Source organism: Labrys sp. (in: a-proteobacteria) (assembly GCF_047605565.1).
Classification (GTDB): domain Bacteria; phylum Pseudomonadota; class Alphaproteobacteria; order Rhizobiales; family Labraceae; genus Labrys; species Labrys neptuniae.
This window is the reverse complement of record NZ_JASGFM010000011.1, coordinates 1-55,949: the sequence shown is the minus strand read 5'-3', so window position 1 is coordinate 55,949 and position 55,949 is coordinate 1. Positions and strand designations below refer to the sequence as shown.

53 protein-coding genes and 2 tRNA genes (1 of these 55 running past the window's edge) are annotated in these 55,949 nt (G+C 63.1%); 24 read left to right on the top strand and 31 right to left on the bottom strand.

The features are described from left to right. The 3 genes in view from QM672_RS12435 to QM672_RS12425 are tightly spaced (at most 10 nt apart) and all read right to left on the bottom strand, a layout consistent with a single transcriptional unit that may run on beyond the window. Positions 1-828, bottom strand: partial view of a hypothetical protein gene (locus QM672_RS12435; protein WP_311934751.1) — the 5' portion only. The gene continues 429 nt to the left of window position 1, outside the view; the window shows 828 of its 1,257 coding nt (coding positions 1-828); its start codon is at positions 826-828; its stop codon lies beyond the left edge, outside the window. Positions 829-838: 10 nt separating this feature from the next. Then, positions 839-1,672, bottom strand: a complete 834-nt coding sequence (locus QM672_RS12430) for an ABC transporter permease (protein ID WP_415082904.1) — start codon at positions 1,670-1,672, stop codon at positions 839-841. After that, the gene (locus QM672_RS12425; protein ID WP_311934753.1) at positions 1,669-2,739 is read right to left on the bottom strand and encodes a capsule biosynthesis protein; all 1,071 of its coding nucleotides are present in this window, start codon (positions 2,737-2,739) and stop codon (positions 1,669-1,671) included. The genes QM672_RS12430 and QM672_RS12425 overlap by 4 nt, the downstream gene beginning before the upstream one ends. A gap of 706 nt (positions 2,740-3,445) precedes the next feature. Between QM672_RS12425 and QM672_RS12420 the strand changes: the two genes are divergently transcribed. From QM672_RS12420 to QM672_RS12400, 5 genes are all read left to right on the top strand, one after another. Next, positions 3,446-4,366: a WcbI family polysaccharide biosynthesis putative acetyltransferase gene (locus tag QM672_RS12420; RefSeq protein ID WP_415082901.1), complete on the top strand. Its 921-nt coding sequence runs from the start codon at positions 3,446-3,448 to the stop codon at positions 4,364-4,366. Positions 4,367-4,386: 20 nt separating this feature from the next. After that, positions 4,387-5,451 (top strand): GSCFA domain-containing protein, encoded by a 1,065-nt coding sequence (locus QM672_RS12415; RefSeq protein ID WP_311934755.1) that lies wholly within the window; start codon positions 4,387-4,389, stop codon positions 5,449-5,451. A 110-nt stretch (positions 5,452-5,561) separates the two neighbouring features. After that, a complete protein-coding gene (locus tag QM672_RS12410) occupies positions 5,562-8,504 on the top strand; it encodes a hypothetical protein (RefSeq protein WP_415082899.1) in 2,943 nt (980 codons plus the stop codon). 100 nt (positions 8,505-8,604) lie between these two features. After that, on the top strand, positions 8,605-10,065 hold the full coding sequence (locus QM672_RS12405) for a hypothetical protein (protein WP_311934757.1): 1,461 nt from the start codon (positions 8,605-8,607) through the stop codon (positions 10,063-10,065). A 246-nt stretch (positions 10,066-10,311) separates the two neighbouring features. Beyond that, on the top strand, positions 10,312-11,619 hold the full coding sequence (locus QM672_RS12400; RefSeq protein WP_311934758.1) for a glycosyltransferase family 4 protein: 1,308 nt from the start codon (positions 10,312-10,314) through the stop codon (positions 11,617-11,619). Between the two features lie 99 nt (positions 11,620-11,718). Here the strand turns inward: QM672_RS12400 and QM672_RS12395 are convergent, their stop codons facing one another. Together QM672_RS12395 and QM672_RS12390 are read right to left on the bottom strand one after the other, a co-directional pair. Further along, positions 11,719-13,158 (bottom strand): mannose-1-phosphate guanylyltransferase/mannose-6-phosphate isomerase, encoded by a 1,440-nt coding sequence (locus QM672_RS12395; RefSeq protein WP_415083024.1) that lies wholly within the window; start codon positions 13,156-13,158, stop codon positions 11,719-11,721. A 478-nt stretch (positions 13,159-13,636) separates the two neighbouring features. Beyond that, positions 13,637-14,809, bottom strand: a complete 1,173-nt coding sequence (locus tag QM672_RS12390; RefSeq protein WP_367623722.1) for a polysaccharide biosynthesis/export family protein — start codon at positions 14,807-14,809, stop codon at positions 13,637-13,639. Between the two features lie 354 nt (positions 14,810-15,163). Between QM672_RS12390 and QM672_RS12385 the strand changes: the two genes are divergently transcribed. The 4 genes from QM672_RS12385 to QM672_RS12370 all read left to right on the top strand — a co-directional run bounded on the left by QM672_RS12385 (position 15,164) and on the right by QM672_RS12370 (position 19,978). Further along, positions 15,164-15,673: a hypothetical protein gene (locus QM672_RS12385; protein WP_311934760.1), complete on the top strand. Its 510-nt coding sequence runs from the start codon at positions 15,164-15,166 to the stop codon at positions 15,671-15,673. Further along, positions 15,673-17,712, top strand: a complete 2,040-nt coding sequence (locus tag QM672_RS12380; RefSeq protein ID WP_311934761.1) for a capsular polysaccharide biosynthesis protein — start codon at positions 15,673-15,675, stop codon at positions 17,710-17,712. The genes QM672_RS12385 and QM672_RS12380 overlap by 1 nt, the downstream gene beginning before the upstream one ends. Next, the gene (locus QM672_RS12375) at positions 17,696-19,027 is read left to right on the top strand and encodes a glycosyltransferase family 4 protein (RefSeq protein ID WP_415082896.1); all 1,332 of its coding nucleotides are present in this window, start codon (positions 17,696-17,698) and stop codon (positions 19,025-19,027) included. The genes QM672_RS12380 and QM672_RS12375 overlap by 17 nt, the downstream gene beginning before the upstream one ends. Before the next feature lie 261 nt (positions 19,028-19,288). Continuing rightward, on the top strand, positions 19,289-19,978 hold the full coding sequence (locus QM672_RS12370) for an outer membrane protein (protein WP_068292809.1): 690 nt from the start codon (positions 19,289-19,291) through the stop codon (positions 19,976-19,978). Between the two features lie 272 nt (positions 19,979-20,250). Here QM672_RS12370 and QM672_RS12365 read toward each other — a convergent pair whose 3' ends face one another. Both QM672_RS12365 and QM672_RS12360 read right to left on the bottom strand, forming a co-directional pair. Continuing rightward, positions 20,251-21,513 carry a capsular biosynthesis protein gene (locus QM672_RS12365; RefSeq protein WP_311934763.1) on the bottom strand — a complete coding sequence of 421 codons (1,263 nt, stop codon included), beginning with the start codon at positions 21,511-21,513 and terminating at the stop codon, positions 20,251-20,253. Positions 21,514-21,722: 209 nt separating this feature from the next. Then, positions 21,723-22,631: a LysR family transcriptional regulator gene (locus QM672_RS12360; protein WP_415082893.1), complete on the bottom strand. Its 909-nt coding sequence runs from the start codon at positions 22,629-22,631 to the stop codon at positions 21,723-21,725. Positions 22,632-22,730: 99 nt separating this feature from the next. Between QM672_RS12360 and wrbA the strand changes: the two genes are divergently transcribed. From wrbA to QM672_RS12340, 4 genes are all read left to right on the top strand, one after another. Beyond that, positions 22,731-23,357 (top strand): NAD(P)H:quinone oxidoreductase, encoded by a 627-nt coding sequence (gene wrbA, locus QM672_RS12355; protein ID WP_311934765.1) that lies wholly within the window; start codon positions 22,731-22,733, stop codon positions 23,355-23,357. Continuing rightward, on the top strand, positions 23,357-24,571 hold the full coding sequence (locus tag QM672_RS12350) for a CynX/NimT family MFS transporter (RefSeq protein WP_415082891.1): 1,215 nt from the start codon (positions 23,357-23,359) through the stop codon (positions 24,569-24,571). Before wrbA ends, QM672_RS12350 begins: the two co-directional genes overlap by 1 nt. Before the next feature lie 246 nt (positions 24,572-24,817). Beyond that, entirely contained in the window at positions 24,818-25,492 is a 675-nt protein-coding gene (locus tag QM672_RS12345) for a response regulator transcription factor (protein ID WP_415082889.1), read from the top strand. Beyond that, positions 25,489-26,874 carry a sensor histidine kinase gene (locus QM672_RS12340; RefSeq protein WP_415082887.1) on the top strand — a complete coding sequence of 462 codons (1,386 nt, stop codon included), beginning with the start codon at positions 25,489-25,491 and terminating at the stop codon, positions 26,872-26,874. Before QM672_RS12345 ends, QM672_RS12340 begins: the two co-directional genes overlap by 4 nt. Before the next feature lie 71 nt (positions 26,875-26,945). Here QM672_RS12340 and QM672_RS12335 read toward each other — a convergent pair whose 3' ends face one another. Further along, entirely contained in the window at positions 26,946-27,269 is a 324-nt protein-coding gene (locus tag QM672_RS12335) for a metalloregulator ArsR/SmtB family transcription factor (protein WP_311934772.1), read from the bottom strand. 49 nt (positions 27,270-27,318) lie between these two features. Between QM672_RS12335 and QM672_RS12330 the strand changes: the two genes are divergently transcribed. The 3 genes from QM672_RS12330 to QM672_RS12320 all read left to right on the top strand — a co-directional run bounded on the left by QM672_RS12330 (position 27,319) and on the right by QM672_RS12320 (position 29,300). Then, a complete protein-coding gene (locus tag QM672_RS12330) occupies positions 27,319-27,813 on the top strand; it encodes an SRPBCC domain-containing protein (protein WP_415082884.1) in 495 nt (164 codons plus the stop codon). A 20-nt stretch (positions 27,814-27,833) separates the two neighbouring features. Further along, on the top strand, positions 27,834-28,196 hold the full coding sequence (locus tag QM672_RS12325; RefSeq protein WP_415082882.1) for a hypothetical protein: 363 nt from the start codon (positions 27,834-27,836) through the stop codon (positions 28,194-28,196). Between the two features lie 348 nt (positions 28,197-28,544). Next, positions 28,545-29,300, top strand: coding sequence for an SDR family oxidoreductase (locus tag QM672_RS12320; protein ID WP_415082880.1), 756 nt, complete (start codon positions 28,545-28,547; stop codon positions 29,298-29,300). Between the two features lie 88 nt (positions 29,301-29,388). Here the strand turns inward: QM672_RS12320 and QM672_RS12315 are convergent. The 8 genes from QM672_RS12315 to QM672_RS12280 all read right to left on the bottom strand — a co-directional run bounded on the left by QM672_RS12315 (position 29,389) and on the right by QM672_RS12280 (position 36,214). Beyond that, positions 29,389-29,465: transfer RNA gene (locus QM672_RS12315), tRNA-Arg, on the bottom strand. A gap of 60 nt (positions 29,466-29,525) precedes the next feature. Beyond that, a complete protein-coding gene (locus QM672_RS12310) occupies positions 29,526-30,659 on the bottom strand; it encodes an ABC transporter permease (RefSeq protein ID WP_367623709.1) in 1,134 nt (377 codons plus the stop codon). Between the two features lies 1 nt (position 30,660). Then, positions 30,661-31,734: a microcin C ABC transporter permease YejB gene (locus QM672_RS12305; protein WP_367623708.1), complete on the bottom strand. Its 1,074-nt coding sequence runs from the start codon at positions 31,732-31,734 to the stop codon at positions 30,661-30,663. A gap of 243 nt (positions 31,735-31,977) precedes the next feature. Then, on the bottom strand, positions 31,978-32,787 hold the full coding sequence (gene lptB / locus QM672_RS12300) for an LPS export ABC transporter ATP-binding protein (protein ID WP_376717713.1): 810 nt from the start codon (positions 32,785-32,787) through the stop codon (positions 31,978-31,980). A gap of 297 nt (positions 32,788-33,084) precedes the next feature. Beyond that, positions 33,085-33,753, bottom strand: a complete 669-nt coding sequence (locus tag QM672_RS12295; RefSeq protein WP_415083022.1) for an LptA/OstA family protein — start codon at positions 33,751-33,753, stop codon at positions 33,085-33,087. 15 nt (positions 33,754-33,768) lie between these two features. Then, entirely contained in the window at positions 33,769-34,545 is a 777-nt protein-coding gene (locus QM672_RS12290) for an LptA/OstA family protein (protein ID WP_311939747.1), read from the bottom strand. Continuing rightward, positions 34,542-35,339, bottom strand: coding sequence for an LPS export ABC transporter periplasmic protein LptC (gene lptC / locus QM672_RS12285; RefSeq protein WP_415082877.1), 798 nt, complete (start codon positions 35,337-35,339; stop codon positions 34,542-34,544). Before lptC ends, QM672_RS12290 begins: the two co-directional genes overlap by 4 nt. A gap of 260 nt (positions 35,340-35,599) precedes the next feature. Beyond that, entirely contained in the window at positions 35,600-36,214 is a 615-nt protein-coding gene (locus QM672_RS12280; RefSeq protein ID WP_367623704.1) for a ribonuclease D, read from the bottom strand. Between the two features lie 192 nt (positions 36,215-36,406). Here QM672_RS12280 and ubiB point away from each other — a divergent pair, with 192 nt between their 5' ends. Further along, the gene (ubiB, locus tag QM672_RS12275; RefSeq protein ID WP_394313517.1) at positions 36,407-37,942 is read left to right on the top strand and encodes a 2-polyprenylphenol 6-hydroxylase; all 1,536 of its coding nucleotides are present in this window, start codon (positions 36,407-36,409) and stop codon (positions 37,940-37,942) included. An 88-nt stretch (positions 37,943-38,030) separates the two neighbouring features. On the opposite strand, the gene QM672_RS12270 is transcribed toward ubiB, so the two are convergent. From QM672_RS12270 to metB, 10 genes are all read right to left on the bottom strand, one after another. Then, a complete protein-coding gene (locus QM672_RS12270; protein ID WP_415082875.1) occupies positions 38,031-38,441 on the bottom strand; it encodes a DUF805 domain-containing protein in 411 nt (136 codons plus the stop codon). Positions 38,442-38,715: 274 nt separating this feature from the next. After that, positions 38,716-39,126 (bottom strand): DUF805 domain-containing protein, encoded by a 411-nt coding sequence (locus QM672_RS12265; RefSeq protein WP_415082873.1) that lies wholly within the window; start codon positions 39,124-39,126, stop codon positions 38,716-38,718. Positions 39,127-39,392: 266 nt separating this feature from the next. Continuing rightward, positions 39,393-39,818: a DUF805 domain-containing protein gene (locus QM672_RS12260; protein WP_415082871.1), complete on the bottom strand. Its 426-nt coding sequence runs from the start codon at positions 39,816-39,818 to the stop codon at positions 39,393-39,395. A 156-nt stretch (positions 39,819-39,974) separates the two neighbouring features. Continuing rightward, positions 39,975-41,894 (bottom strand): sulfate adenylyltransferase subunit CysN, encoded by a 1,920-nt coding sequence (gene cysN / locus QM672_RS12255; protein ID WP_394313400.1) that lies wholly within the window; start codon positions 41,892-41,894, stop codon positions 39,975-39,977. After that, complete coding sequence (gene cysD / locus QM672_RS12250; RefSeq protein ID WP_311939757.1) at positions 41,894-42,802, bottom strand: sulfate adenylyltransferase subunit CysD; 909 nt, start codon at positions 42,800-42,802, stop codon at positions 41,894-41,896. Before cysD ends, cysN begins: the two co-directional genes overlap by 1 nt. 213 nt (positions 42,803-43,015) lie before the next feature. Further along, positions 43,016-43,363, bottom strand: coding sequence for a cupredoxin domain-containing protein (locus QM672_RS12245; protein ID WP_311939759.1), 348 nt, complete (start codon positions 43,361-43,363; stop codon positions 43,016-43,018). Then, the gene (locus QM672_RS12240) at positions 43,360-43,884 is read right to left on the bottom strand and encodes a DUF4142 domain-containing protein (protein WP_311939760.1); all 525 of its coding nucleotides are present in this window, start codon (positions 43,882-43,884) and stop codon (positions 43,360-43,362) included. The genes QM672_RS12245 and QM672_RS12240 overlap by 4 nt, the downstream gene beginning before the upstream one ends. A gap of 69 nt (positions 43,885-43,953) precedes the next feature. Next, complete coding sequence (locus tag QM672_RS12235; protein WP_415082868.1) at positions 43,954-44,628, bottom strand: RNA polymerase sigma factor; 675 nt, start codon at positions 44,626-44,628, stop codon at positions 43,954-43,956. Between the two features lie 106 nt (positions 44,629-44,734). After that, positions 44,735-45,433, bottom strand: coding sequence for a 5-formyltetrahydrofolate cyclo-ligase (locus QM672_RS12230; protein WP_311939763.1), 699 nt, complete (start codon positions 45,431-45,433; stop codon positions 44,735-44,737). A gap of 31 nt (positions 45,434-45,464) precedes the next feature. After that, positions 45,465-46,658 carry a cystathionine gamma-synthase gene (gene metB / locus QM672_RS12225; RefSeq protein WP_415082865.1) on the bottom strand — a complete coding sequence of 398 codons (1,194 nt, stop codon included), beginning with the start codon at positions 46,656-46,658 and terminating at the stop codon, positions 45,465-45,467. 195 nt (positions 46,659-46,853) lie between these two features. Between metB and QM672_RS12220 the strand changes: the two genes are divergently transcribed. From QM672_RS12220 to QM672_RS12205, 4 genes are all read left to right on the top strand, one after another. Beyond that, positions 46,854-47,729 (top strand): LysR family transcriptional regulator, encoded by an 876-nt coding sequence (locus QM672_RS12220; protein WP_415082863.1) that lies wholly within the window; start codon positions 46,854-46,856, stop codon positions 47,727-47,729. A gap of 140 nt (positions 47,730-47,869) precedes the next feature. Further along, complete coding sequence (locus QM672_RS12215; RefSeq protein WP_415082861.1) at positions 47,870-48,754, top strand: sugar phosphate isomerase/epimerase family protein; 885 nt, start codon at positions 47,870-47,872, stop codon at positions 48,752-48,754. 180 nt (positions 48,755-48,934) lie between these two features. Beyond that, the gene (locus QM672_RS12210; RefSeq protein WP_367623695.1) at positions 48,935-50,161 is read left to right on the top strand and encodes an ROK family protein; all 1,227 of its coding nucleotides are present in this window, start codon (positions 48,935-48,937) and stop codon (positions 50,159-50,161) included. Between the two features lie 44 nt (positions 50,162-50,205). After that, positions 50,206-51,153, top strand: coding sequence for a sugar kinase (locus QM672_RS12205; protein ID WP_415082859.1), 948 nt, complete (start codon positions 50,206-50,208; stop codon positions 51,151-51,153). Between the two features lie 178 nt (positions 51,154-51,331). On the opposite strand, the gene QM672_RS12200 is transcribed toward QM672_RS12205, so the two are convergent. From QM672_RS12200 to QM672_RS12185, 4 genes are all read right to left on the bottom strand, one after another. Then, positions 51,332-51,589 (bottom strand): GlsB/YeaQ/YmgE family stress response membrane protein, encoded by a 258-nt coding sequence (locus tag QM672_RS12200; RefSeq protein WP_311939775.1) that lies wholly within the window; start codon positions 51,587-51,589, stop codon positions 51,332-51,334. 90 nt (positions 51,590-51,679) lie between these two features. After that, a complete protein-coding gene (locus tag QM672_RS12195) occupies positions 51,680-52,111 on the bottom strand; it encodes a hypothetical protein (RefSeq protein WP_415082857.1) in 432 nt (143 codons plus the stop codon). Positions 52,112-52,401: 290 nt separating this feature from the next. Then, positions 52,402-52,477: transfer RNA gene (locus QM672_RS12190), tRNA-Ala, on the bottom strand. A 187-nt stretch (positions 52,478-52,664) separates the two neighbouring features. Then, a complete protein-coding gene (locus QM672_RS12185; protein WP_311939779.1) occupies positions 52,665-53,060 on the bottom strand; it encodes a TIGR02300 family protein in 396 nt (131 codons plus the stop codon). Between the two features lie 268 nt (positions 53,061-53,328). On the opposite strand from QM672_RS12185, the gene QM672_RS12180 reads away from it, so the two are divergent. The 3 genes from QM672_RS12180 (at position 53,329) to grpE (ending at position 55,519) form a co-directional block, all read left to right on the top strand. Beyond that, positions 53,329-54,114 (top strand): hypothetical protein, encoded by a 786-nt coding sequence (locus QM672_RS12180; RefSeq protein WP_415082855.1) that lies wholly within the window; start codon positions 53,329-53,331, stop codon positions 54,112-54,114. 29 nt (positions 54,115-54,143) lie between these two features. Further along, positions 54,144-54,767, top strand: a complete 624-nt coding sequence (gene cmk / locus QM672_RS12175; protein ID WP_311939783.1) for a (d)CMP kinase — start codon at positions 54,144-54,146, stop codon at positions 54,765-54,767. Positions 54,768-54,865: 98 nt separating this feature from the next. Beyond that, positions 54,866-55,519 (top strand): nucleotide exchange factor GrpE, encoded by a 654-nt coding sequence (gene grpE / locus QM672_RS12170; protein WP_415082853.1) that lies wholly within the window; start codon positions 54,866-54,868, stop codon positions 55,517-55,519. A 63-nt stretch (positions 55,520-55,582) separates the two neighbouring features. Here grpE and QM672_RS12165 read toward each other — a convergent pair. Further along, positions 55,583-55,949: gamma-glutamyltransferase (locus tag QM672_RS12165; RefSeq protein WP_415082851.1), on the bottom strand; the 367-nt coding region annotated here is incomplete at its 5' end.

Genomic DNA, 55,949 nt, shown 5'->3' with positions numbered 1-55,949 from the left:
GCTGGTGATGGTCTTCATCGCCGCCGATGTCTCGGTCTCCGGATCGACGATACCGTTGCTGTTGCGATAATCGGCAAGGCGGGTTTCGGCGGCCTGAAGCTTCGAGCCGGCCTGCAGAACCATACTGTCGGCATAGGAAAGCTCATTCTCCTGAGCCCGACGGTTGAGAACATTGACAAGCCCTTCTGCATTGGTCAGCAGGGCTTGGGCAATGGCCTGCGCATCCTCCCGCCTGAAAGCCGTCACCTTCACCGTCGAGATGCCCGTCACGGGGTCGACCTCGGCGCTGACCATGCGCTTGAAATAGGCGAAGAGCTCTTCATTGTTATCGCGCTCCCAAAATCGCGGGTAGCGATTGAAGATGTCGGCCTCGTTCCTGGCAATGATGGTTTTGAGATCGTTTTGCTGAACCAGCTTGGCGAGCAGGTCGCGGGAAGTGACGTAATCGCCGACGATATAGGCTTCATCGCCGGCACGGGCCAGGCCCTGGCTGGCGAGCAAAGCCGCCGCCGTGTCGCCCGTACCCGTCGTAACCGACCGAACGATGAAACGAGCTTCGGATACATACTGATCCGAAGCCACGAAAAACAGGTAGATGAAGCCGGCCAGCATCGGCAGCACGAATGACAACAGGAAAAGCAACGGCGGCGACGAACCCGTCTTGGTGCCGGCTTCCTCGTACGGAATGATCTCTCTGTCGGTGTCCGAAACCTGCCCATCCTGTACAAGCGAACGCCCGGCAGCGGAGGCAACCGGTCGTACCGGACGCAGGACGATCTCCTGCAGAGGCGGCGGCAAGGATGTCGTGTTTTCCTGATCGTCTTTCACGACATCACTCCTAAGCACTCTCGACCCTGCGCTCGGCATAGCGCACGAGCGGAAGCGCGATCACGGTCAGGGCCAGGCTCCAGGCCACGATGTACCCTGCATCCCACTCGGTCGGAACGTCCGGCGGAAACAGGCCGGCCCGGAACATTTCAACGCCATTGACCATTGGCGACCACAACATGATTTCACGAGCACGCGGCGGCAGCCAATCGACCAGGAAAAAGGCGCCCGTCAGCGGCATGGTCAGATACATTGCCGGGCCAACAATCTGGTGGACCGTTTCACTGAATTCAGAAACCGCGGCGATGATCAGCGCAAAGGAGAAGGAAAACCAGGAGCACAGCAGCCAGCCGACCACCAGAAGCAGCGGATCGTTGATACCGGGACACAGCCCCACCAACCACAGCGGCAAGAGAGCGATCAGGAAGGCAGCAAAGATGCTGATGACCTCCAGGAGGCCACGCGCCAGGAGGATGTCGAAATATTTGACATAGATATGATAGACAAGCGGCGAACCATTGGTCATGACGCGCATCGATTTGAAGACGAGGTGCCGCCACAGCGTCAGGAACGAATATCCCGTCAGCGCGAATGGAATGACGCCGACCTCCTCCCCGCCATGGCTCTGTCCTGTAAACGTCCAGAGAACCATGACGCCCAGGGTGAGCAGCAACGGCTCGCCGATGATCCAGAAGAAACCGAGATTCTCGTGGCCATATCGCGCCATCACCTCGCGGATCATCAAGGCACCGATGACACGCAGCTGAATGGCCAGTCCGTGCAGGAAGCCCTTCGCGCGAGCCTCCTTGCGGATGGGGGGCAGTTGAGGGACGCTATGGGTCATTCCGACACATGCTCCTTCGAGCCCGTGACCAACAGCCACCCAACGGCGGTCAGCGCGAAGGAAAACACCAGGAAGGTTGCGATCATGCGCAGCCGGCGCGGCTCGGTGGATTTATCGGGAAGATTGGGCTCGGTGATTTCCTCGATATAGATCTGCTGGCGACGAGCCTCCTGACGGGCCGACCCCAAGGACGAAATTGCCGCCGCAAGGCGTTTTTCGGCCATGGTGCGTTCGAGGATCAGCCGATCATAGGTGGCGAGCTTTGATGCCAGGGCAGCGGCCGAACCGGCCAATTTCGCGCGCTCGGCCTCGATCCCCGCGCTATAGGCCGCGCTTTGGGTCTCCAGTGCGGAAGCAGCCGGGTTCGCCGGCGCATTCTTGGACGATTGCGCAATCTGAGCCCTGGTATTTGCCAGGGCTGTAGACAAAGTCGTGATCGTTTGAAGCACGGATTGGGCATTCGCGCCTGGGTCGATCAGGTACTCCGCATTTCTGAAATCTGCGAGAGCCTGCTGGGCGTTCTTGAGAATAGTTTCCGCACCGTCGACATCACGCTCGGCCGAGCCAATCGCGTCACCATGTGCGCGCTCGTTCATCTCGTTGACCTTGGCCTCGCCGAGCTTCAGCAGTACCTCGGCGATCGCCTTGGCTTGCGCCGGTTCGAAGGCCTGGACACGCAAAACCGAAATCCCCTTGGAGGGTTGCTGCGTGACACTCACACGATCGAGATAGTAATCATATAGATCTTCGAAGCTTTCTCCCGCCCAGAATCGAGGAAACCTCGAGATTATATCCGCTCCCGCGGGAGAAAAATAGCTACGCAATGGCACCTGTTTCTCCAGGGCCCGAACAGCATCTCTGGACAGTAAATAATTTTGAACGACGTTGGTGTCATCTTGAGTTCTCGCCAGCCCAAACGTTCGAAAGAACATTTCCAATCCCGACGTCCGACTGCTCGAAATACCTCTGACGACGAAACTAGCCTCGGAAACATAGCGATCGGTGGCAACGAAACCATAGTAAATCAACGCCACGAGCGTCGGTATGCCAACCCCGATGAGAAACATCGTGCGGGGGCGCAATAGCTCCCTAAGGCTACGCTTGGCGCCTCCCTTCCTGCGAAATCCCTGAGAGCTACCGAGCTTCGGCTGAAGAAGGTTTACCGGCAAACCGCCCTACCTGTCCGCGTGTTGGCTGAACGCGCCATAACCTGCCAATGTGACCAAATTTACGCTCGGGCCCTACAGGCCCGCTCGACCTGGATCACCTCGGTCACCAAATGGCGATATCGCTGAAGAGTTTCGTCTGTCACCGAGTGTCTCGTCAATGCCGAAGCGGCATATCAATCATGACCAAGCACCCTCGATCGCACTTGTCAAACACCATAATGCGATTCGAGTCGTTACAGGCTCATGAAATTCCACAACGCCTAATACTAAAGACTTATTGACACATATATACATATATAGCCCTGCAAAAAAGCCACATTTCTGATCGCCTAGAGTCTCGCTATCAACCCAATTGTCGCATATCCGATTCAATGTCTGCCTATATGAAAGTATCTATGTACGAACATAAGGGAAGGCTCCGCTCGGGCCGCGCACCACTCGTCCCCCGCACCGAACGCGCGGCACAATCGGTTCATCCGATCATCTCATGACGATCGCGAGGCCGGCGCCCAGTCCGTTTCATGTCCTGGCACGAAAGTGGGGAAGAAGTTTTCGTGCACGCAAGCACCAAGGCCCAACAGGAATTATGAGATCAGAGGTAAATATGCCGCGAATTGCCGTCGTAGGAAATTGTCAGGCTCTCGGCGTGGCAGAAATACTAAAATACCTCCTCCCCAATTCTTTTATCAAGCAATCAATTTCGTGGGAAATTCAAAACTGGATTAGTTCTTACGAGGATTTTGTTCGAGACCTCGCAACTTTCGATCACGTATTCGTTCAAGACGTTGCATTTGGAAATTTCCCCGGCGCCAACCTCGAACGGCTTCGTCAAGATCTCCCAAACGTCGTCGAATTTCCCATCGTCGTATTTCCCGCTTTCCATCCCGATTTGGTTTATGTTTCGAATAAAAAGAGAGAAAATTCTAATTTTATATTATCTCCAATTGGACCATACAATTCGGCCATAGCATTGTATGCATACAAGAGGGATTATACTGTTATCGAAACTCTCAACCTCTTCAAAGAGAACGTCTATAAGAGACTTGGATATTTTGATTTTTGGGATTCCTCTACAGACGCGCTATTGGCCAATGGCAAACGCCTCGGATTCGACCTGACCGAAAACCTCGCACGCTGGAGCCGCGAGGGATGCTTCATGCATTCCATCAACCACGCGAAATTGATCGTTCTGGCTGACATAGCCCAGCTTCTCCTCGAGAAAGTCGGCATCCGAGCTCGCCAAAACAATTGGAAAGACTATGTCGTCGATCCGGCTCAGATGGATGCGATATGGCCTGTATATACGGAAGTAGCCTCAAAATTCGCCTTTAATGGCTCATACATTTTCAAAAAACCGAACTACGCCTTGAAAGAAAATACTCAATTCTTCACTTTGGATACTTTTGTATCGAAGAGTTTTGAATCCTATAAGCACTTTCCAAAAACCGACCTGCTTTGCGAGCGCGTCGACCAGTGGCTGGCAGACGAGAGTCTCGCTGCCTTCCTCGACAAAGCAGCAATGTGAGAGCCTTGAAGGAGGGTAAAATGCCGGAGAATCCTTATCGCGGTCTCCCATCGCATCACTTCTGGCGGCAGTCGGTGGCCGCAATTCCCCCGTTTGCGATCGATCCGCTCGTACGTTTTCCGTTCGAACTCGCGCAAGACCACAAAGTGGCGGCCGCCGGCTCATGCTTTGCGCAGCATATATCCCAGGCCTTGCAGCGACACGGCTTCAACTACTTCATGACGGAGCCACCCCCGGCCGGCATGTCCAGGGAGGCGGTCCAGGCTGACAATTATGGCGTTTACTCCGCACGCTACGGGAATATCTACACCGCGCGGCAATTGCGGCAGCTGATCGAGCGGGCTTTCGGTGAATTCTCACCGGATCTGCCTGAATGGCGCGACCGGCGCGGGCATTTCGTCGATCCTTTCCGTCCCCAGATCCAGCCGTCGGGCTTCGCCTCGACGGACGCCATGCGCTCCGCGCGCGAGGCGCATCTGGGCCAGGTTCGCCGGCTCGTCGAGGAGTTGGATGTTCTCGTGTTCACGCTCGGCCTGACTGAAGGGTGGGTCCATATCGCCGATGGCGCCGTGATCCCGCTCGCACCGGGAGTCGCAGGCGGCACCTTCGACGAGTCTGTCTATAAATTCGTCAACTTCTCCACCGCGGAGATCGTTCAGGATCTGTGCGCCTCGATCGACCTCATTCGAAAGGTCAACCCAAACGCTCGCTTTATCTTCACCGTATCCCCCGTGCCGCTGATCGCGACCTACCGCGATCAGCACGTATTGGTCTCGAATACATACAGTAAAGCCTCGCTGCGTGTAGCAGCAGAAGAAATTTCTCTCGCCAGGCCTGGGGTTGCCTATTTTCCTTCCTACGAAATTATCACCAGCCCCGCGACATCGCGAAATTACTATCTCGACGACTTGCGTTCCGTCTCATTATTGGGCGTTGATCACGTCATGCGCGTCTTCTTTGCTCACTGTGTCGCCGGCAGCAAAAAGACCGCAGCTTCTCCGCCTGCCCTCCCCTCCGAGTTACGGGAGGAAATCAGGAACGTTGGACAAATAGTCTGCGACGAGGAAGCTATAGTTAAATTATAAAAATACGATCTTCTTCTATCGAATTCCGCAATAATTGTGATCTGCATATAGACTGATCACAATATGCCTCAAAAGAATGAGCAAAACTTGAGTTTCGAGAGAGCTGCACTATGAACGGTCTCCAGAGGATGTTCGGCTTCAGATCTTCAAAACGCTGGGTCTCGGAGGGGCGAGACGCCAGCCGCCGGCGCGACTGGACGGCGGCAGCGTCCGCCTATCGCGAGGCCCTGTCGATCAACCCCAAATTATGGAAGATCTGGGTCCAGTATGGCCATGCCATGAAGGAAAGCGGCCACCTCAAGGAAGCGGAGGATGCCTATCGACGCTCGCTCCAACTCTCGCCCGGCATTTCCGACACGCATCTGCAGCTCGGCCATGTCCTCAAGCTGAAGAAAGATGCCACGGCGGCAAGCTCGGCCTATCTGCAGGCCGCGGTCCTGGATCCAGACAATCTGCATGCCTTTACGGAACTGGGTGCACTGGGCTGGACCAAGGAAGAGGTCATCGAGATCGTCGACCCGCAGGGGCGTCAACGCACCAAGGCCAGCATTCCCGCAGGTCGGTCGGAGATCACCAGGATCGCGACGGCGGGCTCACCATCCTTCGACGCCCAGGCCTATGTCGGCCGTTTTGCCGACGTCCGTACGCTGCTGGATCTGGGCCTGATCAGTTCTGCTGAACAGCACTATCTGCATTACGGCTATCGCGGCGGCCGGGACATCCTGGCGACCTTCGCCGACAAGCCACCGACGCGCGTCTTCGTTCTTTGCCCCAGTTTCTTCAAACGATGCGGAATCGGCGAACATGCCCGCTATCTCGCCGACAGCATCGAAACTTTCGGCCTGGAAACGCACCGGGTCCGCACGACAGCAGTGCTCGAGACCTATCCGCCGGAGCAACTCCGCGACGCCGTGGTCATTGTCAATCACGGCCCGGGCCTGTTCGATGGCTACAATCCCGAGCTTTCGGAGGGCGAAGCGACCACGGACCTGATCACCAAGCTCCTGGCGCTTCACCGCGCTCATGGCCTGAGGCCCGTGGTCTTCATGCATTCCTTGCTGGATCGCGACAACGTCATCATGTTTCCGCGCCAGCAATTCTGGCTCGAGAGCCCGATTCCGGTCGTCACCACGATCGAGGCGGCCGGGAACGTCTTCAACATCTTGCGGGTGGAGCACGGCATGCAGCCCGCTCCGACGCCGGTGCGCAGCGAGAAGGCGCTGAATCGACGGGACCGGCCTGTCATCGGCTTCTTCGGTTTCTTCCAATGGGGTGGCAAGAATTTCGATGCGCTTCTGGATGTCGTCCAACGGCTGAAGGGCAAGCTCGTCGGCTCGGTCGCCACAGGCAGCGAATATGATGTCGAGAAGTTGCGGGGCCTCATTGCCGACCGAAACATCCAATGCAACCTCGGCACCGGCTGGGTCGAAGATTCCGAACTCATGCAGCGCCTCGCCGAGGCGGATTACTATTACCTGCCCCAGCATGACTACGACCATTGGAACAACAGCGGTACAGCGCGCCTGGTGATGAACTTCCATCAGCCGGTCATCCTGCCGCCCCACAATCCCTTCCTGGACCTGCGCGAATTCGCCATCTTCGCCGACGAACACGACCTGCCCGGCCTCATGGCCTGGATGCGCGACGAAAAGGTCTATCAGAGCGCTTGCGCCCGGGCCGCCCGCTATGCTGCCGAACATCCGATGACGGTCGAGATGCCAAAGCTGGCTATGTCGCTGCACGAGGTCGCGTCGGAAACCGGCGCCCGCAACTTCATCGACGAGAGCGCATTCAGTACCTGGTCCCTGCTCGCGATCCCGTTTGAGCAGTTCCTGGCAAGGGTTCGCCGCAGACTGCCAGAAAACGCCCTGTATTATCTGGAGAAGACACAATCGGATAGCGCCGACCGGGCTGCGCAGATCAAGACATTGAAGCTGGACAATCCCGGAAAATTCGAAACCACCTACTCGGCCCCTCTCGGCATCCAATATTGGAAAGATCACTACGAGATCGACAGCTTTTTCTTTCCCCGCATGACGGAATGCTTCGTGAATGCCTATCGCTGCTTCTTGAAGCGAGAACCGAGCATGACCGACAGGGACAAGATGATCCGCATCCTCGGAGTGGATCTCCGCGACGAAACGGCCATTGCCTGGCCCGCCAAGGTCGTGGCCATGCTGGCACTTCTCCACGACGAGGCACCCGCGCTCGAATTCGCGGCCCAAGCGCAAATATACGATCAGGGAGAGCTGTTGACGAAGACCGAGCTGGCATCGACCGCCTTGATCGAGACGCTGGAGCAGCGCTGGGTCAAGCGGCTCAAGCTGTGCCAGGATACTGCAACGGTGGGGCAGCCCGCATTCGGAACCGCTCAGGATCGGAACATCGTGCAATTGCTGCTGCTCCCGGGCCCGTGGCTGGAGGCGGCTCTGCATGCGAGCGCCCGAGCTGCTGGCCTCGATCTCAATTTCGATGGCATTGGAGCCCGGATCGGCCCCCTGTCCCGCTACCAGGGCATCATCCAAATCCTGGAGAGAGCGAATGTCCGCCTGACGGAGATCGGCCTGTTCGATCGCCCTATCGTGTCCGCCATCAACCACGCGCGCGCGCAATACAGCCTTGCCGACTTCTGGCCCCTCGAAGGCGATGCCTTTGTATTCCATGTCGTGCGCTGCCTGCTGAAACGCGACCCACTCACCCAGGAAATGTTCGGCCTCGGGGAGCTGCTTTCCAAACAAGGCAAGCTCGCGGTGATCCGCCAGGTGGCCGGCCGGCCCTTCGTCGCCACGAGCGTGGTGGATATCGCCGACGATCAAGCGGCCGCCGAGCTCGACACATTACTGCCCAATCTGGAATTGCTGGTTTCGCAATTCAGGGCCGTCTATGCGGGCGGATGGGATCTGCGGAATGCCTATCTGGAAGCGCGCCGCAATTTTGACCGCGTCTGGCTCAGGATGAAGAAGCAGAAGGATGTCTGGTGGGCCCAGGCCAACGGCGACGTCTCCCGTATCCTGCCGGCCAAGCATGCGGCCGGCGCCAAGCAGGGATCCTGAGCCGGTGTGGCGGCGACATCGCACCGAAGGCCTGCCCGCGAAGGCAGGTGAAAAACGCTCTCGGTCCCCGGTCTCCCCGATGCGCCTATATGCAGCCCTCTTGGGGATCGCCGCTGCCATGTTGGCTTGCCACCCCGGTTCGGCAGAGACAGCCCTGACCGGACTCGGCAAGGCCGATGCGGCAAGCGCCATAAACGCCCTGCTGGCCTCCGGAGCGGACGTCGAGCTTCCGGCGGGACAATATGCCTTGCGCAGCCGCTGGATCGAGATGCGAACCCCGGGACAGGTGCTGCGGTGCAAAGGGCCCAACACCACCTTGGTCGTCGACCGGCCGGGCACCACGGCCTCTCCAGCGCTGATCATGACGCAGGCGGCGGTCGGCGCGAAGGTGATCGGCTGCAAGTTCGACATGAATGGCGGACAATTCGTCAATACCGCCTTCGCTCCGCTCGCTTCGAACGACGCCATCAAATACGTGCCCGGCACCGGCCTGGTCGACAACCCACAAGGCAAGGCCAAGGCGAATGACGGCATGGCCGTCGCCGTCCTCGTGATGTGCGATCGCTGCGAGATCGCCGAAGCCGAAGTGACCCGCGGCTTCGACAACAATATCATGGTCGCAAATTTCGACCTCTCCAATGGCAAGCAGTCTCTGGGGCCCTGGGGCGTGTCCATCCGCGATACCCGCACCAGCTATGCCGGCGCTGGCCGGCACAATTGGGATCCGGACTATTATCAAGGCTGCGGCATCGACATCGGCTCCGGAGTCGCTGCTCGCCTGACCAATGTCGAGGACCGCTATTCGCGCATCGGCTTCTGTGTCGATGAAGGGGGCGGGGCATCGGCCCAGATCGTCAATGCTGCCAGCTTCAACGCCCAGGTAACCCAGAAGCCTTTTCTCCGGCCGGACAAGATGAGCAGCTACTATCCCGCTGCCGACGATCCCTGGCATGGCTCCAGCATTGCCGGTACAGGCTTTTTCTTCGGCGGCTCAGACCGCCGCGCCAATCTTGGCCAGGTCCAGCCGGGCCTGATTTCGACCACCTGCATCAACTGCCTGGCCTATGAGCCACAGGGCGTTGGCTTCTGGTTCTCGCGCTACTCCAACGGTGCTCACCTCGTCTCGCCGCACGCAGCGAGCCCGGGACTGGAATGTTTCTGGGCCGTCGGTGGCAGCCACTATCTCACCGACGCAATCTGCGACCAACCGAATGCACTGGCCGGCAGCACGAAAATCTGGGGTGGTAAATTTCCCTGGCCTCGGACGGCCGCCGTCCGGGCGAGCTGCGCCAATTGCGGTCCGTTCAGTTCTCTTCCCGCGATACGAGGCACACCAGACCAGCTGAACACCACACTGCACTTCAACGGCCTCACGATGACAGACAGAAGCCCTCTTGATGCAGCCAAGAAACCGAACTTTGCCTATTCCTTCTCAACGGCTCCAGGGAATAAGGATGAATTTTCTCGAATCCAAGTCTTAAGAGGTAATATTCAACCTGGAACATCTGGACTTATTGACCAGGGGGACGGCACAAAGATCGAAATCATCGACGGAAAATGAGGAAAGATACTGATAAGTGTTTATATTTTGAACTGATATGACGTATAGGAATCTCAGTTCAGTGGTGCGAATGGGAACAGGCCTGAATGGATCGCACAAGCCAGTGGATCGAAGAGCGCCCGGTTCGGTCTTCGACGCCTGAGGAAGGCATCAGCATACCGTCCGCCAAGGGGCCCAACACCGCCTGCAGAACGCAGACGATTTCCCGCAAAGCCTTGCTCCACCTGGGAAATAAGGAGGCGAGGAATGCGCATCCTCTATGAGCTCTACAATCTCTCCCTCCCGTCGGGGACAGGCATCGCCACCTATGCGCGCAATCTCTGCAAGACCTCCAAGGAACTCGGCTACGACATAGGGGGATTGCTGCACACGAACCGCCGCCTTCGGCTGGGTGATCCGCAATCTACGGAGGCCGGACTCTTCAGCCCTCCGGGAAGACGCAAGGCGCTCGTCGGCACGACGCTGCGCCGCATGCTCGGGGCGCCCTTTGGCATACCGACCGTGCGGCTCGAAAGCGACAAGATCTCCGTCCAATCCGAGCAGTGGGAGAAACGTAGCGGTGGCGTGCAGGACGCCTATGTCGCATCGCGTTATCACGAAATGGCTCGCCTGCATTTCCAGCGCTACGGCAAAAGCGCCAGGATACTTCTCGACCAGCCGCCGGACATCTTCCACACCACGCAAGTCATTCCGCTCAGCGTGCCGGGCGCCAAGAATATCTACACGATTCACGACCTTGTGCCCCTGCGCATGCCGGAGGCGACAACGGACGACAAGAGCTATTTTGTGAATATGATCCGGTATCTCGCGCAGACCGCGGATAGGATCGTGACCGTATCGGAGACCTCGCGGAACGACATCATCGGCTTGACGGGCGTTTCCCCTGAAAAGGTAGTCAACACCTATCAAGCAGTATCCATTCCCCAAGATCTTCTCGAAATTCCGACGAATGAGGTCGAGGACATCGTGAAGAGCTTCTACGATCTAAACTATAAAGACTATTATCTTTTTTATGGGGCGATCGAACCGAAGAAAAACCTGTCCCGCCTGATCGACGCCTTCGTTGCAAGCGACACCCGGAGTCCGCTCGTCGTGGTCGGAGGCCTGGGCTGGCAATACGGTGCCGATCTTCGGAAAATAAGAGAGCACAAATCGCGCGGCTATCTTTTTGACGGTCGGCATCTGAAAGAGGATATCCGTATCCGGCGCCTCGACTATGTACCTCTGCTTCAATTGATCTCGCTGATCCGGGGAGCAAAGGCGGTTCTGTTCCCATCACTCTACGAGGGCTTCGGCCTGCCCGTGCTCGAAGCGATGCTGCTGGGTACGCCAGTCCTCACTTCAAAAGGTTCCTCGCTGTCGGAAGTTGCGGGCGATGCTGCCGTTCTGGTGGATCCCACCGACACCGTCGATATGATGCGCGGCATCCGTGCTCTTGACGGCGACGCGGAGCTGCGCGCCGAGCTTGTCGGGCGCGGACAGGCGCAATCGGCCAAATTCTCAGAACAGGCTTACGCGGAACGGCTCACCAAGCTCTACGAAGGCCTCCTGTAGGGAAGGGAGGGGGAAAATCGAAACGGATTTTCCATCCTCCTTCGCCCCCTGCCGTTGCAAATTTCGGCAGAGGCTTTTCACCGGCCTAACGGCTCGCCGTCACGACGCCTCGCGATTGTAGATGTCCTCGATGCGGATGATGTCATCCTCGCCAAGATAGCCGCCGGTCTGCACTTCGATGATTTCCAAATCGATCTTGCCGGGGTTCTCCATGCGATGCACCGCACCGATCGGGATATAGACGGATTCATTCTCATGCACCGACTTGACCTCACTACCGATGGTGACGAGAGCGGTACCACGCACCACGATCCAGTGCTCGGAACGGTGATGATGCTTCTGCAATGACAGGCGCCCGCCCGGCTTGACCACGATGGACTTGACCTGGTGCCGTTCGCTCAAATCCAGCGAGCGATAGCTGCCCCAGGGGCGGAAGGATTGCCGGTGCTCCTGTGTCAGGAGGCGGTGGCTCGCCTTGAGCTGTTCGACCAGCGCCTTGACGCCGGCGGCATCGTCACGGCGGGCGACCAGGACGGCATCGGGCGTGACGATGACGGCGACGTCGTCGAGACCGGCAATGGCGACCAGCGGGCCATCCGTGGAGACGAAATTGGCACGGGCGTCGACGAAGGCCGCCTGGCCACGGGCGGCATTGCCCGCCTCATCCAGGGCGTAGAGATCGCGCACGGCACTCCAGGAGCCGACATCCGACCAGTCGAAGGTCGCGGCCACCACGGCCGCGCGCGCCGTACGCTCCATCACCGCATAGTCGATGGAGCGGGCCTCGGCACGCGCGAAAGCAGTTGCATCGAGGCGCAGGAAACCGAGATCGCTCTGTGCCGTGGCGACGGCCTCGCCCACCGCGTCAGCCGTCTCAGGGTCATGCATCGCATAGTCAGCGAGCATCACGCCCGCCTGGAACAGGAAATTGCCCGAGTTCCACAAAAAGCCCTCGCCGACATAGCGTTCCGCCGTCGCGGCATCCGGCTTCTCGACAAAGCGGACCACGTGCCGTCCGCCCGCGACGATCTCCTCGCCCGGCTCGATATAGCCATAGCCGGTGGCAGGGCCTGTCGGCTCGATGCCGAAGGTGACGATATGGCCAGCCCGAGCGGAACTGCCGGCTTGCCTGCATGCCCGCTGGAAGCCCTCGGCATCCCGCACCATGTGATCGGCAGCCAGGGCAAGCACCAGGGCCGTTTCACCGTCCTGATCGGCGATATGGCGCGCACCGGCGAGGATGGCCGGACCGGAGTCACGCGCTTCCGGCTCCAGCAGAACATCGGCCTCGATGCCGAGCGCCTCCAACTGATCGGCGACCAGAAAGCGATGGTCCTTGTTGGTGACGATGACGGGGCGTCCGAACAGGCCCGCATCGGCAACCCGACGCAGGGTTTCCTGAAACGTCGACAGCGCCCCGAAGAGAGGCAGGAATTGTTTGGGACGGTTGGAGCGGGAAGCCGGCCAGAGCCGGGTTCCTGAGCCGCCGCACATGATCAGGGGACGAATCGGATTGGACGGCTCGCGCTTGAATTCCATGATTTCGGACGCCACAAATACCTCCAGACAGGTTCCAGCCTTGCAACAAATCCAGATAACGTAACGTTATCTCAGCAAGGATTCGTGCGCACAAACATCAACTCCTCCACGACAAGCAAGCGAAATTCCAGAACATCGAGGCAAAGATAAGGCCGCCACCTCTAATAATACCTTCGTATGCGTCGTCCGCTCGTCCGCTCTGAGCAAGGGGCGCAATCTCCGCCTAAAAATAAAATCTTTATTACCAACAAGTTATGCAGCAGCGCATCAGCCCTGCCCATCAGAGCACAGGGCTCTCCTACTCCATCGCGACGATGACTAGTATTATATTACTATAGTTACTCAAGGTAATTTCAAATTTACAACACGGCTGCCGGCACCAGCTCGATCCGGGCAAGCGAGGCCATGTTGCCAAAACAAACGCGCCCCGCCCTTTCGGGCGAGGCGCGTTGAAGAAAAGCCGTTCGAGAGCTTGGGCTCAGCGCCCGATCGTCGAGAGATTGGCACCGGCACTGACGATGCCCACGCCCCCGCCGATCATCTGCAGGAACTTGGCGAGATCGGTCGACGGTGCGTTGGAGATGTAGAGCACGTCCTTGTTGCGCATCAAGAAGCGTTGCGACCACAGGAAGGAACCCGGATTCTTCATGTCGAGGCGATAGACGACGGGCACGCTGCCCGAACGATAGCCACCGGATGTCGCGCCGCCCCTGAGTTCGCGAAAGGCAGCTGCATCCTCGTAGCGAAATACGAAGACGCCGCTCGCATCCGAACGCGAATCGTTCAAGCCGCCCGACTTGCCGATGGCTTCGGCGAGGGTGACCCTGTCGCTCGTAAAATCGATGGTGTCGTTCTTGCCGGTGGCGCCGAGCACCGTGAAGGTACGCGGCTCGCGATAGATGAAGAGCTGATCGTCCGCGCGCAGATAGATGTTCTCGCGCGGATTGGAGACCAGGGAGGTCAGGCTTTCCACGCCCGTGCGCGACCCCCGCGTCAGGCGGACGAAGAGGTCGTGGGCCGCTGCCTGCGGACCACCGGCCAGGGCGATCGCATCGAGCACGCGCGTGCCCTTGACGGCGAGGGGGAAGCGGCCGCCCTGGCCGACTTCGCCGGAGACCGTGACGAGATTGGCGGCATTCTGGGTGAGGGTGACCAGCACCTGCGGCTCGATCGCCTTGGACGACAAGGCGCTGACGATGGCCTGGCCGACCTGGGCCGGCGTACGGCCGGCGGCGACGACGCTGCCGGCATAGGGCACGTTGATGCGCCCGCCGCGATCGATCTGCTGGGGCGGCAGCTGCACGCTCTTGCTGCCGGCGCTGCCGGTAGCGTCGGAGGTGCCGAACAGGCCACCCGAACTCGCCTCGAAGATGGAGACCGACACCATGTCGCCGATGCCCAGCGTCCCGCTCGACGGCGGGCCGCCTGCCGCGAAACTGCCGAGGAAACCGGTCGGGCGATGCCGCGACAGTACGGCAACCGTCCCGGCATTGACGTCGAAGATGGAATAGGGACTGGCGACGCCGCGCGACTGCGCACCGCCATTCTGCTGACGGCTCAGAATGGTTTTGGCCGTGGGGCCAGCATTCGGCAAGCTGGAACAAGCCGCAAGGCTGGCGGTGATCAGGAGAATGATTGGAATACGCAACACTTCGACATCACTCGCTTTTCAACGGCACCCTATCTTTTTTCCCATCACTGACGGACTGGAACAAGCCTTGATGCTTTTTGTGGTAAAGATCTCTGTTCAGAAGGAGGTAACATTTGCCCAAACATCAGGCCCCTTCGAGCTTTTCTCGCCGGCGCCGATGAAATGAACGTCACAACTTCAAACCCGAATCGACTTCCATCCAACCCACCATGGAGACCTCATTCGCTCGGGCGACCTCGCAGTCCCGCTTTCCGTCGCTCCCATATTTTCGCTTCCGTTTCGGTCTCCCGAAAGGTAAGTAGGAGCCATAGGGATTGGCGGAGGGCTCTGGCAGTGCCAACCGAAGGAGGCTGCATGGCAGCCCGCGCCAATTTGCAAACTTTCCGTGATAATGCAACAGAAATTGCGCCGCTCCTGGCAGCCGTCCCGTCACGAAATCTACACATTAGATTCTCTTGTGAGAAACTTTCCTTAATTTGCCACCTGATTTTTTCCACTTTCTTCAAGAGCAAAAAAAGGTATTCTTATAATATACTGACAATCGACAGCGAGGTTTTCGCTCGAACTCCCCAGAGAGACATCTCGACTGAGAACCGTAAAGGCTCAAAGCCTGCTGAAGATACAAAGATTACTCCTTTAGTAGTAGGACGCGCCTCTTTGCCGGCGGCGTTTGCGCGGGCCCGTGCAGTTCCATTCCGCTGGGAACGGCAAGCGGTCACGTCTTTCAGATTCAGGTCATCGATCCTGGCCATGCGCCACCTGATGCAGGCGCCCCTGCAACCATCCCCGAAGCCGCCTTCCGTCATGGGCATCTTGGGCACCCTGCACGCCGTGCCCGCCACTGCCTTTCCAGGGTCATGCTGATGGACCGGTCCTGGTTGCCACGTCCTGGCAGCGTTATCGGCCTGCCGCTGGTCACCCTGCTGCGTTTCCCGGATCTCGGCGAGTTGCTGCCGGAGTATCGGCTGGTGGCCTTGGAGCGGGCGGGACGCAGGGTGGATGCCGTCGCCGGCTGGGGCCGCAAGCTGCCGGCCCGCTGGGCCAGGCATGCGGCTGCCCGGCTGGCTCGCCCCTTTTTCACCCTGGAGGACGGCTTCCTGCGCTCTGTCGGCCTCGGCAAGACCGGGGCGGCGGCCGTTTCGGTGGTGATGGACGACCTCGGCGTCTATTACGACGCCCGCACGCAATCGCGGCTCGAGCACGAACTGGCACTGGGGAATTTTCGCGAGACCCGGCCACGCGCCACCGCCCTGCGCGACGAGATCGTGCATCATCGGCTGACCAAATATAACCATCTGCCCGACAGGCCATTGGGGCTCGGGCCGCGCGGGAACCGCCGCATCCTGCTGGTGGAGCAGGTCGCGGGCGACCTGTCGATCGCCGGCGCCTGCGCCGACGGGACGAGCTTTGCCGCCATGCTGGCCGATGCCCTCGCCTTGCAGGACGCCCAGATCATCATCCGCTCGCATCCGGATGTGATGGCGGGCCGAGCCCGGGGCAGCTTCGCCGGCCTCCCGGCCGCCTCCCATCTGCGCCGGCTCGACGATGCCGTTTCCCCCCACGCCGTGCTCGATGAAGTGGATGAGGTCTGGACCGTGTCGAGCCAGCTCGGCTTCGACGCCCTTCTGCGTGGATTGCCGGTGCGGTGCTATGGCGTGCCCTTCTATGCGGGGTGGGGATTGAGCGAGGACCGGCCGGTGCTGCCCGGCGCACGCGAAGCCCTGGTGCGCCGCCAGGCGCGGGCCGGGAACCCGCTCGACATCGTCGACCTCGTCGACGCCGCCCTGATCCGCTACCCGCTCTACGCCGATCCGATCACCGGCCGCGCCACCGGCCCCGAACAGGCGATCGCAAGGCTGCAGGGCTGGCGTGCCCATGCCGGGCGCTGGCGCGGGGAAACCGAGGCCGTCGCCATCAAGCTGCACAAGCGGCCGATACTCCGGCGCTATTGCGCCGCTCCGGGCGCCACCCTTCGCTTCAACGCCACGGCATCCGGAAAGGCACGTCAGCTCAGCTGGGGCCTGCCACGGTCTTCCGCTAACGGGGCAGCGGCGATCGCGGTCGAGGACGGCTTCCTCAGATCGGTCGGACTCGGCTTTCCCGGCACCGTCCCGATCTCGCTGTGCTTCGATGCGAGCGGTATCTATTATGATGCCACCACCGCCAGCGATCTCGAGACCCTTCTGGAGACCGGCATTTTTCCCGTCGAACTCACCGAGCGCGCCGCGCGGCTGCGGCAGGCGATCCTGCAGGCCGGCCTGACCAAATATAATCTGCGCAGCGATGTGCCCGACGAGGCCCATCGGCAGGCAAGGGGGCGCCGGCGCGTATTGGTGGCCGGGCAGGTGCCCGATGACCAATCCCTCAGGCTCGGCCTGCCCAGCCATGCCAGCAATCTCGAATTTCTCCGGGCCGTACGCCGCGAATGCCCCGACGCCTTCATCATTTTCAAGGAGCATCCCGATCTGGTGGCCGGCAAACGGCCCGGCCTGAGCGACCCGACTGCCGCCGGCGCCCTGGCCGATCATCTGGCGGTGTCGGGGGATGCCGCGGCCTGGATCGACTTTGCCGACGAAGTGCATGTACGCACCTCGCTGGCAGGGTTCGAAGCCTTGCTGCGAAACAAGCCCGTCATCTGCCACGGAGCCCCCTTCTTCGCCGGCTGGGGCCTGACGACCGACCGCGTCGCCATTTCCCGCCGCACGCGCCGCCGCACGCTCGATGAATTGGTGGCTGCCGCCCTCATCCTTTATCCGAGCTATCTGCACCCAGTCCGAGGGCTGCCGATGGAGGCCGAAGATGCGGTGAGCTGGCTGAGCGCGGCGCGCCAGGCTCCCGCCGGCAGAACCAACCCCTTGCGCCGAATCATACGCTGGTGGCCCCGCAATGCAGTTTCTTTTTGACGTATCGCGGCATCTGCGCCGGCTCATCCGCACCACGCCCACCGGCATCGATCGGGTCGATGCCGCCTATATCCGGCTCCTGCCCGACATGGCCGGGGACGTTTCCTTCGTCGCCAAGATGCCGGGCTTCAACGGTTTGCGGCGCGTCGACAAGCTTCTCCCTTCCCCGGAATCTTCGGCCTGGCAGGGATCCGATGTCGAAAAGGATCGCATCTACACCGATCTGACCGATTATCTCGCCACGCCGGTGTGGGCCTCCGAACGCGGCTGCCGGCGCCTGGCCGAAACCAACCGGGCCGAACCTTCCGCCGCCCGGGTGGCGCTCACCGGCATGCGGCAGGTCTTCGGCACCCGCGACCTGCCTCTCAATCTGCGCGGATCGGTGTATCTCAATACCTCTCATTCGGGCCTGGAGAACACCCTCAAGATTCAGGAGATGAAGCGGCGCGGGGCACGCATCGTCGCCATGCTGCACGACCTCATTCCGGTCGACTTTCCGGAATTCTGCCGCGAAGGCGAGGCGGCCAAACATCACCGCCGCATGCTCTCCCTGCTGCAGCATGCCGACCTGATCATCGCCAACTCGGCCTATTCGCGCGACCGCTTCATGGCCTGGCTGGCGACGGCCATTCCGCGCGGCGAGCGCCGGCCTGCCGCGCCGCGCGTGGTGGTGGTGCCGTTGGCCGTCGAAAACGAATTCCTCACGCGCACCGCCCTGCGCCCGCCTTCTTCTCAGATTCCTTATTTCGTCTGCCTCGGCACCATCGAGGCGCGCAAGAATCACGCCTTGCTGCTGCTGCTCTGGCGCCGTCTTGCCGAGAAGCTCGGCGCGGCCTGTCCGCGCCTGGTGCTGGTAGGACGGCGCGGCTGGAAGGTCGACCAGGTCCTGGACCTGTTGACCCACGCCGCCCCGCTGGCCCGCCATGTCGTGGAAGTGGCCGACCTCAGCGACGCCGCCGTCGCCTGCCTGATCGCCGGCGCACACGGCATGGTTCAGCCATCACTGGTGGAGGGTTTCGGACTGCCGATCCTCGAAGCCAATGCCCTCGGCGTGCCGGTGATCGCTTCCGACATTCCCGCGCATCGCGAGGTGGCCGAACTCGCCGGCCATCATGGCATCAGCCTGGTCGATCCCATCGACCTGCCGCAATGGATGGGTGCGGTGACGGCGCTGGCCTCGGACCGCTTCGAGCTCAGCACCCGTGCCGCCCTCCCCACCTGGCGGGATCACGTGCAGCAAGCCCTCGAAGCCGTGCGGGATCACTTCGAGCATGCGGCTCCGAAAAACAACTTTGCCAGCAGGAGTCCCGCCTGAGGCGAGCTACCGCATGATACCACATGACCTAACGACATTTTCCCATTCGAGACACAATTTTCTACTATATAGAACCGGCCTTCGATAAAACTCCTTTGTGATTATAGGCAAATCATCTTACCTTGCAAAAATCAGAGCGGCCCTGCACCTTAGGGCACCCATCGAAGTAAGGACGTTATTTCCCCGCTACCTGTTGCATCAAAGCTACAGACTCGCGTTTCGAAAGCTGGCATGGTGGTTTCACCTTTAGGAGTAACGCATATGAGAATCTCTGCAGCAGCAATTGCTCTCCTGCTCTCGTCGACGGCAGCTTTCTCCGCCGACCTTGCGCCTGCACCCGTTGAGCCTGTGGCACCGGTTGTCCTGCCGTTCTCCTGGACGGGCTTCTATGCTGGTGCGAACGTCGGCTATGCTTTTGGCGGCCGCGACACGGTCGGCATCCACGATCCGGATTTCCTCGGCGACATCGGCAAGCTGACGGGCAAGGGTTTCCTTGGCGGCTTGCAGGCCGGCTATAACTACCAGTTCGACAACATCGTGGTCGGTATCGAAACCGACTTCCAGGGTGCCCAGATCAAGGACACCGTGCATGGTGTGGTCGCTGGCGCTCCCGGTCGTGCCCGCTCGGACATCAAGTGGTACGGCACGCTGCGTCCGCGCATCGGCTATGCCTATGACCGCTTCCTGATCTACGCCACCGGCGGTCTGGCCTATGGCAACATCGACTACAAGCTCAGCTATGACGGCGCTTCGTTCAGCGACAGCAACACCAAGGTGGGCTGGACGGCCGGTGCCGGTCTCGAATATGCCTTTACCGACAATCTCTCGGGCCGCATCGAATATCAGTATGTGAACTTCGGCAGCTACACGGTGCGCGGCAGCGGCACCCTTCACTCCAAGGCCTCGCCGGACTTCCACGCCGTGCGTCTGGGTGTGAACTACAAGTTCTGATCCGACGCTGCTGCATCAGATCTCATTGCATCAACGGGGGCAGGTTTGCCCCCGTTTTTGTTTGCCGGATCTGCAACGGCCGATGATGCAGACGGGTGGGTCCGGCCCAGCACCGTCCGATAGCGCCAGCCCTCTCTCTTGTAAGCCGGCTCAATTCAGCGCAGCCGGCCATGCGTTGCCGCGACGGGATCGCCTGCCTGGCCGCGGCCCCTTACACCGCTTTCGGGACGCCTTTCAGGGCTGGTCGTCTCTCAGACGACCAAAGAAGGATTTCAAGCCGACTTCGGTGCGCGCACAGGCGCCTTCTTCGGCAATTCCACCACATTGTCGTCGATGCGGCCGATCAGGTTGCGGATGGTCAGGTCAAAGTAACGGCTCAGATAATAGGAGCCGTTGATCTGCGTCTCCGCCACCATGTGACTGACGAAGGCGTCCCTCGCGGCTGCGTTGGGCAGGAAGGGCGCGCTCCAGAACTGTTTCAGCCTGTCTTCGCCACCATGGGCGACAAGGCCGTCAATGGCATAATGTGCATTCCCCAGCACGAAGACCGGGCAATTGCGCTGCAACGCCAGAATTCCCGTGGTGCTGTTGACCGTGATCATGCCACGGGCATGCCGGATCAACAGCCCGGTCGGCCCGTCGTCGATCAAGGAGACTCGATCGGCCACACCCGCCAGCTTGGCGAGCTGCGCCACGAAGCGGTGATAGGGCCGATGCCCGCGGTCGAGCGGATGGGCCTTGAAGGCAAGGCGGGTGCCGGGCGGGGCGTGCTTGGCAAAGGAGCGGATCGTGGCCTCGATCATGCGCTCCATGGTCCAGCCTGCGCCATGGACCCTCAATTGCAGGTCATCATGCACCTGCAGGGCGGCGACAAAATATTTGCGGTCGAAATTGTCGACGAGGTCGATGATCTTCTTCGCATTGGTCCAGCGATCGGTGTATTTGCGCATGGCGTTGCGGCTCCAGAGCATCGCCTCTCCCAACAAGGAGCGCTCGCGATGATGGGAATATTGCCGAAACACCACGCTGCCGGCCGACATCGCCAGGTAATATTTGAAAGCCCACCAGGCCATGGGCTTGAAGCTGGCGGCGGGGATCGTCACCGGCGCCTCGACAGGGGCCGCCTTGTTGCGATCATAGGCCGACAGGACCCGCGGCAGCAGGGACGCCGCATTGTTGCCCTCGCGTTCGGCGGTCACGTAATCGGGTCGTAGATACCCTTCCTCCAGGCACCACACATCGATGCCGAGCTCCCGGCACAGCGCCACCGCCACCTGGTGATAGGGACGCTGATCGCCGAACAGGATCACCTTGTCCGGCTTCTGACCAAGCAGGAACTGCGAGAACCAGCCCCGCCAGGCCGACAGGCTGTCGGAAAACATGACAAACGGAATCCGCCTCGAATAGATGCGGTCGCCGAGATTGAAATTGATCTTGAGGACTCTGTCGCCACGCGCCAGGAGCGATTGCGCAAGCTCGGAAAAAAAGGGGCCGACCGGTCCCTGGAGCAGCACAATGAACTTGGGACGCGGCATAGGCAATCCGACAATTGATTCAAACTGAAACAGCTTACACATACTGATAGTTCTTGTCGCAAATATGTACATACCGCTGATTTGACAGGTTACCGTTTCGGCAGGCATTGCGGCATCGAATCCGGTTTCGGAATCGGGTCCAACCCCGCGGGCCGTTGCTGCTGCATCGTTTTTGCCGAAAGCCGGCATCCACTTTTCGGCATGATGCCCTACGCTGCGGCAATGTCCTCGATCGCACGGCCGAAAGCGCGGGCGGCCGGCCCGAGCGGTTCATCGAGACGATGGGCGAGATAGGCCTGCGTACCGGCCCTGGCATGACGACCCAGATCCTTGGTGTTCAGCCGGACAAGGCGGCCTTCCCGCAGATCCCGTTCCACCTGCCAGGCGGGGAGGCGTCCCCACCCCAACCCCGCCAGGATCATGGCGTGCTTGGTATCCTGGCTGCCAACGCGGCAGGTCTGCGGCGACAACACGCCGAAATCCCGCCCCTGTGACAAGGTGGTCGGATCCACCTGGACGATCTGCAGATGATCCGCAAGTTCGGCGACTTCGATCGCCTGGTCGTCGATCCGAGTAGCCAGCGGGTGGCCTGCCGCGGCAACCGCCACGATTTCGATCGAGGAGAGGCCCTGCAGCACCACGCGCGGATCACGGAAATTCTCGCCGGTGATCACCGCCAGCGTGCTGCGCCCCGCCAGCAGGGCCGTGAGCGGGCCACCCAGGGGTTCGAAGGCCAGGCGGATCGCGACAGAAGGATAGTCCTGCCGAATCGTCCTGAGCGCCTCGCCGACCCAGGCGACCGGAAACAGCGTGTCCACCACCAGCGAAAGTTCGAGTTCCACCCCCTCCCCCAATCCTCGGGCACGGGCGCGCATGGCGTCGACGCGCAGGAGGATGTCACGGGCATTGGCGAGCAGGGCCTTGCCCTCACCGGTCAGCACCGGGCGATGACCGGTGCGGTCGAACAAGGCCAGCCCGAGTTCCGCCTCCAGATTGGCGATGGCATGGCTTACCGCCGATTGCACGCGTGAGAGCCTGGCGGCCCCCGACCGGAAGCTGCCGCTGTCGACCACCGTCACGAAGGTGCGCAGTTGATCCAAGGTAAGGGCATCGATCATGATCAATTCTTTCGATCGGTTTGATGCCAATTATATCACTCCGATCGATAAGCCTGAAATGCGATGCTCCCCTCATCCAGGAATGACGAGGAGCTGACAATGACATCCGTGCTGGTGCTGTACTATTCCTCCTACGGCCATATCGAGATCATGGCGGGTGCGGTGGCGGAAGGCGTGCGTGAAACCGGCGCACGCGCCGTGGTGAAACGGGTACCGGAAATCGTGCCGGATGCCGTCGCCATCCGTGCCGGCTACAAGCTGGATCAGCGGGCGGCGATTGCCGATGTCGCCGAACTGGCCGACCATGATGCCATCATCTTCGGCACGCCGACACGCTTCGGCACGATGGCCGCGCAGATGAAGAACTTTCTCGATCAGGCCGGCGGGCTGTGGGCACGCAATGCCCTGGTCGGGCGCGTCGGCAGCGTCTTTACTTCCACCGGCAGCCAGCATGGCGGGCAGGAGGCCACGATCCTGTCCACCCATATCGCGCTGCTGCATCTGGGCATGGTCGTCGCCGGCCTGCCCTATACCTTCGGGGGCCAGTCGCGCATGGACGAGATCACCGGCGGTTCGCCCTACGGCGCTTCGACATTGGCCGATGACGGCCGCGGTGGCAATCGCGAGCCCAGCACCAACGAACTGGACGGTGCGCGCTTCCAGGGACGTCACGTCGCCCATCTCGCCCGGGCCCTCGCCGCCGCGCGGCTCCAGGATGCCGCCTGATGGCTCCTCCTCTCCTCCTGCCCCGCAGCACCACGGCCTGGCCGGCAGTAGCCGTGGTGGTCGCCTCCGGCATTGCAGCCTCGCTGCAGGTCGGCAAGACGCTGATCGCCGCTCCCATGCTGCAGGCCGATCTCGGCCTCGGCCTTGACGCCATCGGCTGGCTGGCCGGCATCTTCGCCGTGCTCGGCCTGGCCGGCGGTATCCCGGCAGGAGCGGCCATCTCCGGCTTCGGCGATCGCCGCATGCTGGTGCTGGGCCTGGGCGCCATCGCGGCCGGCAGCGGACTTGGTGCCCTTACCTCCCACTATGGCGTGCTGGTCACCTCGCGCATCGTCGAAGGCCTCGGCTTCCTGCTGGTCACGGTGGCGGGTCCCGCCATCCTGAACCGGATCAGCCCCGCCGGGCAGCGCGATCTCGCCTTTGCCCTGTGGAGTTGCTTCATGCCGGCCGGAATAGCGCTGGCCATGCTCGCCGGCCCGTTCTTCGGCAATTGGCGCGCCATCTGGTGGTCCGGCGCGATGATCACAAGCCTTGCCATCCTGGCCGCGCTGGTCACGGTGCCGAGCAGCCCCCGCCGGAGCCCGACGCCGCCGCAGCGCCTCGCCCGAAATGTCCTTGCCGTGCTGACGGCCGGTGGCCCCCCGCTGCTCGCCCTATGCTTTGCTCTCTACAGCCTGATGTTCTTCGCCCTGTTCAGTTTCCTGCCGGTGCTGCTGATGCAGCGCATGGGCTTGAGCTATGGCACCGCCGGCATGGTCAGTGCCCTCGCCAGTGCCTCGAACATTCTCGGCAATCTCGCGGCCGGCTTCCTGCTGTCGCGCGGGGCCCGCCGCGCCGTGCTGATCGCAAGCGCCAGCCTGGTGATGGGAATCGCCGCGCCTTGCGTGTTCCTGCAGATCTTCCCGAATGGCCCGCTGCTGCTGTTATGCATCATGTTTTCGGCCGTCGGCGGCCTCATCCCGGCGACACTCCTGTCCTCCGCCCCCGTCCTGGCGCCCGCCGCTGCGCTGGCTCCAATGGTGGTCGGCCTCACCATGCAGGGCAGCAGCCTCGGTCAGGTCGCCGGGCCGGTTGCGGTGGGCGCGCTCATCGACACCTATGGCTGGGGATCGGCAAGCCTGCTCGTCGTCGCCGCCGCCGCGGCTGCCATCGCCCTCGCGCTGGCCCTCGGCCGCATCGACCGGCAGGCTGCACCTTCCCCGTCAGGCCCGTGAGGAAGGACCGGCCCCGCGATTGCACGGGAAGGCCGCGGATCGCCTTCTCGCGCCACCGAGGCAGGCGACAACACAAATCGCCAGCCCCCTGCGGCTCGGGCGCATTCGTCAACATGCGTCGGCCGTGGTGGTGATCGCCCCTTTCAACCGCTGCCCGGCAGGAACGTGCGCAAGGTTCGCGCAATGCAGGACGGGTAACGCTATGTTGGCAAGGCGCGAGGCAAGGGGACATGGGAGAGACGGGCAATGCGGATCCTGCTGGTGGAAGACGAGCCTGAGATGGTCTCGGCCTTGCGCTCCGCCCTGGTCCGACACGACATGATCGTCGACCATGTCTCGAGCATCGCCGCCGCCGAGGAAGTCCTCTGCGACCGGGTGCACGACGCCCTGCTTCTCGACAGGCAGTTGCCCGATGGTGACGGACTGTCGCTGATCCCGACCCTGCGTGCCAGCGGTAATGCCGTGCCCGTGCTGGTGCTGACCGCCCGCGGCGAGTTGACCGATCGTGTCAGCGGTCTGGAACATGGCGCCGACGATTATCTCGGCAAGCCCTTCGCCTTCGAGGAATTGCTGGCGCGGCTGCGCGCTTTGCTGCGCCGGCCCGCCAATCTGCAATCGCATATGGTGCGGGTCGGGCGGCTCTGCTTCGACTTCACCCACCAGGAGGCCAGCGTGGCGGGCACCCCGCTGGACATGCCGCGGCGGGAACTGCTGGTACTGGCCGCTTTGGTGCGGCGCATGGGGCGCATGGTGCTGCGCCCTTTCCTGATGGAAGCCGTGTTCGGCCTGGATGACGAGATCCAGTCCAACGCGCTCGACACCCATATTTCGCGGCTGCGACGCAAGCTTGCCGATGCCGATGCCGGGGTTGCCATCAACGGCATTCGCGGGGTGGGCTACCTCCTGCGCGAAACGTCATGACGGTCGCCTCGTCGCCTTCCCTGCGCTGGCGCCTGGTCAAGCGGCTGGTCGCCTTCCAGACCGTCATGCTCGCGCTGATCGTGGTGATCGTGGTCGTCGCCGTCTGGGGCACGGCGCGGTTCGCCGACGCCTATGAAGACAGCGCCCTCGACGTGCTTCGGGACGCCCTGGCCCGCGACAGCGGCGGCCTCCTCGTCCTGGGGGAGACCAGCGATCTCCGGCGGCTGCGCCAGGAAGCGCCCGATCTGTGGTTCATCATCCGCGACAAGCAAGGCCGGGATCTGAGGGAAGGCCGCGTTCCCGCCGACTATGCCCCGTTCGCAGCGGGCATGAATCACATCCAGCAGATCCGGCTCGGAGAAGACCGGGCCGGCATCGACAAGCCCGCTGCCGTGCTCAAATGGGTGGACAGCGCCGCCGGGCGCGTACAGATCCTCACCGGCACCCAGGGCCATATGTCCTGGCAGCATTTGTTCTGGGGCGTCTCCCTGAGTTCGGCCACCGTGATCGGTCCACTCTTCGTCCTGATGGCGCTGGTCACCCTTATGGTCACGCCGATCGTGGTGCGCCGAGCCCTTTCCGGGCTCGGTGCCGCCGCGACGCAGGCCGGGCGCATCGACATCGGCCAGCGCGGCGTTCGCCTGCCCCAGGCCGGTGTGCCGGCAGAGATCATGCCGCTGGTGAAGGCCGTCAACGATGCGCTGGCCCGCCTCGACAAGGGCTATGAGCGGCATCAGCGCTTCCTGGCCGACGCCGCGCATGAATTGCGCACGCCGATCGCCATCCTCACCACCCGCATCGCCTCGCTGCCGCCAGGGCCGGAGAAGACGCGACTGCTGGAGGACGCTTCGCGCCTGGCGGTGCTGACCGGGCAATTGCTTGATTTCCAGCGCCTGGACCAGCAGGAGAGGCCGACGGCGACGGTCGATCTCGCCGCGCTCGCCCAAAGGGTGATCGTCGATCTCGCACCACTGGCCTTCGCCGCCGGCTACGAGATCGACTTCAAGGCCGATGACGGGCCGATCCTGGTGACAGGCGACCAGACCTCGCTCGAGCGGGCGTTGACCAATCTCATCCAGAACGCCATCGATCATGGCGGGCGCCGCGGCACCATCGGCATACGCGTCGACCGCAGCGGCCGCATCGAGATCTGCGACGAGGGCGACGGCATTCCCGAAAGCGAGACCGAGCGGATCTTCGAGCCATTCCACCGCCTGCGCCAGGACGGCCGCGGCGCCGGACTCGGTCTCAACCTCGTGCGCGAGATCGTACGCCTGCATGGCGGCCATATCGCCGCATCCAACGGCCCCAAGGGTGGCGCCTGCCTGGAAATCGGCCTGCCTTTGGCGGCGCGACAGGCTGAAGGAAAGATGCTGTCTTGAGCAACGGCCCGTTCATCGGGCTGTACTCGTCTTGAGGACGGTATTTCAGGACAGGACAGGCACTTTTACGGTCATCCTTCCAGATCGGCCTTGAGCTTGTCGAGAAGGGTGAGGGCGTGGGCGGCGTAGCCGCTGATCCAGCGGTCGTGGATGCGCTTGATCGGCAGGGCGTTGAGATGGTTCCAGCGCTCACGCCCTTCCCGCCTGACGATGACGAGATCGGCCTCCTCCAGCACCTTGAGATGCTGCATCACCGTGCAGCGATCCATGTCCGCGAAGGCTTCGCAGAGCATGCCGGTGGTGCGCGCCTCCTCCTTGAGGTGGTCGAGCATGGCCCGCCGGCGCGGATGGGCCAATGCCTTGAAAACCAGGTCTTCTTCGTGCTCGCTTGACATGTTATAAATTTATAACATATTGTTACCTCCTGCAACAGGGAGAAGCCCGATGAAGCCGAAATTCAGGGTTTCCGCACGGATCGCAAAGCCGGTTCGCGAGGTGTTCGAGGCCGTGGTCAACCCCGGCAAGCTCAGCGCCTATTTCACCACGGTCGGCGGCGCCAGCGCCCCATTGGCGGCCGGAGCGACCGTGGTGTGGTGGGGCAAGGTCCCCGTCGAAGTGGACGAGGTGATGGCCGACAGCCATATCGTGCTGCGCTGGGATGGGCCGAAACCCGCCGATGGCGCCGCGCGCTACAAAACCCGCATCGAGATGAATTTCGAGGCGCTGGAAGACGACGCGACGCTGGTTACCATCGCCGAGACCGGCTGGAGCGAGGACGCGCAGGGGCAGCACGCCTCCTACCTCAATTGCGAGGGCTGGTCGCAGATGCTCTGCTGCCTCAAGGCCTATCTCGAATACGGCATCAATCTGCGCGAGGGCTATTATCGAAGCGAACTGGCCGGCGTGCCGGCAAGCGAACCCTCCAGTGACACCCCATGACGGGACAAGGGAAACCAACCATGGCTGCGACCATCTATGGCGGCATCGATATCGCCATGAAGATCCCTCCGCATCAATATCAGGCCACGGTGGTGTTCTATCGCGATGTGGTCGGCCTGACGCCGATCACCGACAAGGCGCCTGCCATCGGCTTCGAGCTCGGCCCCAACAAATTGTGGCTCGACGAGGCGCCGATGCTGAGCCAAGCCGAGGTCTGGCTGGAACTGTTCACCGACGATTTCAACAAGGCGTCCGGCCATCTGTCGGGTGCCGGCGTGGTCCGTTGCGACGCAATCGAGCCGCTGCCGGACGGATTCAAGGGCGGCTGGGTCACCAATCCCGCCAATATCGTCCACATGCTGCGCGAGCCGGACGCCTGGTGAGCCGAGGGCGGTCAGCCTCGCTCTCGGGCTGAAACGACTTGACCGTGGTGACGCGCCCTATTACGAAAATGCTTGCAGCGGCCATCCATGCTGCTGCCGTAGGCGTTACCGTCATCCAACGCGTCCTTTGTCGAGGGGTTCCCAGCAGGGAGATCTCGATTCAACAGGGCGCTACGGTCATGCCATCCCACTTCTGCTCCGCCTTCCCGTCATCCCCTGGGGCCTCCATTCCGGTGCGGCTTGCCGCTGCCATGATGGTCGATGCTCACCTGGGATTGCAGGCGGCCCGCTGCCTCACGCGCAGCGGCGGCGTTTCCGTGCCCCCAGCTCAACGGAGACGCAATACCCATGAAGATGACCGGCAACACCGTCCTCGTCACCGGCGGCACCAGCGGCATCGGCCGCGTGCTCGCCGAAGCCTTCCACCAGCACGGCAATCGCGTCATCGTGACGGGACGACGGCAAGGCCTGCTTGATCGGATCACGGCAAACCGGCCCGGCCTGGTCGGGCTGCCGCTCGACCTCGCCGATCCCGGCTCCCTGTCGCGCCTCGCCAACGAGATACGCAGGCATTTTCCCGACCTCAACATGCTCATCGCCAATGCCGGCATCTCGCGCGCCGAGGACCTGACGGCGGACGGCTGGGATGTCGGCGATGCCGAGGCGATCGTGGAGACCAACATCCTGGGCGTATTGCGCGTGACCGCAGCACTCCTCCCGACTCTGAAGGCTCAAGCGGATGCGACGATCATCGCCACGAGCTCCAACCTCGCCTTCGTGCCCCGTGCCGACTTCCCGACCTATTGCGCCAGCAAGGCGTTCCTGCATTCCTGGCTCCAGTCCCTGCGCCACCAGCTTCGCAAGGTGCCCGTCGAGGTGCTCGAGCTGGCCCCCCCTTATGTGCAGACCGAGCTCACCGGCAGCCAGCAGGCCTCCGATCCGCGCGCGATGCCCGTCGACGCCTATGTCGCCGAGGTGATGCAGTTGCTCGACCAAGGCGACCATCCGCAAGGCGAGGTACTGCTCGAACGCGACCGCGCTCGCCGCTGGGCCGAGCGGGACGGCCGCTACGAGGCCGTCTTTGCCACCATGAATCCGGACTGAACCGCCGGTTCGCCCCATCTCCTGCGACCGACAAGCCTCGCCGCCCGGGCACATCTCGAGCGGCTTCAAATCATTTCAAAGGGGAAAATGGCGCACCCAGCACGATTCGAACGTGCGACCTTTGCCTTCGGAGGGCAACGCTCTATCCAGCTGAGCTATGGGTGCGTCGTTCGTCCTTCTAAACGATCGTTTCGCGTCCTGCAATCGCCCGATGCGATTTTAAGCTCAGCCGAATGTCTTGCGCGGATCGAGCGCATCGCGCACCGCTTCGCCCACCAGAATCAGCAGCGAGAGCAGCAGCGCCGTCACGGTGAAGCCGGAGATGGTGAGCCAATAGGCATTGGGCCGCGCCTGGGCCTGCTTGAGCAATTCGCCGAGCGAGGCCGTGCCGGGCGGCAGGCCGAGGCCGAGATAATCCAGCGCCGTCAGCGTCGAGATGGCGCCGGAGAGAATGAAGGGCAGCATGGTCAGCGTCGCCACCGTCGCGTTCGGCAGGAGGTGCTTGATCATGATGGTGGTGTCGGACAGGCCGAGCGCCTTGGCCGCCCGGACATATTCGAGATTGCGGGCGCGCAGGAACTCGGCACGGACCACCGCCACCAGCGCCATCCAGGAAAACAGCAGGAGGATGCCGAGCAGCACCCAGAAGCCCGGCGCCAGCACCGCCGAGATGATGATGAGCAGATAGAGCGAGGGAATGCTGGTCCAGATCTCGATGGCGCGCTGGAAGATCAGGTCGACCCAGCCGCCGAAATAGCCCTGCACCGCGCCGGCCGTCACGCCGATGAGCGAGGAAAAGAAGGTGAGGATCAAGCCGAAGAGCAGGGAGATCCGGGTGCCGTAGATGATGCGGGCCAGCACATCGCGGCCGGTATCGTCGGTACCGAGCCAGTTCCATTCGATGTCGCGGCACCCCGTCCCGCCCACGGTCTGGGCGGCGTCGCGGCACTGCTCGTCGCGCAGGGCCCAGGTGGGCGGCGAGGGCACGCCGCCGGCCGGCGGGTTCTTGTTGATGGTCTGCGGGCCATAGCGAATCGGTGCCCAGAGCACGAAGGCTCCGCGATCGGCCAGCAGCTTGACGAGGTAGGGATCGCGGAAATTCGCCGGTCCCGGCAGGTCTCCGCCAAGATCGGTCTCGTCGTAATCGACGAAGACCGGCGCAAAGACCTGGCCCTTGTCGACGATCAGCAGCGGCTTTTCATTGGCGATGAACTCGGCGAACAGCGACAGGATGAAGAGGGTGAGAAAGAGCCAGAACGACCAGTAGCCGCGCCGATTGGCCTTGAAATTGTTGAGGCGCCGCCGGTTGAGAGGCGACAGGGCAAGCCAGCCTCGCCGGGTTTGGGTGGCAGCCTCCATCTCAAACCTCACGCGCTTCGAAGTCGATGCGCGGATCGACGAACATGTAGATCAGGTCGGTGGCCAGATTGATGACCAGGGCCACCAGCGCCAGGATGTAGATGGAAGCCAGCACCACGGGATAGTCGCGGTTGATGACCGATTCATAGTTGAGCCGGCCGAGACCGTTGAGCTCGAAGGTCTGCTCGATCAGCAGCGATCCGGTGAACAGCGCCGCGATGAAGGCGGCGGGAAAGCTCGCGATCACGATCAGCATGGCGTTGCGAAAAACATGACCATAGAGCACCCGGCGCGGCGACAATCCCTTCATGCGCGCCGTCAGCACATATTGCTTGCGGATCTCGTCGAGGAAGGCGTTCTTGGTCATCATGGTCAGCGTGGCGAAGGCCGAGACCCCCATGGCGATCAGCGGCAGCGTCATGTGCCAGGCATAGTCGGCGATCTTGCCCCACAGCGATAATTCGTTCCAATTGTCGGAAACCAGCCGGCCATTGGGAAAGATCTGCCAGAAGGCGCTGCCGGCAAACAGCGTGATCAACAGGATGCCGAGAGTGAAGCCGGGAATGGCATAGCCGATGACGATCACCGCGGAGGTCCAGCCGTCGAAGAAGGAACCGTCCTTGACCGCCTTGCGGATGCCCAGCGGTATCGAAATCGCGTAGGAGAGCAGCATCACCCACAGGCCGATGGAGATCGACACCGGCAGTTTCTCGGCGATCAGCGTGGTGACGGGCGTATCGCGGAAATAGCTCTGGCCGAAGCTGAAGGTGGCGTAGTTCTTGATCATCAGCCAGAATTGCTCATAGACCGGCTTGTCGAAGCCATATTGCTTGCGCAGGCTGGCGATGAAGGCCGGATCGAGGCCCTGGGAGCCTCGATATTGCGAGGCGCCGGCATTGAAGCTCGGTGCCGGCCCGCCGAGATCGCCCCCGCCCCCGGCATTGCCCGACAGCATCGACACCATGCGCTCCACCGGACCGCCGGGCACGATCTGGATGATGGCAAAGGAGATCAGCATGATGCCGAACAGGGTCGGCACGATCAGCGCGAGACGGCGCAGGACATAGGCGAGCAAATCGACGTTCCGGGTTGGCCTGTCGAACCTAGAGGAGAATCAGGGCGATGGGAATCCTGGCGGGACGCGGAACCCCCCTCATCCGGCTGCCGCCACCTTCTCCCGCAAGGGGAGAAGGCACCTTGTTCGGATTGCGTATCGCCTTCGCGCTGCCCAACGTCGAACGGCCTTAAACCATTGCTCCCCTTCTCCCCTTGCGGGAGAAGGTGGCGGCAGGGGGATGAGGGGTGATCCGCAGCCTCCTCACATCCTGAATTCGCTGCCGAGATAGAGCCGGCGAGCTTCGGGATTGTCGATGATCTCCTGGGGCGTGCCCTGGGTCAGCACATGGCCGGAATGGATGATGTAGGCCCGGTCGATCAGGGCCAGCGTCTCGCGCACATTGTGATCGGTGATCAGCACGCCGATGCCGCGATTGGTCAGATGGCGCACCAGGGTCTGGATGTCGCCGACTGCGATCGGATCGATGCCGGCGAAAGGCTCGTCGAGCAGCATGAAGGACGGCCGGCCAGCCAAAGCGCGCGCGATTTCGACGCGCCGGCGTTCGCCGCCCGAGAGCGCGATCGAGGCGGTCTTGCGCAGGCGGCCGATCTTGAACTCGTCGAGCAGTTCGTCGAGCTGGCGCTCCCGCTCGGCCTTGTTGGGCTCGACGATCTCGAGCACGGCGCGGATATTCTCCTCGACATTCAGGCCGCGGAAGATCGAGGCTTCCTGCGGCAGATAGCCGATGCCGAGCCGGGCGCGCCGATACATCGGCAGCGCCGTCACGTCATGGCCGTCGAGCTCGATGCGGCCGTGGTCCGGCGGCACCAGGCCGGTGATCATGTAGAAGACCGTGGTCTTGCCGGCGCCGTTCGGACCGAGCAGGCCGACGGCCTCGCCGCGCCGAACCTCCAGGCTGACGTCGCTCACGACCGTGCGCTTGCCATAGGTCTTGGCAATCGACACCACCGAGAGCGTGCCCTCGACACTGACGGCCGGCCCTGCTTCATCGCCATCAGCCGCATATTGCACCATCTCGTTCATGCCTGGCCCGCACTCTTCCTGCGGCATCGGGCCCGATGCCGCGTTATCCTGTTATATCAAGAGGCATTTTCAATGCCCCTGGATTCTATCCGACGACTTTCGCCAAATCTTTGATTTGGCATCGAAAATCGTCGGATGTCCAAGCCGGGAATGCTTTAGCATTTTCGAGGCTTGGTTCCATTAAGCTGCCCATACCGAAAACCGGCCTGCATTGCGCATTCCGGTGTCCAATGACAGCTTTGCCGCACGCCGGTGAATATCTCGTTCATCGGGCAAAAACATGCCGCCTATAGCGTTTTTCTCTGGGGACGGTACGTGCCTGGATCAACACTTCTGGTCGCCCGAGACGAAATGGCCGGTGGTGCCGCCGGTGACGGTGGCTCGGCCGGTCTGGGTGTTGACCACCAGCTTCTTGCCGCGCAGCACGTTGCAGCCCTGGGTCATCACCACTTCCTGGCCCGTCAGCGTGGCGATGTTGGTCTCCATGTCGAGGATGCCGTCGTCGCCGGTCGCCTTCTGGTCCGGGGCGGTGACGACGACATTGCCCTTGGCTACCAGCTTCTTGACCTTGTTGTCAGGCGCAGGCGCCGCATCGGCATCGGCGGCTTCTGCAGTCGAGGATGCGTCGGCCGGCAGGGCAGCCGAGGGGGCCGGCGGCTTGGCCGGGCTGGCACCGGCAGCATCGGCCGGCTGCTTGCCCGGCAGGGACGCGGCCTCGTAGAAGACCGTCAGTTCCTCCGAGGTCAGCGTCGACTCGCCCTGGGTCGCCACCACATTGCCGGTGAAGATCGCCTTCTGCTCGTCCTGATGGGTTTCGAGCTGATCGGCCTTGATGTTCACCGGCTTGTCATTGTCGGAGGAGAAGCCCTGGAAAGGCGTGGAGGGCTTCTTCTCCTGCGCACCGGCCGGCAAGGCCAGTGATGAAACGAGCAGCGCCAGAGGCAGCAACAGCGCCGGAGCGAGGCGGCGAGACGTCGGGCTGGGTCGCATCATCACGGGCCTGCTCCCTCAATTGCTCTTCTTCTGGCTGCCCTGGGTGAAGACGCCCGACACACCACCGGTGCCACCGCCTTCGACCCTGGCGATGCCCGTCTTGAGGTTGACGGTCAGCTTGGTGCCCTTGAGCACGTTCGGACCCTGGATCATCACCACCTCGCCGCCCGTCAGCGTGGCGACATTGGTGGCCATGTCCATCACGCCATTGGCGCCGGTCGCCTTCTGGTCCTTGGAGGTGACCACGACATTGCCGCGGGCGACCAGCTTCTTGATGGAGCTGGCCGGCGTGCCGGAACCGGAGGCCGGCGCCTTGCTGGCGTCGGCCGGTTTCGTCTCGGCAGGCTTCGCTTCGGCAGCCTTGGCATCGCCAGCCGGCTGGCCGTCTGCCGGCTTGGCATCGGCGGCCTTCGGGTCGGTGGGCTTGGCATCCGCGGATTTGGCATCGGCCGGCTTGGCATCGCCCGACTTGGCGTCCTTGGCCTTGCCATCCTTGGCGGCGCCGTCCTTGGCGTTGTTGTCGACATTCTCGTAGAAGACGGTCAACTCATTGGTGCGCAGAACGGATTCACCCTGCGTCGCCACCACATTCCCGGTGAACACCGCCTTTTGCTCGTCCTGATGCACTTCGAGCGAGTCCGACTTGACGTCGACGGGTTTGCCGCTGTCGGAGGAAAAACCCTGGAAGGGGCTGGCCGCCTTCTTCGGGGCGGCGCCGGCATCGGCAGCCGTCAGGGCCAAAGCGAGCGGCAGCACCGCGAGAGGCACCAGGCGGCGGATTTTCATCGTCATTGGGTGGGATTTCCCTGCACTGGGTTGGCTGGATTCGGGGGAGCGGCATTCGGAGCCGCAGCATCGGGAGCCGGCGCATCGTCGGATGGGGTAGCGGGCGTGTCGGCGCTGTCCGTGCCGTCTTCCGCGTCCGGCTTGTAGGGTACCTTGAAGCTGGCGCTGACGCCGTCCTTGAACAGGATTTTCGAACCGCCCTGCACGATGCTCAGGCCATTGCCCGAAATCGTGCCGGAGGAGAGATTGACGGTGACCGGCTCCTTGCTGTTGACCGTGCTGGCCTTGAGGTCGATGCTGGCGCTCTTCAAGGTCGCGTCATAGCCCTTGGTGGACTTGACGCGCACATCGCCCTTGAGATCGAGAAGCTGGCCAACCGTGTCGAAGGTACCGGTTTCGGCGCTCAGCGTGGCATCGCTCTGGTCGGGCGCGGTGATCACGGCCTTCAATCCGGTAAGGCTGACCACGCCGGGCACGTTGACTTTCTGCGTGCCGCCGGTGGCGGTGACGTCATATTTCTGCCCGCGATTGTTGGAACCGGTCAGATGCGGCCTTTCGACGGCCAGAATGCCTTCGCCGGACGGCTTGACCGGATCGGGAACGACGATGGGCAGCGGCGCGAAGGGGTTGAACACCGCCAGAAACACAAAAATACCCGCTCCGGCAACCGCTATTGCGGGCACGGCAAACTTCAGGAAACGCACCAGCCTGCTGTGAGCGCGGGCAGCTTTGAAAGCGCTTTCACGCGAAGGCATGGCGGGTTGGGGGATCTTGACCCGCGCATCCATGATATCGGCCAAACGAATACCTATCCAAACGCTGCTAGCGGCGGGAAACCATCGCCACCGACCATCATATTGCGATGCGAAGTGGAGACGTCAACCCGGCGCCACAGGCGCCGTCCATCCCTGTCTGCAATTCCTCAACTTTGGGTGAAAATCGCAACAGGTGCGCCCTCATAGCAGATTTCGGGCGCAGGGGGAATGTGCCGAAGGGAACGCGTCACGCCGCCGTCACCCGCCAGGCCTCCCGGACGGGTGCGAGGCGTGCGGCGCCGGCTTCAGCTATGGGCGAAGATATCGGTCTCCGGCCAGCCATTGAGGTCGAGCAGAGCCCGCGTCGGCAGGAAGTCGAAACAGGCGCGCGCCACTTCCGAACGTCCTTCCCGCGCCAGGGTGGCGTCGAGCTTGGCCTTGAGTTCGTGCAGATAGAGCACGTCCGAAGCGGCATAGGCGAGCTGGGCGTCGGTGAGTGTGTCGGCGCCCCAATCGGAGGATTGCTGCTGCTTGGAGAGGTCGATGCCCAGCAGTTCGCGCACCAGGTCCTTGAGGCCATGGCGATCGGTGTAGGTGCGCGTGAGCCTCGAGGCGATCTTGGTGCAATAGACCGGCTTCGTCGCCACGCCGAAGGCGTTCTGCAGCGCGGCAATGTCGAAGCGGGCGAAGTGGAAGATCTTGGTGACCGAGGGATTGGCCAGCAATTGCTCGAGATTGGGGGCGCTCTTCTGGCCCTGGGCGATCTGCACCACATCGGCGGTGCCATCCCCCGGCGAGAGCTGCACCACGCACAGACGGTCGCGATGGGGGTTGAGGCCCATGGTCTCGGTATCGATGGCGGCGCTGGTGGTGTAGCGGGACAGGTCGGGCAGATCGCCGCGGTGGTAGCGAATGGTCACGGAAGCTTCCTGAACTCGATATCATTGGGTCAGACGGCAAATAGAACCCTCGCAAGACGATGTGCAAGAGGGAGGAGAGCTTGAAGCCCACATCGGGAGAAGGTTTGCCAATGCGCCTGCGCGTGCTATCGACCTCCCCGCGAATTCATTCGGCTGGTACCCTTGGCTTCTTTCCTCGACCCTTTTCGTCTCATGCGCGCCGGCTGGACGCTGGCCCGCGAGGGCGCGCTCGGCCTCGTCGACATCCATGATTTGCCGGCACCGGCGCGACTGGCGGTGCGCCTCGGCCGGCTGGTCGAAAAACGCAACGTCAGCGGCGGCAAGGGCCTCGCGGCTGCCCTGGTGAAGCTCGGGCCGAGCTGGGTGAAGCTCGGGCAGTTCCTCGCCACCAGGCCGGATGTCGTCGGCTTTGCGGTGGCGCGCGACCTGGAAGAGCTGCAGGACCGCATGCCGCCCTTCCCGCAGGCCATCGCCATTGCCGAGATCGAAAGGGCGCTGGGCGGGCCGCTGAACCAGTTCTTCGCCGAGCTTTCCGAGCCTGTCGCCGCCGCCTCGGTGGCACAGGTGCACAAGGGCGTCATCCGCGATGCGGACGGCGAGCGCGAAGTGGCGGTGAAGGTGCTGCGCCCGGGCGTCGACCGGCGCTTTCGCTCCGACCTTTCCACCTTCTATTTCGCCGCGCGCACCATCGAGCGGCTCGACCCGCGCTCCAAGCGCCTCAAGCCGGTCGAGACCGTCGACATGCTGGCGCGGACCGTCGCCTTCGAGATGGATTCGCGCCTGGAGGCAGCGGCCCTGTCGGAAATGGCGGAGAACATCGCCGAAGATCCCGATTTCCGCATCCCTGCACCGGACTGGAATCGCACGGCCCGCAGCGTGCTGACGCTGGAATGGATCGAAGGCATTCCCCTGTCCGACATCGACAGGCTGAAGGCGGCCGGCTTCGATCTCGTCGAGCTCGCCCGCATCATCATCCAGTCCTTCCTGCGCCATGCCATCCGCGACGGTTTCTTCCACGCCGACATGCATCAGGGCAATTTGATGATCGATGCCTCGGGCCAGCTCGTGGCGGTCGATTTCGGCATCATGGGTCGTGCCGGCCTGAAGGAGCGCCGTTTCCTCGCCGAGATCCTGCACGGCTTCATCACCCGCAACTACCGGCGGGTGGCCGAAGTGCATTTCGAGGCGGGCTACGTGCCTCGGAGCCATTCGATCGACGATTTCGCCCAGGCCATCCGCGCCATCGGCGAACCGATCCACCAGAAGCGGGCCGACGAGATCTCGATGGCCAAGCTCCTGACGCTGCTGTTCGAGATCACCGAGCTCTTCGACATGAAGACCCGGCCGGAGCTGATCCTGTTGCAGAAGACGATGGTGGTGGTGGAGGGCGTCGCCCGGCGGCTCAATCCCAAGCTCGACATGTGGGCGACGGCCGATCCTGTGGTGCGCGACTGGATCGAGCGCAATCTCGGGCCGCTCGGCAAGCTCGGCGATCTGGGCCAGCAGACGCTGGAGGCGGGCAAGTCGTTCACCTTGCTGCCGAGCCTGCTCAACCGGGCCGAGACCTTGGCCGAACGCCTCAACGAGGCGGCGGAAAAGGGCTTTGCCCTGCTGCCCGACAGCATCGAGGCGATCGGCAAGGCCGAGGCCCGCCGCAATCGCTGGGGCAATGCAGCCCTATGGCTGATCGCCCTCGCCGCGCTCTATTTGGCGTGGAAACTGGTCTGAGCGCAGCGGCGTAGGCGACGGCATCATCTGGGGCCAAACGCTTCAGCGCCGAAAACCAGGGGCCGAACGAGTTCGGCCCCTTTGCTGTTCAGGAAAAGACACCGGCGACTTCGTTGCCGCCGATACCCTTGGGCGAGGGACCGTATTGGTTGGGACCCTGGGTACCGTCGAGGAAGCCGAGTTCGATGAGAACCCAGATGGCGCCGACGAGGGGAATGAAGCTGACCAGCAGGAACCAGCCACTCCTGTTGCGGTCGTGGCAGCGCCGAACCCCGATGGAAAGCCCGGACCAGACGAAGCCGACATAGACGACGATGCCGATCACGCCCAGCACATAGATGAGCGGACTATCCGGCGTCACGGTCAGCGCCAGGCCGTAGAAGATTCCCACGACGACGCACAGGGCGAGCCATTGCAGAAGATGATAGATCCAGTAGTTGCTGCGGCGCAGCCGGCCCTGGAAACTGAACAATTTCTCCGCAAGTGTCGGTTCATTCATCGCACTCAACCCCTTTTGCTCATCAGCTCTTGCGATTTCGATGTTTGCCGGCCTATCAGCACAAACGATTGAAAACAAGACGTCAATCTCGATCGGTGGAGAAGCGTGTTTCCAGCGTGACAGAAGAACAGCAGCCAGGCCGCCTGATCTCGTGGCACTTTACAATTCAGGAAATTGTCACAATACGAGCCATGGTCTTCATCTCACCTTGGCCTTGCAGGCCATAGGCGAGAAACCTCTTCGGCATCCCTGGGCTTTGACCGTCAGCTTGCCTTCAACGATCCTCGTTCGCTGCCCGCCATTGGCTGGCCATGCCCTCCGGTTCAGGGCCGAAGCGATTGACAGCACGGGTACCGCGCCAGAAAAACAGATCGACCAGCAGCCAGAGATTGGCAAGCGGGATCAGTCCCATCAGCAGGAACCAGGCTGAATGGTCGCGATCATGGCAGCGCTTGGCCAGGATGCAGAAGCCCATCCAGCCCGCCAAGAGGCCGAGCCCTCCGAGCGGCGTCCAAGGCATCACCTGCAATGCCGCTGCCGGATCACGGCGGTAATAGGCGAATACCCATCCACCCCAGACGAAGGCGGCCGCCGCGAACATCACGCCCAGGCAGGCATAGGCGAACAAGGCGTCGAAGCGAGGAATCCGGCCCTTCGGGCTGAGCAGCATCCGCCCGACGGTCATGCCGCCATCATTTGCACCGGCCTGTGCCATGTTACATTCGTCGCGCCTGGCGTTTCCTCGAGCAAAATGCGTTCAGGCGCGAGCGCTTGTTTGCTCTATCTCTTTGGTTCGACGCGTCTTTGCGATTCGAGAGGCTTCCGTCCAATCGCAAAACACCGGAACGAGGATACACCTGGAACGATATTGCGCCAACGGCCTGCAACTTGAGGTACCGGGCGGGACAACGGCCCGCCTGCTCGACGACGATTTCTTCAAGCCACGGGGTTCTATGCTTGCGGAGGCCATTCGTCGGCAGGCGGGCCGAAGCGGTTGGGGCCCGGCGTTCCCTTGATGAAACCCATCTCGACCAGGGTCCACAGCGCGATGAGATTGCCCAGCCAGGCCAACAAGGGCTGGACCATGATCGCTGCGATCCAGAAACCGAGGCAGCCCGCCGTCCAGCCGACATACCATAGGCCGGATTTATCGCGGTCGTGACAGCGCTTGAAGCCGGCGGCCAGATAGGGCCAGGCGCAGACGACCCAGCCGATCGCACTCATGCGGAAAATCTTGGCAGGCCCCTCGTCGTCGAAACTGGAGGTGGCGAACAGCCACCAGGCAATCCAGACCAGATAGACGAAAGCCAGCGGCACCGTGACGAGAAGATAGGCATGCCGGCCGATGCGGCCCTTGAAGGAAAACAAACCAGCCATCACGCCCCATGATCAATGATGCCGGTCCGACAAGGCCTCGCTGGACACCCGGCCGGCCCGACACAGGCCAGCTCCTCGTGCAAGAATCTCATCACGACGAGCCGGTCTATGCTAGATCGCGGCGGTATCCGGCACCAGCGCCTATTCGAAAATAGGTTACAGCCCCCAATCGTCCTGGTGGTCGAGCAGGCCGCGCTCGCGCAGGGCTTTCACCACGGCCTGCGCCAGGGTGTCGGGCGTCTTGCCCACGGTCTGCAGCACGATCTCGGCATTCTCGGGCCGCTCATAGGGGCTGCTGACGCCGGTGAAGTGCTTGATCTCGCCGGCCAGGGCCTTGGCATAGAGCCCCTTGGGATCGCGCTTGATGCAATCCTCGATCGGGGTGTCGACGAAGACCTCGATGAACTCGCCGGCTTCGACCAGGGAGCGAACGAGCGCACGCTCCGCCTCGAAGGGCGAGATGAAGGAGCACAGCACGATGGTGCCGCTCTCGACGAACAGCTTGGCCACCTCGCCGACGCGGCGGATGTTCTCGACCCGGTCGGCATCGGTGAAGCCGAGATCACGGTTGAGGCCATGGCGGACATTGTCGCCGTCGAGCAGCATGGTGTGATGGCCGGCATGGGCAAGCTCGGCCTCGACCAGATTGGCGATGGTCGACTTGCCCGAGCCCGACAGGCCGGTGAACCAGACGATCGCCGACTTCTGGTGCTTGAGCGCCGAACGGGCGAGCTTGTCGATAGTGAGCGACTGGCGATGGATATTGGTGGCCCGGCGCAAGGCGAAATCGATCATGCCGGCGGCCGCGGTCTGATTGGTCGCGCGGTCGATCAGGATGAAGGCGCCGGTCTCGCGGTTGTCGACATAGGAGTCGATCGCCACCGGCACGCCGGTCGCCACGTTGACGACGCCGATCTCGTTGAGCTGCAGCGTGCGGGCCGCCAGATGCTCCTGGGTGTTGACGTCGATCTTGTGCTTGATCGAGGTGATGGTGGCGGGCGCGAACTTGGTGCCGATGCGCAGCATGTAGGAGCGCCCCGGCAGCAGGGCGTCCTCGGACATCCAGATCAGGTGGGCGGCAAACTGGTCGGTGACGTCGGGCCGCTCGGTGGTGCGGGAGAACACGTCGCCGCGGGCGGCATCGATCTCGTCGGCGAGCGTGAGGGTGACCGCATCGCCGGCGACGGCCTCCTCGAGGTCGCCGTCCTGGGTGACGATGCGCGTCACCACCGAGGTCTTGCCCGAGGCCGCCACCGTGACGCTGTCGCCCGGACGAATGGTCCCGGAGGCGAGCGTGCCGGAAAAGCCCCGGAAATCGAGATTGGGCCGGTTCACCCATTGCACCGGGAAGCGGAAGGGTTTCTTCACGGCATCGGAGGCGACGTCGATCGTCTCCAGATGCTCGATCAGGATCGGGCCGTGATACCAGTCCATATGGGTCGAACGCATCGAGACGTTTTCGCCGAAGCGTGCGGAGATCGGGATCAGGGTGACCGAGGTGAAATCGAGATTGGCGGTGAAAGCCAGAATGTCGTGGACGATCTTCTCGAAGACGACACGATCATAATCCACCAGGTCGATCTTGTTGACCGCGACCACGATGTGGCGGATGCCGAGCAGCGAGCAGATGGTGGCATGGCGCTTGGTCTGCACCAGCACGCCCTTGCGGGCATCGATCATCAGCACGGCGAGATCGGCGGTGGAGGCCCCCGTCGCCATGTTGCGGGTATATTGCTCGTGGCCGGGCGTGTCGGCCACGATGAAGGAGCGCTTGGCGGTGGAGAAGAAGCGATAAGCGACATCGATGGTGATGCCCTGCTCGCGTTCAGCCTCCAGCCCGTCGACCAGGAGGGCGAAGTCGATGTCCTCGCCGGTGGTGCCGTGACGCTTGGAATCCTTTTCCAGCGTGGCGAGCTGGTCCTCGAAGATCAGCTTGGAATCATAGAGCAGCCGGCCGATCAGGGTCGACTTGCCGTCATCGACGGAGCCGCAGGTGAGGAAGCGCAGCAGCCCCTTTTCGCGGGGCTTGAGCATTTCGGCGAGCGAGAGCTGGGTCTGGGGGGCAGCAGCGTTCATCAGAAATAGCCCTCGCGCTTCTTCTTTTCCATCGAGGCCGATTCGTCATTGTCGATCAGGCGGCCTTGGCGCTCGGAGGTGCGGGCCGTGAGCATTTCGCGCACGATGTCGGCCACGGAGGTCGCCTCGGAATCGATGGCGCCCGAAAGCGGATAGCAGCCGAGCGTACGGAAGCGGACGCGGCGCATCTCAGGCACCTCCCCCGGCTCCAGCGGCAGGCGCTCGTCGTCGACCATCAGCATGGTGCCGGCCCGGAACACCACCGGCCGCTCCTTGGCAAGATAGAGCGGCACGATCGGGATGTCCTCTTCGAGGATGTATTGCCAGATGTCGAGCTCGGTCCAGTTCGACAGCGGGAAGACGCGGATCGATTCGCCCTGCCGGATCTTGGTGTTGTAGAGCGACCACAATTCCGGGCGCTGGTTGCGTGGGTCCCAGGTGTGGTTGGCGGTGCGGAAGGAGAAGATGCGCTCCTTGGCGCGGCTCTTCTCCTCGTCGCGGCGGGCGCCGCCGAAGGCCGCGTCGAACTTGTACTTGTCGAGGGCCTGGCGCAGCCCCTCGGTCTTCATCACCTGGGTGTGCAGGGAGGAACCGGAGGTGATCGGATTGATGCCCCGCTCGACGCCGTCCTGGTTGATATGCACGATCAGGTCGAGCCCGTAGCGCTTGGCGATCTCGTCGCGGAACGCGATCATGTCCTTGAACTTCCAGGTCGTGTCGACATGCAGCAGCGGGAAGGGCAGCTTGGAGGGATAGAACGCCTTCAGGGCCAGATGCAGCATCACCCCCGAATCCTTGCCGATGGAATAGAGCATCACCGGATTGGCGAATTCGGCCGCGACTTCGCGGATGATCCCGATCGACTCGGCTTCGAGCCGCTTGAGATGAGGGGAGAGGGTGCGGGACATTGGCGCCTATGGGCCCTTTTCACATTGGAAAATGTGTAATTAGGGCATTTTACATAGAATGTCAGGGCTGCCGGCGCAAGTGCGTTTCTTGCGCGGAGAATAGGCAGGACCCCAGCATGTCACCGCGGGAGCCGGGCTGCAAGGCGAGGCCCACCTCTCGCCCCTAGGGGGAGAAAAGACAATGCCGGCGCTCTTGCCGGCACTGTCTGGCCGTCACAGTTTCGGCTTCACCCGGATGATGCCGGTCATTTGCGGATGAAACCGGCAGAAATAGGACATCACGCCAGGCGCGGTCATGGGGATGCTCTCGCTCTTTCCCTCCGGCAGGGCGACGTCCCATTGGCCGCTACGGTCTGTCGCAGTATGGCCGACGAAATCGGCGTTCCGCCATTCGATGACGTCGCCGACCCGGGCTTCGACGACGGCGGGCTCGAAAGCAAGATCGCTGACCGTGATCGCGATCGTGGCGGCGCATGCCGTTCCGCCCCAGAGCAGTATCATGCCGGCTGCAATGCCGATCGCGGCGCGGCACGATGCTCTTGCCTCGGAGTGACGCCTCATTTCAGTGAGCCCGCCAGATGTTCGGCATGCAGTTCATGACCCTGGAAGATCTTGAGCCCGGTCTGCAGCAGGCTTTTGAGCTCGGCATTGCCGGCAGCCGGAATGAGCGTATCGGCGAGGGCGGCGTTGACGGTCTTGTGGTAGCCGACCTCATTGTCCGCATAGGCCTTGTCGAAGGCCGGCCCCTCGAGAGCCGCAAGGCTGGCGCGCTTGGCTTCGGCCTGGCTGACCAGACCCTTGCTGACATCGTTGTCTTCGGGCGCGACCTGCAGCTTCTTGACCAGCGCAAGCGCCTTGCCGTTCACGGCCTCATGGTCATGGACCATGTTCCGGGCGAAGGCCACGACCTCCTTGTTCTTCGATTTCTTCAGCGCCAGCCTGGCTGTCTCGATGTCCAGCACGCCCGCCGTGTAGGCGATATGGGCGATCTGCGGATCGGTAAGGCCGCCGGCCCGGGCCGGCGCGCCGGCGGTCAGAATGGCGAGAACGGCTGCCGTTCCCGCAAGCCTGGCAATCAACATGGCATTTCTCCTGTGCAAAGACGTCTGCAGGAGATTGGATGCCGGCGCCGCGACTTGGTTTCCGCTGCCTCAGGGGCTGGACAGAATTTTTTCGATCACGGCTCGCGTCATGCGTTCGCAGCGCCAGCCGTCGAATGGGAAGGTGTCCATCAGATGCGGGCCGGCCTGGCGCTCCAATGCCTCGCGCAGCAGGCGGCGCGCCCGGTGCAGACGGGTCTTCACCGTTTCGGGCCTGAGGCCGAGCAGCGCCGCCGTCTCCTCCAGGCTCATCTCCTCGACCAGCCGTGCCATCAGGACAACCCGGTAGATCGCCGGCAACTCGTCGATCGCCATTTCCAGCAGGGACTGGATCTGTCTCTGGGCCATGGTCCGCTCCGGATCGGCCGCCATGGCCTGGATTGGGAAGGGGATCACCTCGCCGGCCAGAAGGGCCCTACCCGTCTCGATCCCGATTGCGGGCCGCCTTGCCCGCACGCGGCCGAGCGCCTCGTTCATGGCGATGCGAGTCAGCCAGGTCGCAAGGCTGGAATCGCGGCGAAAGGCCGGCAGCGCCGCAAAGGCCCGCATATAGGCGGCCTGCACGGCTTCCTCCGCCTCGTCGTCGTCACGCAGGATGCTGCGGGCGATCCGATAGAGGCGGCGATTGTGCTGCGTCGTGATCGTACGGATAGCTTCGGGCTCACGCCGGATCGCCCTGTCGATCAGGTCGTCGACCGGATGAATCTGCAGACCGGGATGGGACATCGGAGTCGATACCTCGTTGGGAACGCGTGATTGGATGCGTCCCGTCTCCAAAGGTTCCCGATGAAATTCGGCGCTTCCCACTGCCCTCTTGGTGGGCAAGAGCCCATCAATCGCTGGGGTAGCGCCGTACACCCTGATCCGTGACGATGGCGTCGAGCGGGATATCGTGCGCCAGGGGATGGATGGTACGGATCGCCGCCTCGGCATAGCCGACGCCGAGCGCCACTACGCTCGCCGGGAGGCTTGCCAGCGTGCGGTCGAAATAGCCGCCGCCGTAACCGAGCCGGAAACCTCGGGCGTCATGGCCGACCACCGGCGCCAGGCAGATGTCGGGTACCACCTTGCGACCGCCCTCGGGCACCGGGATGTTCCAGAAGCCCTTGACCAGCTTCTCGCCCTGCCGCCAGGTGCGGAACACCAGCGGCGCGTTCCTTTCCACCACCAGCGGCAGAGCCGTGATTGCGCCACGTATGGCGAGCGCCTCGGCCCAGTCACGCAGATTGGGCTCGCCCCGCAAGGGCCAGTAGAAGCTCACCACCCGCCCGGCGACATCGCCGACGACGGCATCGAGATGTCCGGCGATCGCCTGGGTCTTCCCGGTTCTCAGATCGACAGGCATGGCCAGGCGCTCGGCGATCAGGCGCGCCCGCTCTCCTTTGCGCCAGGCCATGATCTCCGCGCGACGCTCGCCCTGCATCCGCGCTGCGGTATCGAGCTGGCCGCCCTCGGCCTCATGAGCGAAACAGGCTGACGAGGCGAAGGGACGCACAGCATCGTCGGCGTCGTTGCGATCGGCTTCCATCATGGCATCGGCCCCCTGATCGAAGGTACGGCTATCATGTCCCAAACGCCCGCTGCCGGCCAGTCTCGTGCGGGCGAGCCGCCTCCAGCGCCTGGGCGAGATCGGCCAGCAGGTCGCCCTCGGCCTCCAACCCCACCGAAAGCCGCAACAGGCTGTCCTTGATGCCCGCGGCTGCCCGCGCGGCCTCACCCATGCCGAGATGGGTCATGGTGGCGGGGTGGGCAACCAGGCTTTCGACGCCGCCGAGCGACTCGGCGAGGGTGAACACCCTGACGGCCTCGACGAAGCGCTTGACGGCCAGGGGGCCGCCGGCGATCTCGAAACTGAGCATGGCGCCGAAACCGGCCTGCTGACGCCGGGCGATCTCGTGGCCGGGATGGCCTGGCAGGCCCGGATAATACACGGCGGCAACGCCGTCATGGCCGGCCAGGAAAGCCGCGATCGCGCCCGCGGAACGCTGCTGGTGCTCGATGCGGGGAAACAGGGTGCGGACGCCGCGCAGCGTCTGATAGGCATCGAAAGGCGAACCGGTGACACCGGTCAGATTGGCCCAGAAAGCCAGCTCCGTAACATCCTCGGCCCTCGCAGCCACCACCGCGCCGCCGATCACGTCGGAATGGCCGTTCAGATATTTGGTGGTGGAGTGGATGACGAAATCGGCGCCGAGGCCGATCGGCTTCTGCAGCGCCGGCGAGAGGAAGGTATTGTCGACGGCAAGCGCCGCCCCCACCCTATGGGCCTTGCCGGCGATGGCGGCGATGTCGACGACGCGCATCAGGGGATTGCTGGGGCTTTCGACCAGCACCAGGGCTGGACGCCGGGCCATGGCGGCATCGAGTGCGTTCTCGTCGGTCTGGTCGACCAAAGTGAGGTTGAACTGGCCCTTGTTGGCACGCATGGCCAGGAGGCGCTGCGTGCCGCCATAGCAGTCATGCGGCGCCAGGATGGTCTCGCCGGGATTGAGGCGCGACAGCACCAGATCGACCGCCGCCATGCCGCTGGCGACAACCACAGCGCCGGCCCCCCCTTCAAGCGCCGCCAGCGTCTCGGCAAGCTGGTCCCGCGTCGGGTTGCGCGTACGCCCATATTCATAGGTCCCGGCCTGTTCGAAGCCGCCGAAGGCGTAGGAACTGGCGAGGTAGAGAGGCGGAGCCACCGCGCGGAAGGCCTTGTCGGCCGCCATGCCGTTGCTGGCGGCAATCGTTTCGGGAGACCTGTCGTCCGTCATGCCATTTCACTCGATACCACCGCGTTTCGATCGAAACGCGTCTTGCTTCCGCCAGGCCAGACACCGGGCCGACGCCCCGCCGCACGGCGGATCCGTCCTGCCGCATCAGGCGGTCCTGGAGTTGTGACATCGGAAATGAACTCAGACAAACGCATTGTTATTGCAGTTCAATGCAAAATCCATAATCTTATTTTCATGGATATCGGGCTTGCACGAACCTTCCTGGAAATTGCGCAGAACGGCAGCTTCGCCGCCGCGGCCGAGCGCCTGAATCTGACGCAGACGGCGGTCAGCGCGCGCATCCGGGCCCTCGAACAGCAGATCGGCCGCCGCCTTTTCGTCCGCAACAAGGCCGGGGCTCGGCTCACGCCGGCCGGCGAGCGCTTCGTCGGACCGGCCGCCGCCCTGGTCCAGGTGTGGGAACGCGCCCGGCAGGAGGTCGCGCTGCCGCCCGGACGGGAGGACGGCATCAGCCTGGGCGGCGAGCTCAGCCTCTGGCATCCCCTTCTCGCCGACTGGTTGGCCTGGATGCATCGCGAATGCCCGCGCGTCGCTCTGCGCGTCGAGGTCGATACGCCATCCCGGCTGGTCGAGCGCGTCAGGGAAGGCTCGCTCGATCTGGTCACGCTCTACAATCCACCGCAATATCGCGACATCGTCGCCGAACTGGTGGTGGAGGAACAACTGGTGCTGGTGACGACTGCCGCCGACGGGACAGTGGATCGCGACAGCTACATCCAGGTCGATTGGGGGCCGGCTTTCGCCCTCAACCACCGCGCCGCCTTTCCCGATTTCTCCGCCGCCCCCCTGGCGATTTCGCTCGGGCCCCTGGCGCTGACCCACATTCTCTCGGTAGGGGGCTCGGGCTATTTTCGCGCCGGCGCGGTCACGCCCTTCCTCGCCGATGGGCGCCTGCGGCTGGTGAAGGGGGCACCGGCCTTCTCCCATTCGATCTATGCGCTCCATGCCGCCCGGCGGGACAATCCGGCCCTCCATCGGGCGCGCGAGGGCCTTCGTTTCGTTGCCGCCCGCGCCGAGCGGCCGGGACTGGGCGTTGCGACCATCGGATAGCAATCGCCGAGAGGACGCGAGCGGCCTTGCTTGAACGAAAAGAAGTTTGCTGCTACTCACAACAAATAAGACCAAAAAAGCATGATCGAGCCGGCACGTTCCGGACGGAACCCGGCCGGCGCAACAGGGCAGGATCCACCATGGACAAACTCGGCATTCATTCCTTCGTATGGACGGGCGGCACCACCCAGCAGGATCTCGAAGGCGCGATGGAGAAGTCGCATCGTCTCGGCTACAAGCTGATCGAATTTCCCCGTCTCGATCCCCGCAAATTCGATGTGTCCTGGCTGGCGCAGCGCCTCAAGGACTATGATCTCGCCGTGACAGTCACCATGGGCCTGCCCCTGGAAGGCGACATTTCGAGCGAGGATGCCGCCGTGGTGCGCCGGGGCGAGGAGATCCTGTCCGACGCGGTCGCCATCACGCGCGATCTCGGCGGCCACAAGCTCGGCGGCATCATCTTCTCGGCCCATACCAAATATCGCAGCCTGCCCACGCGCAAGGGCTGGGACAACAGCGTGGCCGCGCTGTCCCGCCTGGCCGACAAGGCCAAGCAGGCCGGCGTCAGCCTCAATCTCGAAATCGTCAACCGCTTCGAGACCAACCTGCTCAACACCACCGCGCAGGGCCTTGCCTTCATCAAGGATACCGGTTCGGACAACATCTTCCTGCACCTCGACACCTTCCACATGAACATCGAGGAAGCCGATCCCGTACAGGCCATCCGGCTTGCCGGCGACAAGCTCGGCTATTTCCACATCGGCGAAAGCAATCGCGGCTATCTCGGCTCGGGCGTGATCGACTTCCCCGCCATTTTCGACGCCCTCGTTGCCAGCGGCTACGAGGACTGGATCACCTTCGAGAGCTTTTCCTCCGAAGTGGTCGACGAGGATCTCTCGATCATCTGCGCGATCTGGCGCAACACCTGGACCGACAATGTCGAGCTCGCCAAGCGCGCCAAGGCCTTCATCGACGATCGCTACGCCGAAGCCCGGCGCAAGGCCGAGACGGCCCGCACGCCGTGAAGGCGGCTTGCTATGCGGCCCGCTCGCCCGCCCCGCTTCGCATCATGCGCCATCCATGGAAGCAACCGGGACAACGCTGTTCTAACACGTTGTTTCGACGAGCCTTTGCGCGGTTTGACGATTCCATCGGGTCGCAAGACATTGTAGTCTCCTCCTCCCTTCCGAGCGGATCTCCCCATCTTGGCAACGCCGCAAACCGTCCGTCATCTCAATGAAATCAGGGCTCTCAATGCCCTGTTCCGCGACGCTGGCATGAGCCGGGCCGACCTCGCCCGGGCCCTCGGCCTCAACCGTTCGACCACCGGCAACATCATCACCGGCCTGATGACGGAAGGCCTCGCCGTCGAGCGCCGCGACGAACCGCGCAGCGAGAATGCCGGCAAGACCGGCCGCCCTGGCATCCGGGTGCAGATCGATCCTGCCGGCGCCAGCTTTCTGGGCGCGGAGATCGGCGTCGACCGGCTTACGGTCGTCGCCATCGACATGCTGGCACAGGAGATCCTGCGCCTCACTTTGCCCTTCCCGACCTATCGCGAAACCCCCGAGGCCGGCACCGACCGCATGGTCGCGCTGATCGCCGAGGCCATCGAAAGCCTCGATCGGCCCGAGCGCCTGCGCGGCCTGTGCGTGACCCTGCCGGCCCTGCTGGCCTCGGACGGCACCGTGATCAACGGGCTCATGCTCGGCTGGCGCGACGTGAAGCTGAGAGAGATGGTCACCGATCGATTGAAGCGGCGCTTCCCCTCGCTCGATCCCGCGATCTCGATCGAGAATGACGCCAATGCCTTCGCCATCGCCGAGACCTATCGCGACACCACGCATCGCTCGGAGACCGTCGCCTTCCTGCTGATCGAGAACGGTGCCGGCGGCGGCATCGTCATTGGCGGCCGCCTGTTGCGCGGCTCAGCCGGCTTTGCCGGCGAATTCGGCCAGATCGTGCTCGGCGGCGACAGTGTCCAGGCCGGCCGCTCCAAGCCGGGCCATCTGGAAAGCTATATCGGCAAGGACGCCATCCTCGGCTTCTATCGCAGCCAGGGCGGCGAGGCCGATCTCGACAGGCTGCTGCAGGGCCTTGCGCGCGGGGAAGGCGCGGCGGTGGCCACCGCGCGGGCCTGGGGCGAACGCCTCGCCGCCGGCCTGATCCAGGTCACCAGCGTGCTCAACCCCGGCCTGATCATTCTCGGCGGCTCTGTCGCGCCGGTCTTCACCCATGTCGCCGCCGAGGTCAGCAAGGCCATGCAGCGCGAACTGCTCGAGGGCTTTCCGCTGCCGCGCATCGAGGTTTCCGCTCTCGGCGTTGAAGGCCCGGCCCTTGGCGGCGCCCTCCTGATGCACCAGCGCATGTTCTCCATCGACGAGAGCGCGATCTATGCCAGTGAACAGCCCATCACGCTGTTCCAGAGCTAGGCCCCAGGCCTGGCCCCCTTTTCTCCGATATCGAGGAACCTCCCATGCTTGCAGGCAAGATCGTCACCATCGGCGAGATCCTGGTGGAGATCATGGCGACCACCACCGGCAACGGCTTCCTGGAGCCGCAACCCCTGGTCGGCCCCTTCCCGAGCGGTGCGCCGGCGATCTTCATCGACCAGGTCGGCAAACTCGGCCATCCCGCCGCGATCGTCTCGGCCGTGGGCGACGACGATTTCGGTACGCTGAACCTCGAGCGCCTGCGGCGCGACGGCGTCGACGTCTCGGCCGTGGCCGTGCATGCGGGAGCGGCCACAGGCAGCGCCTTCGTACGCTACCGGCCGGATGGCGGCCGCGCCTTCGTCTACAACATGCGTGACAGCGCCGCCGGGCGCATCGCCGCCACGCCCGAGGCCGAGGCGGTGCTCGCCGAAGCGGGCCATCTCCACATCATGGGTTCGGGACTGCCGGTGCCGGCGGTCGCCGACATGATCCTGAAGACATTGCCGGGGCTCAAGGCACGCGGCGGCACAGTCTCCTTCGACCCCAATATCCGGCGCGAGATGCTGCGCGACGGCAGCAAGGCGGTCTTCCATACCGTACTGGCGGCAACCGATCTCTTCCTGCCTTCCGGCGAGGAATTGTCGCTGTTCTCCGGCGAGGGCGACGAGGACAAGGCGGTGGCGGGCCTGCTGGCGACGGGCGTCAGGGAGATCGTGCTGAAACGCGGGGCCCGCGGCGCCAGCCATTTCAGCCAGGAGGGCCGCACCGACATGCCCGGCTTTGCGGTGACCGAAATCGATCCGACCGGCGCGGGCGACTGCTTCGGCGCAACATTTCTGGTGGCGCGCCGGTTCGGCAAGCCGGTCGCGGAGGCCCTACGCTATGCCAATGCCGCAGGCGCCCACACCGTGACCATGCAGGGGCCGATGGAAGGGAGCGCGGGTTTCATCGAACTCGACCGCTTCATGGCACAAACCCGCAGCCTCTGAAGCCCGACAGCCCGCTGCACTTGTTACGAAACTGTCGCAAGCCAACGATAGCATGGCCGGGCATCGGGCCTCTCTCTCGCCCTGCCACGGCCCGGCCGGGTTCTCCAGCAGCGTTCGCTGGCTGGGCCGTGCCCCGCACCCATCGTCCGGTAGCGGCCGGGCGCAGGTCGTCGGCGCCTCAGGCGGATCGTTTCAGCATTCTTCCGAGCGCGATCAGGATGCAGGCTCCGACGAATCCGGCGATGAGATACCCAATCCAGCCACCCAGAACCACGCCGAACATGCCCAGCACCAGATTGGCGACGGCCGCGCCGACGATGCCAAGAATGATGTTCATGAGGATGCCCATATCGCTCTTCATGAACATTTCGGCCAGCCACCCCGCCAGGCCGCCGATGATGATGGCTCCGATCCAACCCACTTGCGGATTCTCCATACTGCACCCCTCTTGTGAGGCCTGGAGCCAAGCACGCCCGCTGAAGGCAATCCCTGCGACTGGCGGCAAGGCTGCCGGCTTCGCTAGACGCTATGGCACCGAGACGGGACCCTGCTGGCCCCGCGGTGAGAACGCATGGATCGGGTCATGGTTCCACATCGAATCGGGAGGCCCGACCAGCGGGCCTCCCGACGACGAAACCCGCAGGGCGCAATATCCGTAATAGTACCGGCGGTGGTAATAGGGCCGGTAATAGTAGTAGCGCGGCCGATAATAGCGCCGATAGGGGCGATAATACCGGTAGGGCCTGTAGTAGCGTGGCCGATAATAGCGCGGCCGGTAGTGCCGGCGATAATAGTAATACTGCGCCTGCTGGACCTGGGCCGTGCCTTCCAGCGTATTTGCCATGGGGGCCGTCCGCTCGACCGGCGCAACCGGCAGGGCCGAAGACGGCGCCGAAGTGAGAGCCAGTCCGCCGAACATCATGACGACAGCGAACAAGGCCTTGAGTGAAAAGCGCATGCTTTATCTCCCTTTGCTTGGCATCTCTTGCCTCGGTCATTTTCGCTGACCCCGGTCATCCGGGCTATCGCCTACGAAACACAGAACCAGGCGAACTCGGCAAGCAGCAATCGAGCTGCAATGATCGACGGGCATTCGAGATAACCGAACGGAACGCCATCAAACTCTAGGCGCTCATCAGCACAGAGGCAATGCAATCCTTGGGGGCTTTCGTCGCGCAATAAAAAAGCCCGCTCGATGCCGGCGGGCTTGGTGGAACCGGACTTTTGCCATCGAAGTCCGGAAGGAAGTGGTGGAGCCAGGCGGGATCGAACCGCCGACCTCTACAATGCCATTGTAGCGCTCTCCCAGCTGAGCTATGACCCCACTTTTGCGAAGCGGCCTGGGAGCTGCTTCGGTGTCCCTCGGCGTCACCGCCGACGGGCCGCTCGTTTGTCACGTTTCGCGGCCCGATGCAAGACGTCTTGTGAAGAAATTTTGTAAAATCTTTCGATTGGGGAAAAGACGCGGCTCCGGGCCGGTTCCGCGTCCCTGAACGGGCTCGTTGCGAGCCTCAGCTTTCCTCGTCGTCCTCGATGCCATCGCCGATCAGATCGGTGACGTCGTCATTCTCGTCCTCGTCTTCCTCAAGGAAGGTGTCGTCGGAGCCCGGATCATCCTCGACATCGATGTCGTCGTCGCCGACCACGGCCTTGGCGGCGCTCGCCTCGTCATCGGCCTCTTCGAGGCTGATCAGTTCGGCATCCGTGTTCTGATCGAGATCGTTGTCGTCCTCGGTCTGATCGGCGGCGCGCGGAGCGACCGCGTCGGGACGGCCGCGCAGGAGCGGTGCTGCAATGGTGACCACCTGGCCGGTATAGGGCGAGATGATCGGATCCTTGTTCAAATCGTAGAATTTGCGCCCAGTCGTCGGACAGACGCGTTTCGTGCCAAGTTCGGGTCTGGCCACGGCGTGTACCTTATGTCGGAAATCGAAGTGCGAGGCCGCTACAGACTAGAAGCCCCTATGTCAATCAGAATCGCAAAGATGGCGTTTTTTCGCGATCTGGCAAGGGGTTGAATCAAGAATTCCTCCCACCGCCGGCTTTGCCCTTCGGGCCATCCATGCTAGGGCGTTTGGCCGGGCAGACTTCCAGGTCTGCCCATGCGGGGCCGAGCCCCTCGCCATCGGCATTCCGCCCTGCCGCAAATTCCTTCCGCCTGTTCGGAGCCGCTCCTTGCCCGCATCGCCCTCCCACGCCGTTTCGCTTTCTGCGCACCGGTCCCCGGAGCAGGGTCGGGCAACCCTGGCGGCACGCGACGATACAGCCGGTCTGCTCGCCATCGTCCTCGGCCTCCTCAGCGTGGGCGAGACGCGTATCGAGAACCTTCCTGAAAGCGATGGCATCCTGGCAACGGCCGAGGCCTGCCGCAGGCTGGGTGCGGCGATCGAGCGCGCCGCGGACGGAAGCTGGCGCATTCACGGCGTCGGGGTCGGCGGCCTGCTCTCGCCGGAAGGCAGCCTCGATTTGGGGGGATCCCTGGCAGGCGCTGTCCTGATGATGGGCGTTGCCGCCAGCCACGGCGTAACGGCCAGCTTCGATGGCGATCCCCCCTTGCGGGCCTGCCCGATAGCGCCTGCCTTGGTGCCCCTGATGCGGATGGGCGCCGAGATCGTCACCTCGGCCGAGGGCACACGCCTGCCCCTGACCTTGCGGGGTGCCGTCGACGCGGTGCCGATCCTCTGGCAGATGCCCGAGGGCAGCACTTCATCCCCGATCAAGCCGGACCTGGCGATCTCGGCCGTGCTGCTCGCCGGCCTCAATGCGCCCGGTGAGACCCGCGTCGTCGCGCCGCAGGCGGCCGGAGACGAAGCCATATGCCTGTTTCGGCTCTTCGGAGCGGATGTCGCGACAGCGTCCGAGCGCTCCGCACGCCTCATCGTGCTTCAGGGTCGCCCGACGCTGCGACCCGCGACCGTAACCTTACCGGCGGAAACTCCGCCTTCCTCCGCTGATGTGTAGTCGCTGATGTTTAGTCCTGGTGCCTCGTCATGATCATCGCCATTGATGGCCCCGCCGCCTCCGGAAAGGGCACCCTGGCCAAGCGCCTGGCCGCCCATCTCGGCCTGCCCCATCTCGACACCGGCCTGCTCTATCGCGCCGTCGGACGGGCCGCCATCGATGGCGGCTTCGATCTCGAGGATGCGGACGCCACCGCCGAGATCGCCGACGGGCTCGATGTCGGCAGCCTCGACGAGAACCGGCTGCGCGGGCGGGAAATGGGCGAAGCGGCCTCGGTGGTCGCCGCCCACCCCAAGGTGCGCAAGGCCCTGCTCGACCTGCAACGTCGCTTCGCCCATCAGCGCGGCGGCGCCGTGCTCGATGGGCGCGACATCGGCACGGTGATCGCGCCCGGCGCCGAGGTGAAGATCTTCGTCACCGCCGATGCCGAGATCCGGGCACGCCGGCGCCACCTCGAGCTCGAGAAGCGCGGCGATGCCCCGCCTTTCGAATCCGTGCTCGCCGATATCCGCAAGCGCGATGCCCGTGACGCCGGCCGCGCCGATGCCCCCCTCAAACCGGCGCCCGACGCCCATGTGCTCGACACCACCGCCCTCGATGTCGAGAGCGCCTTCGCTGCCGCCCTGGCGCTGGTCGAGCGCCATCGGCGTTGACTCAAAATGGGCGGATTGAGGTTGTTCGCAGCATCAACCCTTGATTTTATCGGCCAGGACGCTGATATCCCGGCCGAACATGAGTTGGAAAAGGTGAAATGACCAGCAAGACCAAACCCGAAGCCGAAACCGAGACCCGCGCTGCGGCCGAGGCGGCCGCCCCGGCGGCGCCGACGGCGGCGGACAGCGTGGGCCAGGCTGGTGGCGAACAAGCCGGCGCCGACCAGACCGCCGTGAACGACAATGCCTTCGAGGTTCTCACCAAGCTGCAGGCCGAGAATGCCGAGCTGAAGGACCGCGTGCTGCGCGCCATGGCGGAGATCGAGAATGTGCGCCGCCGCGGCGAGCGCGAACTCAACGATGCACGCCAATATGCCATCGCCAAATTCGCCGGCGACATGCTCGGCGTCGCCGACAACATGGAACGCGCTTTGGCGAGCGTCCCTGCCGAGGCTCGCGAGACCGATGCCGCCGTCAAGGCGCTGATAGAGGGCGTGGAACTCACCGAGAAGGAAATGCTGCGCTCGCTGGAAAAGCACGGCGTCAAGAAGCTCGACCCCAAGGGGGAGCGGTTCGACCCCAATTTCCATCAGGCGATGTTCGAGATCCCCGATCCCTCCGTGCCCAACGGCACCGTGGCCCAGGTGGTGCAGGTCGGCTATTCGATCGGCTCGCGCGTGCTGCGCCCGGCCATGGTCGGCGTCGCCCGCGGCGGCCCGAAGCAGGCCGCCGAAGCCGAAAAGCAGGCCTGATCGACGGCGACATGTGGAGTGCGTTTTACCCTCCCCTGGAGGGGGAGGGTAAGAAACGCAGCCTCAATATCCGGCCGCCAGGCCTGATTCGACGCGGCTGTCCATGGCGCCGTTGTAACGGGCACCGTCGCCTTTCTTGATGGTGGCGAGATCCTTGCCGCCGACTAGGATGCCGGCCGCCTTGCCCCAGACCGGCCAGGCCGGGTCGCCCTCATCCACCTTGTAGCCCATCTCGACCAGCAGCTTCACCGTGTCGGGCGAGAGCGCCTGGGGCTCGGTATAGATCTGGTCGGGCAGCCATTGATGGTGGATGCGCGGCGCATCGACGGCTTCCTGGATATCCAGGCCATGGTCGATCACGTTGAGGATGGCCTGCAGCGTGATGGTGATGATGCGCGAGCCGCCGGGGCTGCCGATCACCATGAAGGGC

What these genes read in the sequence shown, in the direction of transcription:
- QM672_RS12430 (WP_415082904.1), bottom strand. Translation starts at nt 1,672, where the DNA reads ATGACCCATAGCGTCCCTCAACTGCCCCCCATCCGCAAGGAGGCTCGC.
- QM672_RS12425 (WP_311934753.1), bottom strand. Translation starts at nt 2,739, where the DNA reads ATGTTTCTCATCGGGGTTGGCATACCGACGCTCGTGGCGTTGATTTAC.
- QM672_RS12420 (WP_415082901.1), top strand. Translation starts at nt 3,446, where the DNA reads ATGCCGCGAATTGCCGTCGTAGGAAATTGTCAGGCTCTCGGCGTGGCA.
- QM672_RS12415 (WP_311934755.1), top strand. Translation starts at nt 4,387, where the DNA reads ATGCCGGAGAATCCTTATCGCGGTCTCCCATCGCATCACTTCTGGCGG.
- QM672_RS12410 (WP_415082899.1), top strand. Translation starts at nt 5,562, where the DNA reads ATGAACGGTCTCCAGAGGATGTTCGGCTTCAGATCTTCAAAACGCTGG.
- QM672_RS12400 (WP_311934758.1), top strand. Translation starts at nt 10,312, where the DNA reads ATGCGCATCCTCTATGAGCTCTACAATCTCTCCCTCCCGTCGGGGACA.
- QM672_RS12395 (WP_415083024.1), bottom strand. Translation starts at nt 13,158, where the DNA reads ATGGAATTCAAGCGCGAGCCGTCCAATCCGATTCGTCCCCTGATCATG.
- QM672_RS12385 (WP_311934760.1), top strand. Translation starts at nt 15,164, where the DNA reads ATGGCAGCCCGCGCCAATTTGCAAACTTTCCGTGATAATGCAACAGAA.
- QM672_RS12380 (WP_311934761.1), top strand. Translation starts at nt 15,673, where the DNA reads ATGGACCGGTCCTGGTTGCCACGTCCTGGCAGCGTTATCGGCCTGCCG.
- QM672_RS12375 (WP_415082896.1), top strand. Translation starts at nt 17,696, where the DNA reads ATGCAGTTTCTTTTTGACGTATCGCGGCATCTGCGCCGGCTCATCCGC.
- QM672_RS12370 (WP_068292809.1), top strand. Translation starts at nt 19,289, where the DNA reads ATGAGAATCTCTGCAGCAGCAATTGCTCTCCTGCTCTCGTCGACGGCA.
- QM672_RS12365 (WP_311934763.1), bottom strand. Translation starts at nt 21,513, where the DNA reads ATGCCGCGTCCCAAGTTCATTGTGCTGCTCCAGGGACCGGTCGGCCCC.
- QM672_RS12360 (WP_415082893.1), bottom strand. Translation starts at nt 22,631, where the DNA reads ATGATCGATGCCCTTACCTTGGATCAACTGCGCACCTTCGTGACGGTG.
- wrbA (WP_311934765.1), top strand. Translation starts at nt 22,731, where the DNA reads ATGACATCCGTGCTGGTGCTGTACTATTCCTCCTACGGCCATATCGAG.
- QM672_RS12350 (WP_415082891.1), top strand. Translation starts at nt 23,357, where the DNA reads ATGGCTCCTCCTCTCCTCCTGCCCCGCAGCACCACGGCCTGGCCGGCA.
- QM672_RS12345 (WP_415082889.1), top strand. Translation starts at nt 24,818, where the DNA reads ATGCGGATCCTGCTGGTGGAAGACGAGCCTGAGATGGTCTCGGCCTTG.
- QM672_RS12340 (WP_415082887.1), top strand. Translation starts at nt 25,489, where the DNA reads ATGACGGTCGCCTCGTCGCCTTCCCTGCGCTGGCGCCTGGTCAAGCGG.
- QM672_RS12335 (WP_311934772.1), bottom strand. Translation starts at nt 27,269, where the DNA reads ATGTCAAGCGAGCACGAAGAAGACCTGGTTTTCAAGGCATTGGCCCAT.
- QM672_RS12330 (WP_415082884.1), top strand. Translation starts at nt 27,319, where the DNA reads ATGAAGCCGAAATTCAGGGTTTCCGCACGGATCGCAAAGCCGGTTCGC.
- QM672_RS12325 (WP_415082882.1), top strand. Translation starts at nt 27,834, where the DNA reads ATGGCTGCGACCATCTATGGCGGCATCGATATCGCCATGAAGATCCCT.
- QM672_RS12320 (WP_415082880.1), top strand. Translation starts at nt 28,545, where the DNA reads ATGAAGATGACCGGCAACACCGTCCTCGTCACCGGCGGCACCAGCGGC.
- QM672_RS12310 (WP_367623709.1), bottom strand. Translation starts at nt 30,659, where the DNA reads ATGGAGGCTGCCACCCAAACCCGGCGAGGCTGGCTTGCCCTGTCGCCT.
- lptB (WP_376717713.1), bottom strand. Translation starts at nt 32,787, where the DNA reads ATGCCGCAGGAAGAGTGCGGGCCAGGCATGAACGAGATGGTGCAATAT.
- QM672_RS12295 (WP_415083022.1), bottom strand. Translation starts at nt 33,753, where the DNA reads ATGATGCGACCCAGCCCGACGTCTCGCCGCCTCGCTCCGGCGCTGTTG.
- QM672_RS12290 (WP_311939747.1), bottom strand. Translation starts at nt 34,545, where the DNA reads ATGACGATGAAAATCCGCCGCCTGGTGCCTCTCGCGGTGCTGCCGCTC.
- ubiB (WP_394313517.1), top strand. Translation starts at nt 36,407, where the DNA reads ATGCGCGCCGGCTGGACGCTGGCCCGCGAGGGCGCGCTCGGCCTCGTC.
- QM672_RS12270 (WP_415082875.1), bottom strand. Translation starts at nt 38,441, where the DNA reads ATGAATGAACCGACACTTGCGGAGAAATTGTTCAGTTTCCAGGGCCGG.
- QM672_RS12265 (WP_415082873.1), bottom strand. Translation starts at nt 39,126, where the DNA reads ATGACCGTCGGGCGGATGCTGCTCAGCCCGAAGGGCCGGATTCCTCGC.
- QM672_RS12260 (WP_415082871.1), bottom strand. Translation starts at nt 39,818, where the DNA reads ATGGCTGGTTTGTTTTCCTTCAAGGGCCGCATCGGCCGGCATGCCTAT.
- cysN (WP_394313400.1), bottom strand. Translation starts at nt 41,894, where the DNA reads ATGAACGCTGCTGCCCCCCAGACCCAGCTCTCGCTCGCCGAAATGCTC.
- cysD (WP_311939757.1), bottom strand. Translation starts at nt 42,802, where the DNA reads ATGTCCCGCACCCTCTCCCCTCATCTCAAGCGGCTCGAAGCCGAGTCG.
- QM672_RS12245 (WP_311939759.1), bottom strand. Translation starts at nt 43,363, where the DNA reads ATGAGGCGTCACTCCGAGGCAAGAGCATCGTGCCGCGCCGCGATCGGC.
- QM672_RS12240 (WP_311939760.1), bottom strand. Translation starts at nt 43,884, where the DNA reads ATGTTGATTGCCAGGCTTGCGGGAACGGCAGCCGTTCTCGCCATTCTG.
- QM672_RS12235 (WP_415082868.1), bottom strand. Translation starts at nt 44,628, where the DNA reads ATGTCCCATCCCGGTCTGCAGATTCATCCGGTCGACGACCTGATCGAC.
- QM672_RS12230 (WP_311939763.1), bottom strand. Translation starts at nt 45,433, where the DNA reads ATGATGGAAGCCGATCGCAACGACGCCGACGATGCTGTGCGTCCCTTC.
- metB (WP_415082865.1), bottom strand. Translation starts at nt 46,658, where the DNA reads ATGACGGACGACAGGTCTCCCGAAACGATTGCCGCCAGCAACGGCATG.
- QM672_RS12220 (WP_415082863.1), top strand. Translation starts at nt 46,854, where the DNA reads ATGGATATCGGGCTTGCACGAACCTTCCTGGAAATTGCGCAGAACGGC.
- QM672_RS12215 (WP_415082861.1), top strand. Translation starts at nt 47,870, where the DNA reads ATGGACAAACTCGGCATTCATTCCTTCGTATGGACGGGCGGCACCACC.
- QM672_RS12205 (WP_415082859.1), top strand. Translation starts at nt 50,206, where the DNA reads ATGCTTGCAGGCAAGATCGTCACCATCGGCGAGATCCTGGTGGAGATC.
- QM672_RS12200 (WP_311939775.1), bottom strand. Translation starts at nt 51,589, where the DNA reads ATGGAGAATCCGCAAGTGGGTTGGATCGGAGCCATCATCATCGGCGGC.
- QM672_RS12195 (WP_415082857.1), bottom strand. Translation starts at nt 52,111, where the DNA reads ATGCGCTTTTCACTCAAGGCCTTGTTCGCTGTCGTCATGATGTTCGGC.
- cmk (WP_311939783.1), top strand. Translation starts at nt 54,144, where the DNA reads ATGATCATCGCCATTGATGGCCCCGCCGCCTCCGGAAAGGGCACCCTG.
- grpE (WP_415082853.1), top strand. Translation starts at nt 54,866, where the DNA reads ATGACCAGCAAGACCAAACCCGAAGCCGAAACCGAGACCCGCGCTGCG.